This window comes from Micromonospora chalcea (genome assembly GCF_002926165.1).
In the GTDB taxonomy this organism is placed as follows: Bacteria; Actinomycetota; Actinomycetes; order Mycobacteriales; family Micromonosporaceae; genus Micromonospora; species Micromonospora chalcea.
Genome location: NZ_MAGP01000046.1, coordinates 1 through 57022 on the forward strand (window position 1 = coordinate 1; position 57022 = coordinate 57022).

At 72.3% G+C, this 57022-nt stretch carries 55 protein-coding genes (1 of these 55 cut by a window edge); 25 read left to right on the plus strand and 30 right to left on the minus strand.

Annotated features, from left to right (window positions below):
* Positions 1-223 precede the first annotated feature (223 nt).
* From BAW75_RS05495 to BAW75_RS05520, 6 genes are all read left to right on the plus strand, one after another.
* The gene (locus BAW75_RS05495; protein WP_064445575.1) at positions 224-1276 is read left to right on the plus strand and encodes an extracellular solute-binding protein; all 1053 of its coding nucleotides are present in this window, start codon (positions 224-226) and stop codon (positions 1274-1276) included.
* A 61-nt stretch (positions 1277-1337) separates the two neighbouring features.
* Positions 1338-2411: an ABC transporter ATP-binding protein gene (locus tag BAW75_RS05500; RefSeq protein ID WP_043323172.1), complete on the plus strand. Its 1074-nt coding sequence runs from the start codon at positions 1338-1340 to the stop codon at positions 2409-2411.
* The gene (locus tag BAW75_RS05505; RefSeq protein WP_064445576.1) at positions 2408-4156 is read left to right on the plus strand and encodes an ABC transporter permease; all 1749 of its coding nucleotides are present in this window, start codon (positions 2408-2410) and stop codon (positions 4154-4156) included. The genes BAW75_RS05500 and BAW75_RS05505 overlap by 4 nt, the downstream gene beginning before the upstream one ends.
* Positions 4144-4965, plus strand: a complete 822-nt coding sequence (locus tag BAW75_RS05510; protein ID WP_104112857.1) for a creatininase family protein — start codon at positions 4144-4146, stop codon at positions 4963-4965. The genes BAW75_RS05505 and BAW75_RS05510 overlap by 13 nt, the downstream gene beginning before the upstream one ends.
* A gap of 47 nt (positions 4966-5012) precedes the next feature.
* Positions 5013-6467: an argininosuccinate lyase gene (locus BAW75_RS05515; RefSeq protein WP_104112858.1), complete on the plus strand. Its 1455-nt coding sequence runs from the start codon at positions 5013-5015 to the stop codon at positions 6465-6467.
* Between the two features lie 95 nt (positions 6468-6562).
* Positions 6563-7462 (plus strand): ROK family protein, encoded by a 900-nt coding sequence (locus BAW75_RS05520; protein WP_104112859.1) that lies wholly within the window; start codon positions 6563-6565, stop codon positions 7460-7462.
* Between the two features lie 70 nt (positions 7463-7532).
* Here BAW75_RS05520 and BAW75_RS05525 read toward each other — a convergent pair whose 3' ends face one another.
* The 23 genes from BAW75_RS05525 to BAW75_RS05635 form a co-directional block, all read right to left on the minus strand.
* Positions 7533-8393 (minus strand): HpcH/HpaI aldolase/citrate lyase family protein, encoded by an 861-nt coding sequence (locus BAW75_RS05525; RefSeq protein WP_104112860.1) that lies wholly within the window; start codon positions 8391-8393, stop codon positions 7533-7535.
* 11 nt (positions 8394-8404) lie between these two features.
* Positions 8405-9868, minus strand: coding sequence for a dihydroorotase (locus BAW75_RS05530; RefSeq protein ID WP_043323186.1), 1464 nt, complete (start codon positions 9866-9868; stop codon positions 8405-8407).
* 22 nt (positions 9869-9890) lie between these two features.
* Complete coding sequence (locus BAW75_RS05535; protein ID WP_104112861.1) at positions 9891-11297, minus strand: MmgE/PrpD family protein; 1407 nt, start codon at positions 11295-11297, stop codon at positions 9891-9893.
* Positions 11290-12129 (minus strand): cyclase family protein, encoded by an 840-nt coding sequence (locus tag BAW75_RS05540; protein WP_104112862.1) that lies wholly within the window; start codon positions 12127-12129, stop codon positions 11290-11292. The genes BAW75_RS05535 and BAW75_RS05540 overlap by 8 nt, the downstream gene beginning before the upstream one ends.
* Positions 12130-12160: 31 nt before the next feature.
* Positions 12161-13360: a CaiB/BaiF CoA transferase family protein gene (locus BAW75_RS05545; protein WP_104112906.1), complete on the minus strand. Its 1200-nt coding sequence runs from the start codon at positions 13358-13360 to the stop codon at positions 12161-12163.
* On the minus strand, positions 13353-14213 hold the full coding sequence (locus BAW75_RS05550; protein ID WP_043323194.1) for an IclR family transcriptional regulator: 861 nt from the start codon (positions 14211-14213) through the stop codon (positions 13353-13355). Before BAW75_RS05550 ends, BAW75_RS05545 begins: the two co-directional genes overlap by 8 nt.
* A 42-nt stretch (positions 14214-14255) precedes the next feature.
* Positions 14256-15245 (minus strand): EamA family transporter, encoded by a 990-nt coding sequence (locus BAW75_RS05555; protein WP_104112863.1) that lies wholly within the window; start codon positions 15243-15245, stop codon positions 14256-14258.
* A complete protein-coding gene (locus tag BAW75_RS05560; RefSeq protein ID WP_043323200.1) occupies positions 15232-15696 on the minus strand; it encodes an Ohr family peroxiredoxin in 465 nt (154 codons plus the stop codon). Before BAW75_RS05560 ends, BAW75_RS05555 begins: the two co-directional genes overlap by 14 nt.
* Positions 15693-16520, minus strand: a complete 828-nt coding sequence (locus tag BAW75_RS05565; protein WP_043323203.1) for an alpha/beta fold hydrolase — start codon at positions 16518-16520, stop codon at positions 15693-15695. Before BAW75_RS05565 ends, BAW75_RS05560 begins: the two co-directional genes overlap by 4 nt.
* Complete coding sequence (locus BAW75_RS05570) at positions 16517-17881, minus strand: M20/M25/M40 family metallo-hydrolase (protein ID WP_043323205.1); 1365 nt, start codon at positions 17879-17881, stop codon at positions 16517-16519. Before BAW75_RS05570 ends, BAW75_RS05565 begins: the two co-directional genes overlap by 4 nt.
* 35 nt (positions 17882-17916) lie before the next feature.
* Positions 17917-18663 carry an SDR family NAD(P)-dependent oxidoreductase gene (locus tag BAW75_RS05575; protein WP_043323206.1) on the minus strand — a complete coding sequence of 249 codons (747 nt, stop codon included), beginning with the start codon at positions 18661-18663 and terminating at the stop codon, positions 17917-17919.
* Between the two features lie 100 nt (positions 18664-18763).
* Positions 18764-19615 carry an ABC transporter permease gene (locus BAW75_RS05580; RefSeq protein WP_043323208.1) on the minus strand — a complete coding sequence of 284 codons (852 nt, stop codon included), beginning with the start codon at positions 19613-19615 and terminating at the stop codon, positions 18764-18766.
* 12 nt (positions 19616-19627) lie between these two features.
* On the minus strand, positions 19628-20458 hold the full coding sequence (locus BAW75_RS05585) for an ABC transporter ATP-binding protein (RefSeq protein ID WP_082930903.1): 831 nt from the start codon (positions 20456-20458) through the stop codon (positions 19628-19630).
* Positions 20459-20482: 24 nt separating this feature from the next.
* The gene (locus tag BAW75_RS05590; RefSeq protein WP_043323209.1) at positions 20483-21592 is read right to left on the minus strand and encodes an ABC transporter substrate-binding protein; all 1110 of its coding nucleotides are present in this window, start codon (positions 21590-21592) and stop codon (positions 20483-20485) included.
* A 128-nt stretch (positions 21593-21720) separates the two neighbouring features.
* Positions 21721-22107 (minus strand): nuclear transport factor 2-like protein, encoded by a 387-nt coding sequence (locus tag BAW75_RS05595; protein WP_043323211.1) that lies wholly within the window; start codon positions 22105-22107, stop codon positions 21721-21723.
* Positions 22107-22418, minus strand: a complete 312-nt coding sequence (locus tag BAW75_RS05600) for a hypothetical protein (protein ID WP_064445583.1) — start codon at positions 22416-22418, stop codon at positions 22107-22109. Before BAW75_RS05600 ends, BAW75_RS05595 begins: the two co-directional genes overlap by 1 nt.
* Entirely contained in the window at positions 22418-23494 is a 1077-nt protein-coding gene (locus BAW75_RS05605) for a class I SAM-dependent methyltransferase (RefSeq protein WP_104112864.1), read from the minus strand. Before BAW75_RS05605 ends, BAW75_RS05600 begins: the two co-directional genes overlap by 1 nt.
* Before the next feature lie 63 nt (positions 23495-23557).
* Positions 23558-25585 carry an oxidoreductase gene (locus BAW75_RS05610; RefSeq protein WP_104112865.1) on the minus strand — a complete coding sequence of 676 codons (2028 nt, stop codon included), beginning with the start codon at positions 25583-25585 and terminating at the stop codon, positions 23558-23560.
* 361 nt (positions 25586-25946) lie between these two features.
* Complete coding sequence (locus tag BAW75_RS05615) at positions 25947-26531, minus strand: TetR/AcrR family transcriptional regulator (protein WP_104112866.1); 585 nt, start codon at positions 26529-26531, stop codon at positions 25947-25949.
* 57 nt (positions 26532-26588) lie between these two features.
* Positions 26589-27314 carry an ABC transporter ATP-binding protein gene (locus BAW75_RS05620; protein ID WP_104112867.1) on the minus strand — a complete coding sequence of 242 codons (726 nt, stop codon included), beginning with the start codon at positions 27312-27314 and terminating at the stop codon, positions 26589-26591.
* Positions 27311-28441, minus strand: a complete 1131-nt coding sequence (locus BAW75_RS05625; RefSeq protein ID WP_104112868.1) for an ABC transporter permease — start codon at positions 28439-28441, stop codon at positions 27311-27313. The genes BAW75_RS05620 and BAW75_RS05625 overlap by 4 nt, the downstream gene beginning before the upstream one ends.
* Positions 28442-28557: 116 nt before the next feature.
* The gene (locus BAW75_RS05630) at positions 28558-29025 is read right to left on the minus strand and encodes an SRPBCC family protein (protein WP_043323230.1); all 468 of its coding nucleotides are present in this window, start codon (positions 29023-29025) and stop codon (positions 28558-28560) included.
* Positions 28979-29359 (minus strand): ArsR/SmtB family transcription factor, encoded by a 381-nt coding sequence (locus tag BAW75_RS05635; protein ID WP_104112869.1) that lies wholly within the window; start codon positions 29357-29359, stop codon positions 28979-28981. Before BAW75_RS05635 ends, BAW75_RS05630 begins: the two co-directional genes overlap by 47 nt.
* A gap of 333 nt (positions 29360-29692) precedes the next feature.
* Here BAW75_RS05635 and BAW75_RS05640 point away from each other — a divergent pair, with 333 nt between their 5' ends.
* From BAW75_RS05640 to BAW75_RS05685, 10 genes are all read left to right on the plus strand, one after another.
* Positions 29693-30895: a dipeptidase gene (locus BAW75_RS05640; protein WP_104112870.1), complete on the plus strand. Its 1203-nt coding sequence runs from the start codon at positions 29693-29695 to the stop codon at positions 30893-30895.
* Positions 30892-32517, plus strand: a complete 1626-nt coding sequence (locus tag BAW75_RS05645; protein WP_069088411.1) for an ABC transporter substrate-binding protein — start codon at positions 30892-30894, stop codon at positions 32515-32517. Before BAW75_RS05640 ends, BAW75_RS05645 begins: the two co-directional genes overlap by 4 nt.
* 32 nt (positions 32518-32549) lie before the next feature.
* Positions 32550-33503 carry an ABC transporter permease gene (locus BAW75_RS05650; protein ID WP_043323238.1) on the plus strand — a complete coding sequence of 318 codons (954 nt, stop codon included), beginning with the start codon at positions 32550-32552 and terminating at the stop codon, positions 33501-33503.
* Positions 33504-33567: 64 nt separating this feature from the next.
* Complete coding sequence (locus BAW75_RS05655) at positions 33568-34449, plus strand: ABC transporter permease (RefSeq protein ID WP_223200978.1); 882 nt, start codon at positions 33568-33570, stop codon at positions 34447-34449.
* A gap of 2 nt (positions 34450-34451) precedes the next feature.
* Positions 34452-35633 carry a M24 family metallopeptidase gene (locus tag BAW75_RS05660; protein ID WP_104112871.1) on the plus strand — a complete coding sequence of 394 codons (1182 nt, stop codon included), beginning with the start codon at positions 34452-34454 and terminating at the stop codon, positions 35631-35633.
* Positions 35630-36466: an alpha/beta fold hydrolase gene (locus tag BAW75_RS05665; protein ID WP_043323247.1), complete on the plus strand. Its 837-nt coding sequence runs from the start codon at positions 35630-35632 to the stop codon at positions 36464-36466. Before BAW75_RS05660 ends, BAW75_RS05665 begins: the two co-directional genes overlap by 4 nt.
* On the plus strand, positions 36463-37446 hold the full coding sequence (locus BAW75_RS05670) for an ABC transporter ATP-binding protein (protein WP_043323248.1): 984 nt from the start codon (positions 36463-36465) through the stop codon (positions 37444-37446). Before BAW75_RS05665 ends, BAW75_RS05670 begins: the two co-directional genes overlap by 4 nt.
* The gene (locus BAW75_RS05675; protein ID WP_043323250.1) at positions 37430-38419 is read left to right on the plus strand and encodes an ABC transporter ATP-binding protein; all 990 of its coding nucleotides are present in this window, start codon (positions 37430-37432) and stop codon (positions 38417-38419) included. The genes BAW75_RS05670 and BAW75_RS05675 overlap by 17 nt, the downstream gene beginning before the upstream one ends.
* Positions 38420-38449: 30 nt before the next feature.
* A complete protein-coding gene (locus BAW75_RS05680) occupies positions 38450-39652 on the plus strand; it encodes a dipeptidase (protein ID WP_198033260.1) in 1203 nt (400 codons plus the stop codon).
* An 87-nt stretch (positions 39653-39739) separates the two neighbouring features.
* A complete protein-coding gene (locus BAW75_RS05685) occupies positions 39740-40495 on the plus strand; it encodes a GntR family transcriptional regulator (RefSeq protein ID WP_064445588.1) in 756 nt (251 codons plus the stop codon).
* 67 nt (positions 40496-40562) lie between these two features.
* Here BAW75_RS05685 and BAW75_RS05690 read toward each other — a convergent pair whose 3' ends face one another.
* Positions 40563-41909, minus strand: coding sequence for an extracellular catalytic domain type 1 short-chain-length polyhydroxyalkanoate depolymerase (locus tag BAW75_RS05690; protein ID WP_104112872.1), 1347 nt, complete (start codon positions 41907-41909; stop codon positions 40563-40565).
* A 242-nt stretch (positions 41910-42151) separates the two neighbouring features.
* Here BAW75_RS05690 and BAW75_RS05695 point away from each other — a divergent pair, with 242 nt between their 5' ends.
* The 4 genes from BAW75_RS05695 (at position 42152) to BAW75_RS05710 (ending at position 46101) form a co-directional block, all read left to right on the plus strand.
* Complete coding sequence (locus BAW75_RS05695) at positions 42152-43123, plus strand: PaaX family transcriptional regulator (RefSeq protein WP_104112873.1); 972 nt, start codon at positions 42152-42154, stop codon at positions 43121-43123.
* 76 nt (positions 43124-43199) lie between these two features.
* On the plus strand, positions 43200-44453 hold the full coding sequence (locus BAW75_RS05700) for a cytochrome P450 (RefSeq protein ID WP_104112874.1): 1254 nt from the start codon (positions 43200-43202) through the stop codon (positions 44451-44453).
* Between the two features lie 95 nt (positions 44454-44548).
* A complete protein-coding gene (locus BAW75_RS05705; protein WP_030499102.1) occupies positions 44549-44809 on the plus strand; it encodes an acyl carrier protein in 261 nt (86 codons plus the stop codon).
* A gap of 53 nt (positions 44810-44862) precedes the next feature.
* Positions 44863-46101 (plus strand): beta-ketoacyl-[acyl-carrier-protein] synthase family protein, encoded by a 1239-nt coding sequence (locus tag BAW75_RS05710; RefSeq protein ID WP_104112875.1) that lies wholly within the window; start codon positions 44863-44865, stop codon positions 46099-46101.
* An 8-nt stretch (positions 46102-46109) separates the two neighbouring features.
* On the opposite strand, the gene BAW75_RS05715 is transcribed toward BAW75_RS05710, so the two are convergent.
* From BAW75_RS05715 to BAW75_RS05725, 3 genes are all read right to left on the minus strand, one after another.
* Positions 46110-47423, minus strand: coding sequence for a glycosyltransferase (locus BAW75_RS05715; RefSeq protein WP_104112876.1), 1314 nt, complete (start codon positions 47421-47423; stop codon positions 46110-46112).
* An 11-nt stretch (positions 47424-47434) separates the two neighbouring features.
* Positions 47435-47704 carry a phosphopantetheine-binding protein gene (locus tag BAW75_RS05720; protein ID WP_104112877.1) on the minus strand — a complete coding sequence of 90 codons (270 nt, stop codon included), beginning with the start codon at positions 47702-47704 and terminating at the stop codon, positions 47435-47437.
* An 86-nt stretch (positions 47705-47790) separates the two neighbouring features.
* On the minus strand, positions 47791-48471 hold the full coding sequence (locus tag BAW75_RS05725; RefSeq protein ID WP_104112878.1) for a 4'-phosphopantetheinyl transferase family protein: 681 nt from the start codon (positions 48469-48471) through the stop codon (positions 47791-47793).
* Between the two features lie 65 nt (positions 48472-48536).
* On the opposite strand from BAW75_RS05725, the gene BAW75_RS05730 reads away from it, so the two are divergent.
* Entirely contained in the window at positions 48537-49946 is a 1410-nt protein-coding gene (locus BAW75_RS05730) for a condensation domain-containing protein (RefSeq protein WP_104112879.1), read from the plus strand.
* 4 nt (positions 49947-49950) lie between these two features.
* On the opposite strand, the gene BAW75_RS05735 is transcribed toward BAW75_RS05730, so the two are convergent.
* Both BAW75_RS05735 and BAW75_RS05740 read right to left on the minus strand, forming a co-directional pair.
* Positions 49951-51153 (minus strand): cytochrome P450, encoded by a 1203-nt coding sequence (locus BAW75_RS05735; protein ID WP_104112880.1) that lies wholly within the window; start codon positions 51151-51153, stop codon positions 49951-49953.
* Between the two features lie 10 nt (positions 51154-51163).
* Complete coding sequence (locus BAW75_RS05740) at positions 51164-52327, minus strand: nucleotide disphospho-sugar-binding domain-containing protein (RefSeq protein ID WP_104112881.1); 1164 nt, start codon at positions 52325-52327, stop codon at positions 51164-51166.
* 193 nt (positions 52328-52520) lie between these two features.
* Here BAW75_RS05740 and BAW75_RS05745 point away from each other — a divergent pair, with 193 nt between their 5' ends.
* Complete coding sequence (locus BAW75_RS05745) at positions 52521-53687, plus strand: cytochrome P450 (protein ID WP_064445596.1); 1167 nt, start codon at positions 52521-52523, stop codon at positions 53685-53687.
* A 7-nt stretch (positions 53688-53694) separates the two neighbouring features.
* On the opposite strand, the gene BAW75_RS05750 is transcribed toward BAW75_RS05745, so the two are convergent.
* A complete protein-coding gene (locus BAW75_RS05750) occupies positions 53695-54558 on the minus strand; it encodes a TauD/TfdA dioxygenase family protein (protein WP_104112882.1) in 864 nt (287 codons plus the stop codon).
* Between the two features lie 161 nt (positions 54559-54719).
* Between BAW75_RS05750 and BAW75_RS05755 the strand changes: the two genes are divergently transcribed.
* The 3 genes from BAW75_RS05755 to BAW75_RS05765 all read left to right on the plus strand — a co-directional run.
* Positions 54720-55745 (plus strand): methyltransferase, encoded by a 1026-nt coding sequence (locus tag BAW75_RS05755; protein ID WP_104112907.1) that lies wholly within the window; start codon positions 54720-54722, stop codon positions 55743-55745.
* 244 nt (positions 55746-55989) lie between these two features.
* Complete coding sequence (locus BAW75_RS05760; protein WP_069088422.1) at positions 55990-57009, plus strand: polyprenyl synthetase family protein; 1020 nt, start codon at positions 55990-55992, stop codon at positions 57007-57009.
* A protein-coding gene (locus BAW75_RS05765; RefSeq protein ID WP_104112883.1) for a UbiA family prenyltransferase crosses the window boundary here: on the plus strand, positions 57006-57022 show its 5' portion. 1021 nt of this gene lie beyond the right edge of the window; only the first 17 of its 1038 coding nucleotides appear in the window; the start codon lies at positions 57006-57008; its stop codon lies beyond the right edge, outside the window. Before BAW75_RS05760 ends, BAW75_RS05765 begins: the two co-directional genes overlap by 4 nt.

Below are 57022 nucleotides of genomic sequence, written 5' to 3' on the forward strand. Positions count from 1 at the left end.
GGACCTCGTCGAGGCACTCCCGGGCGGGCGCAGACGTCGCGGCGACCGCGTCCGGATCCCGGACGTCAGGTCGCGGCGCGATGCGGCGCGCCCCGGTCCGGGCGCGACCCGCGCAACTTCGACCCCGTGCCCGGGGAGCCGGTGAACCCGCCGGCGTCCCGGGCCGGTACCGCACACCGTCTTTCTCCGCTCCCGATAGTTCCCCCGCAAAATGGAGGTACCAATGAAACGTCGTTTGGCCCTGGCCGTCGCGTTCAGCGCGCTGCTGGCCGTCAGCGCGTGCGGCAGCAGTGACGACGACAAGGACACCGGCTCCTCCGGCGCCGCGCCGGCCGAGAAGGTCGTCATCTACAGCGCCCGCGACAAGTCGGTCACCGACTACGTCGTGGAGCAGTTCACGACCAAGAACCCCGAGTACAAGGGCAAGGTCGAGGTGCTCAACATGGGCGCCCAGGAGGTTCTCGAGCGGGTCCGCGCCGAGAAGGCCAACCCGCAGGCGTCGGTCTGGTGGGGCGGCACCCAGCAGGGGCTGGCCGCCGGCGCGTCCGAGGGGCTGCTGGAGTCCTGGCAGCCGTCGTTCGCCTCGAAGATCGACGCGCGGTACAAGGACGCCGAGGGCCGCTGGTTCGGCGAGATCCTGCTGCCCGAGGTCATCATGTACAACAACAAGGCGCTGACCCCGGAGACCGCGCCGAAGGACTGGGACGACCTGGTCGACCCGAAGTGGAAAGACAAGATCATCATCCGGGACGTGGCCGCCTCCGGCACCATGCGCTCGATCTACGCCTCGATGATCCAGCGCTACACCCCCGACGGGTCGAACCCGCAGCCCGGCTACGACTGGCTGCGCAAGCTCGACGCCAACACCGTCGAGTACGCCGCCAACCCGAGCGACCTCTACCTGAAGATGTCGCGTGAGCAGGGCGTGGTCAGCGCCTGGAACCTCCAGGACATCCTGCTGCAGGCCAACGAGAAGATGCCGTTCGGCTACGTCATGCCGGCCTCCGGCGCGCCGGTGCTCGTCGACGGCGTGGCCGCGGTCAAGGGCGGCAACACCGAGGGCGCGAAGAAGTTCCTCGAGTTCCTCTTCGACGACTCGCTGCGGGCCAGCCTGGCCAAGGACTACTTCCAGATCCCCGCGGTCGAGATCGCCGAGAAGCCCGAGTGGCTGACCAAGCTCGACCTCAAGCCGATGGACGTCAACTGGGACGTGATCGGCAAGAACGAGACCGCCTGGATCACCCACTGGAACGCCCAGATCAAGGGCAAGGGCTAAGACGCTCGGAACCGGGCCGTGCTGCGGCACGGCCCGGCTTCGTCCTGGAAGGACCCACGAAATGATCGATGTCCGACTGACGGCGGTCAGTAAGCGCTTCGCCAAGTCGAGCGACTCCGCGGCGGTCGATGACGTCACCGTCACCATCGGAGCCGGCGAGTTCTTCACGCTGCTCGGGCCGAGCGGCTGCGGCAAGACGACGACGCTGCGCATGGTGGCCGGCTTCTACTTCCCGACCTCCGGTCACATCCACTTCGGCGACGACGACGTCACCCACTGGACGCCGAACAAGCGGGACACCGGCATGGTGTTCCAGAACTACGCGCTGTTCCCGCACATGACTGTGGCGCAGAACGTCGCGTACGGGCTCAAGGTCCGCCGGGTCTCCCGCGCCGACCAGGCCCGCCGGGTCACCGAGGCGCTCGAACAGGTGCACCTCGCCGGGTACGGCGACCGGCGCATCGACGCGCTCTCCGGCGGCCAGCAGCAGCGGGTCGCGCTGGCGCGGGCCCTGGTCATCCGCCCGCGCACCATGCTGCTCGACGAGCCGCTGTCGAACCTCGACGCGAAGCTGCGCGAGGAGACCCGCGCCGAGATCCGGCGCATCCAGCGGGAGAGCGGCACCACCTCGATCTACGTGACGCACGACCAGGCCGAGGCGATGGCGATGTCGGACCGGATCGCCGTCATGGAGTCCGGCCGGGTCCAGCAGGTCGGCACCCCGCACGAGATCTACTACAAGCCCGCGAACGCGTTCGTGGCCCGGTTCATCGGGCGCAGCAACGTGCTGAGCCTGCCGGTGACCGGCGCGACCGACGACAGCGTCGCGGTGCGCCTGCCCGGCGGCGCCACCATCGACGTCGGCGCGCCCGCCGGGCACGGGCTCGGCGCGGGCGACACCGCGCTCGTCTCCGCGCGCCCCGAGCACATCGCGCTCGGCGGCGACGACGACACGGCGGCCATGCGCGGCCGGATCAGCCACGTCGAGTTCACCGGCATGGCCACCAACATCAGCGTCGACGTGGACGGCAACGAGGTGATGGCGGCGCTGATCGACGCGCCGGCCGGCCTGCAGCTCGGCGACGTGGTGGGACTGCGGCTCGTACCGGAGCGCCTCTGGGTGGTCAAGCCGTGACCGCTGCGACCCGGACCGCCCCCGCCTGGGCGGCGGCCCTCGGCCGGCGCCTGTCCGGCGGGGCCAATTCCCGCTGGTTCCCGTACCTGCTGGTGCTGCCGCTGGTCCTGGTGCTCTGGGGCTTCGTCGTCCAGCCGATGTTCGCCACCTTCCGCGAGAGCGTCAGCGCCAACGGCTCTGACAACTACCTGCAGTTCCTCTCCTCCTCCGGGGTGGCCCGCGAGTCGCTGTTCACCTCGCTGTTCATCTCGGCCGCCAGCGTGCTGCTCTGCGGCATCGTCGGCGTGGCGATGGCGTTCCTGCTCAAGCGGTTCCACTTCCGCGGCCGGCGGCTCATCGAGGCGTTCATCCTGGTGCCGGCGGCCCTGCCGCCGCTGATCGGCGCCGTGTCCTTCCAGCTGCTCTACAGCAACATCGGCATCGTGCCGCGCGGCCTGCAGGCGCTGCTCGGCACCGAGAAGCCGGTCCTGGCCTTCGACGGCATCGCCGGTGTGCTCGTGGTGCACACGTTCACCATGTACCCGTTCTTCTTCCTGGCCGCCTCCGCGGCGCTGGCCGGGATGGACCCGTCGGTCGAGGAGGCGGCGTACAACCTCGGCGCGGGCCGGTTCCGGGTGTGGCGCACGGTCCTGCTGCCGATGCTCACCCCCGCGCTGATCTCGGCGTCGCTGCTGGTCTTCATGACGTCGCTGGCGTCGTACACCGCGCCGCTGCTGTTCAACGTCAGCCAGACCATGACGATGCAGATCTACATCAACCGCACCAACGGCGACCTGCCGATGGCCTCGGCGTACGCCTCGGTGCTCGGCATCGTCTCGATCATCTTCCTGCTGGCGATGCGCTGGTACGAGGGACGGCGCAACTACCAGTCGCAGTCCAAGGGCATCTCGGCGGTCCGGCGGGAGATCACCAACCCGATCGGCCGCTGGCTCGCGCCGCTCGCCTCGGTGCTGGCCACGCTGGTCCTGCTCGCCCCGGTCGCCGCGATCGCGCTCGTCGCCTTCTCCGAGGACCGGTCCTGGACCACCGAGGTGCTGCCGCCGACGTACACGTTCGAGAACTTCGTGACCATCTTCACCGACCCCAAGGCGTTCGAGCCGATCCTCAACTCGGTGCAGATGAGCCTGATCGCGGTCGTGGGCTGTGTGGTGATCGGCGTGCTCATCGCGTACGCGGTGCGGCGGCTGAAGTTCGTCGGGCGCGGCCTGCTCGACGTGGCCGTGATGATCGCCTGGGCGCTGCCCGGCACGGTCGTCGCGATCAACCTGATCTCGGCGTTCAGCACCGGCAACGCGTTCAGCTTCGGGCAGGTGCTGGTCGGCACGTTCTGGATCCTGCCGCTGGCCTACTTCGTGCGGTTCCTGCCGATCGTGTTCCGGTCCAGCTCCGCGACGCTGGCGCTGATCGACCCGTCGCTGGAGGACGCCGCCCGTAACCTCGGCGCCTCCTGGCTGCGCGCGTTCTACACGATCACCGTGCGGCTGATGCTGCCCGGCGTGCTCGCCGGCGCGCTGCTGGCGTTCGTGCACGGCGTCGGCGAGTTCGTCGCCTCGGTGCTCATCTACACCTCGTCGACGGTGCCGATCTCGGTCGCCATCAACAACCGGATGTACAGCTTCGAGCTGGGCACCGCGGCCGCCTACGGCATGCTCCAGGTGCTGCTCATCTTCGTGGTGATGTGGTTCTCCGGTCGGCTGGAGAGCAGCCGGACCGCGACCCGGAGGGCCGAGCAGTGGACGAACTGATCGAGCGGTGGCGGACCGGGGGAGGGCTGCTCCCGGTCACCCGGGTGCCCGGGCACGCGTTCGCCGCCGTGACCGAGGCGGCCGACCTGGCGGTGCTGCCGGTCGGCGCGGTCGAGTGGCACGGCCCGCACCTGCCGATCGGGACCGACCTGATCCTGGCCGAGGGCTTCGCCGGGGAACTGGCCACCGGGCCGGCCCGGGCGGTGCTGTTCCCGGCCACGCCGTACGCCGCCTGCCCGGGCCAGACCCGGCCGTGGCCGGGCACGGTGGCGCTGCGACCGGAGATCGCCGTCGGCTACCTCGCCGACGTGCTCGCCGGCATCGTCGAGGCGGGCTTTCCCCGGGTGCTCGTGGTCAACGGGCACGACGCCAACATGTCCACCGTCCGCGCCGCGATGGAGTGGGTCTCCGGCCGGCACCGGGCCAGCATGATGCTGGTGAACTGGTTCCAGCTCGTCGGCCCGGACGAGACCACCGAGATGTTCGGTGAGCTGCCCGCCCGGGGGCACGGCGGCGCGTACGAGAGCTCCGCGGTGCTGGGCTTCGACCCGGACGCGGTGCGCCTGGACGCCGCGCCGGACCTGCCGCCGAAGCCGAAACTGCCCACCCCGTACCCGTACGTGCTCGTGGAGTCGCGGCCCGACCCGTGGCAGGGCTGGTCGGGCCATGTCTCGCTGGCCGGGGAGGCGGCCGGCGGCCGGATCCGCGCCACCGCCGGCGCACGCCTGCGCGAGCTGGTCGGGGCGTGGCTCGCCGCGCCGCTGCCCGGGCCCCCCGGCGCCGACGGGCCGGACCAGACGACCGGATGACCACGCGCGGCACGCCGCACGACAACGCACCACCTCGGGAGGCCACCATGAGCCCGTCACTGACCGTCTATCAACAGCACCACCTCCGGGTGGTGTTCGACCACCACGTCGCCCACCTCTACCCGGCGATGGTCACGGCCAGCAAGGCCCACGTCGTCATGCTCGCCGAGCAGGGACTGATCACCGACGAGGCCGCCGCCACGATGCTGCGCGGCCTGGTCACCCTCACCGGGGACCGGCCCGAGGAACTGGAGTACGACGGCAGCGTCGAGGACGTCTACTACACGCTGGAGAAGCGGCTCGCCGCCGCGGCCGGCATCGAGCCGTCGCAGCTCAGCGTGCAGCTCGCGCGCAGCCGCAACGACCTCGACGCCGGCGTGTTCCGGATGGTGCTGCGCGACCAGCTGCTCCAGGTGCTCGACGCGCTGCTGGCCACCGGCCGTACCGTGCTGGACCGCGCGGACCGGCACGCCGACGTGGTGGTCACCGGCTACACGCACCGCCGCCCGGCCCAGCCGACCAGCATCGGGCACGTCTTCGCCGGCTACGCCGAGGCGCTTGCCGGTGAGGCCGCCGCGTACGCCGACCTGCTGGACGAGATGAACCGCTCGCCGCTGGGCTCCTGCGCGTTCGCCGGCACCGACCTGGACATCTCGCCCCGGCGGCTGGCCGACCTGCTCGGCTTCGACCAGCTGATCGTCAACTCGTACGAGGCGGTGGCCGGCGCGGACCACCTGGTCCGGGTCGCCACGCTCAACGCGCAGGCGCTCGCCACCGGGGCCCGGCTGGCCCGCACGCTGATGGACTGGCTGAGCTGGGGCTGGGTGGTCACGCCCGGCGAGTTCACCCAGGGCAGCAGCATCATGCCGCAGAAGCGCAACCCGGTGGTGCTGGAGCACCTCGTCTCGATGGCCGGCGCCGCGGCGGCCGACGCGGCCAGCGTGCTGAACAACGTCGGCGCCGCCTGGTGGGAGGACTCCAACAACGCCACCACCGACGTGCAGGCCCGCCTCTGGGACGGCGACGACCGGGCGTACCGGTTCTTCTCACTGCTCGGCGGCCTGATCGAGAAGCTGGACCCGCTGCGCCCGCCGTCCGCTGAGGAGATCGTCGCCTCCGGCGCCACCACCACCGCCGCGGCCGACGCGCTGGCCCGCCACGGTGTGCCGTTCCGGGGCGCCCACTCGCTGCTCGGCCAGCTGGTACGCGGCGGCGCGCCCGCCACCTGGACCGGGGACCTGGTCCGGTCCACCGCCGCCGAGCTGGGTCTGACGCTCGACGACGCCGCGGTGCGGGACCTGCTGGCCGCCGCGGTCCGCCCCGAACTCGTGCTGCGCCGCGCCCAGGCCGACGGCCCCGGCGAGGCGGCCGTCCGGGACCAGGTCGGACGACTGTCTACAATGCTCGACGCGGTGCAGGAGCGGGCGCAGGCGTTGCGCGAGCGGCTGACCCGTGCCGACACGGCTCTCGCCGAGGCGGTCGCGGCGAGGGTAGGCCCGTGACGGGGCGACAGACGCAGCTGGCCGTGGTCGCGGACGTCGTGTCGCGGCGACCACGTGATCTGGACCGACGGCCCGAAGGGCGATCTGACATCACCATGGAACGACCGGCAAATCCGCGCCTGCTCGGCATCGACTTCGGCGGCACCAAGATGGCCATCGGCGTGGGCGACGCCGACGGCCGGCTGCTCGTCTCCGAGCGCCTGCCCACCAATGCCGAGCAGGGCGCGCAGCAGGCCCTCACCCGGGCGCTGGACCGGGCCCGCGAACTCGCCGAGCAGAACGGCGGCACGCTCGTCGCGGCGGGCATCGCCTCGCCCGGCGTGGTCCACGACGAGGGCATCGAACTGGCGCCGAACGTGCCCGGCTGGGAGCAGCTGCGGCTCGCCGACGCGGTCCGCGCCCACCTGAACCTGGCGCACGTGCGGGTCACGAACGACCTGAAGGCAGCCGCCCACGCCGAGCTGCGGCTCGGGGCGCTGCGCGACGCGGACCCGGGACTCGTCGTCGGGCTCGGGACCGGCGTCGCGGCGGCGGTCACCGTCAACGGCGAGGTGCTGCCGGGCCGCCACGGCGCCGCCGGGGAGATCGCGTACGGGCTGACCGACCACAGCTGGCCGCCCCGGCTGGAACCGATGCTGGAGGCGACGTTCTCCGGCCGGGCCCTGGACGAGCTGGCGCAGCGGCTGGGCGGGGGCGGCCGGGCCGCCGGTCTGTGCGCGGCCGCGCAACAGCCGGGCGAGGTACGCGAACAGCTCCGCCGACGCGTCGACGAACTCGCCCGCCACCTCGTCACCTGCTGCCTCGTGCTCGACCCGCAGCGGATCGTGCTGGTGGGCAGCGTCGCCGGCAACGACCTGGTGCGGGCGCTGCTGACCGAACGGCTCACCCACACGCTGCCGTACCCGCCGGAGATCGTGCTGTCGGACTTCGCGCAGGACGCCGCGCTGCTCGGTTCGCTCGCCATGGCCGTCGAGGCCCAGCCCGCGGTGGTCTGAGCGGGCCGGGCACCGGGAACGGATCGGGCGGGGCGCGGTGGGGCGCCCCGCCCGGTCGTTTCTCGCGGGTTCAGTCGGTGGACGCCTCGGCGCGGCGTACCACCTCGGCGGCGGCCCGCACCACCGCCCGGTCCAGCAGCCGCCCGTCGGCGTCGGTGGCCACCCCGGAGCCGCCGCGTTCGGCCCGCTCCAGCGCCTCCAGCACGGCCCGCGCCGAGGCCACCTCGGCCTCGGTGGGGGTGAACACCTCGTTGATCGTCGCGATCTGCCCGGGGTGGATGGCGCTGCGGGCCCGGAAGCCCTGCCGCAGCAGCGCCCGGGTGGTCAGCTCCAGCCGTTCCGGGTCGCGCAGCGTCGTCTCCACCGGTCCCACCGGCGGGGTGATGCCGGCCGCCGCCGACGCGACCACGACCTGGGAGCGGATCGGCGCGAACTCCGCCCGCTCCGGTCCCGGCTGCAACCCCAGCTCACCGGCGAGGTCCGCCTCGCCGAGGCCGAGCCGCAGCACCCGTGGCGGCGCCGCGGCGCGCGGCGCGGTGAGCACGCCCCGGGCGGTCTCGATCAGCGCCACCACCCGGAACGCCGGGGCGTCCGGGCCGATCCGCCGCTGCACCCGGGCCAGCGCGGCGTCGACCTCGGCGAGCAGCTCCGGCTCGGCCTTCGGCACCCAGACCCCGGCCGCCGCCGGCGAGAGCACCTCGACGTCCGACGCGACCTGGTCGCTGTTGATCCGCACCCACAGCTCGGGGCCGGCCGGCGCGGCGGCGCCCAGGTACCCGGCGACCGTCTCCCGGGCGTGCGCCTTGCGGGCCGGCGTGACCGCGTCCTCCAGGTCGAGCACGAGCGCGTCCGCGCCGCGCCCGGCCGCCTTGTCCAGCAGGTCCGCCCGGTCGCCCGGCACGTACAGGTAACTGCGCGCCACCGCCGCCATCAGTCGTTCCCCTACCGCTGCGGGCGGGCGAGGTAGCGGCCGGCCGGCTCGCCGGTGACCTTGCCGTCGACGAGCACGTGCTGCCCGCGCACGAAGGTGTCGGTGACCCGGGCGGTCAGCTCGAAGCCCTCGAACGGCGTGTACTCCTGCGTCGACTCGGAGTCCTCCGCGCGCACCGTCCAGGTCGAGTTCGGGTCGACCAGGCAGATGTCGGCGTCGTAGCCCTGCGCGATCGCGCCCTTGTTGCGCAGGCCGAAGCGCTGGGCCGGGTTCCACGAGGTCAGCTCCGCCACCCGCTGGTAGGACAGGCCGCGCCGGTTGCCCTCGGTGACCAGGCCGGGCAGCAGGTACTCGGCGCCGCCGAAGCCGGACTTGGCGACGAAGATGTCGTCGCGCGGCTCACCGAACTTGACCTCGTCCTTGCAGCAGGCGTGGTCGCTGACCACCCAGTCGATCTTGCCGTCCAGGACGTACCCCCAGAGCGCCTCGACGTCGGCGCGCGGGCGCAGCGGCGGGTTGACCTTGCCGCCCAGGCCGTGCGCGGTGTCGATGTCGGCCACCAGGTGCCCGATGGTCACCTCGCGGCGGAAGTCGATGTGCGGGAACGCCCGCGCCATCCGCAGCGCCGCGTCGACCGCCTTCTCCGAGGTCAGGTGCAGCAGGTTGATCTTCGGCAGACCGGTCTCGTGCGCCAGGTACGACGCGATCGACACGGCCAGTCCCTCGGAGTGCGGCGGCCGCGACGCGTGGTACGCCTCCAGCCCGCGCAGCGTGCCGTCCTGCTCGACCTGCTTGGTGTACGCGCTCATGATCTCGGCGGTCTCGCAGTGCAGCGACAGCGAGATCTCGTCGGCCAGCTCGGGGAAACGCTCCCGGGCCGCCTGGACGCCCCGCATCACGAACTCGAAGTGGGCGTAGTCGTACCGCTCGCCCTCCGGGATCATCAGGAACGAGTTCTGGTCGGCGGAGCGGCCGTGCAGGCCGTGGCTGCCGTAGAACATGAAGATCTTGAACGAGGTGACCCCGTGCTCCTCCACCAGCGACGGCACCTCGCCGATGTGCTCCCGCGACATCGGCGCCAGGTGGAAGCCGTAGTCGATGTAGGAGCGGCCCTCGGTCGCGGCCAGGACCTCGGGGAAGAAGTCCGCGTACCGGCCGCCCCGGTTGAGGTAGTACTGCCCGGTGCGCATGTAGTTCAGCGCCGTGGTGACGCCGCCCTGCACCGACGCGCGGCTCTCCGAGACGGCGTCCTCGCTCAGCGGGTTGTAGATGCCCCAGTGCTGGTGCGCGTCGACCACGCCGGGGAAGGCGAGCCGGCCGCCGCCGTCGACGACCTGGGCGGCCTCCGCCCGGTCGATCTGCGGCGCGACGCGGCTGATCCGCCCGTCGGTGACGCCGATGTCCATCAGCTCGGGCTCGGGCCGGTCGTGCCGGACCACGCGGACGTTTGTCAACAGCAGGTCGTAGGTGCTCATGGTGTTGCTCCTCGTGCTCGGTTCAGCGGCGGTTGATCAGGCCCATCAGGCCGTGGACGTCGGGGGCCTGGTCGAGCCGGTGGACCTCGTCGGCGATGCGGGCGGCGGTGGCCTCGGGCAGGGACGCGGCGTTCGTGCGGAACTTCACCGCCAGCTCGGCGTCGCTGAGCGGACGCTGCGGGCCGCCCCGGTTGGCCAGGACCTCCTGCACCCACTCGCGTCCGTCCCGGGTGACGATCCGCAGCACCGCCGGGAACTGGTGCGGGAAGATCTCGTCGCACCGCTCGTCGGCCACCACGTCGACCCGCGCCATCAGCGCCCGCCGTTGCGGGTCGTGCGCCAGGGCGTCGGTGAAGTCGGCCAGCTCCACGCCCAGACCGCCGCCGCCGATCAGGCCGGCGGCGACCGCGTACGGGCCGCTGAACTGCGCCTCGTAGCCGGTCTGCGGCGCGCGCTTGCGCTCGATCGGCTGGCCGATGGTACGCACCGTCGGCGTGGGCACGCCGAGCGTGATCGACTCGATCTCGTCCAGCGGCAGCCCGCGCTCGCGCAGCGCGATCGCCGCGTCGATGGCGGCGTGGGTGAAGTGGTTCGCCGGGTACGGCTTGAAGAAGATGCCGGGCACCGCCCACTCGGAGCCGAGCCCGCGGACGATCTCGTCGCCGTCGAACTCGCCGCGCAGGAACGCCTGGAAGAAGCCGAAGCGCCCCTCCAGCACGGTCGGCGGGCCGGTCACGCCGTGCCGGGCCAGCTGCGCGGCGCTGACCGCCGCGTGCGCCGCCCAGCCGCAGTGGATCCGCTTGACGGTGCCGCCGTTGCGGTTGGACTCGATCAGCCCGGCCGCCATCGAGGCGGACACCCCGAGCGCGTCGAGCGTGCCGCCCGCGTCCAGCTTCAGCAGCCGGGCCGCGGCCACCGCCCCGCCCAGCGTGCCGCAGATCGAGGTGGCGTGCTGGCCGTGCTCGAAGAAGACCGAGTTGCCGGCCGCCGGGTCGTAGCCGGCCATGCCGAGGCGTACGCACGCCTCCAGGCCCACCGCGATCGCGGCCACCGTCTCCTGCCCGGAGGCGCCGGACATCTCGGCGGCGGCGAGCGCGGCCGGCACCACCGTGGCACTGGGGTGCAGCACCGACGGCAGGTGCGTGTCGTCGTAGTCGAGGGAGTGCGCCAGCACGCCGTTGGCGAACGCGGCCAGCGCGGCCGGGACCTTCTCGTCCACGCCGACGGCGGTGGCCTGGCCACGGCCGCCCTGCTCGGCGACGTACGCCAGCGCGGCCTGGCTGGTCGGCAGCGGCTGCGCCGCCACGCAGAGCCCGAGCACGTCCAGCACGCGGGCCCGGACGCTGGCGACCACCTCGTCGGGCAGCGTCGCGGCGGAGGTGTCGGCGGCGAAGGCGGCCAGGTGCCGGCCCAGGGTCGGCTCAGCCACGGCTGACCACCGCCAGCGGACGCACCGGGGAGCCGGTGGCGCCGTACAGCGGCAGCGGGGCCATGACGAAGGTGAACTCGTGCACCTCGTCGCGGGCCAGCTCCTCCAGCGCCATCGTCTCGATCAGGTAGATGCCGTGCTCCACCAGCAGGATCCGGTGCGCCGGCAGCGTGCTGTGGCCCTTGCCCGGCGGCAGGCACTCGAAGGCGATGGTGTCCGCGCCGGCCGCGTGCACGCCCCGCTGCGCCAGCCAGCCGGCGCCGTCCGCGCCGATCCCTGGTACGCCGGAGTCCTTGCCGATGTACTGGTTGCGGTCCTCGTGGTCGAACAGCCGGCCCCAGCCGCTGCGGATGAGCACCACGTCGCCCGCGCCCACCGGCGTGCCCTGCCGGGACACGGTGGCGTCCAGGTCGGCGGGGGTGATCTCGTAGCCGGCCTCGCAGCCCTCCAGGCCCAGCGTGGCGGGCACGTCCAGCAGCACGCCGCGGCGGACCATCGGCGCGACGGTGTGCACGCCCAGCTCGTCGAACCGGCCGCCGACCTGCGCCGCGGCGGCGTCGGCGCCGCCGTGCAGCCGGCCGTCCTGGGACACGTGCGCGAGGGCGTCGACGTGCGTGCCGACGTGCGTGCCCATGACCAGCAGGTCGTTGGCGGCGGAGCCGCCGTCGGCGCGCACGATGTCGCCGTGCCGGCGCGGCAGGGTGAGCCCGAACGCCGGGTGGTTCGGTGACTGCGGCATGCCGACGGTCAGCCGCCGGCCCAGGTCGTAGATCGTGACGCCGGCCTGCACGGCGTCGAGCAGGCGGTCGGCGGTTCTGGCAGTGGTGCCCACGGGGTTCCTCGCGTTTCGGCTGTCGGCGTCGTCAGGCGACGACGCCACGGGCTTTCAGGTCGGCGATCTCGGCCGGGTCGCAGCCGAGCTCCTCGACGAGCAGGGCGTCGGTGTCGGCGCCGGGGGAGCGGCCGGTGAAGCGGATCCGGCCCGGCGTCTCCGACATCCGCCACATGACGTTGTGCATCCGCATCGGGCCCAGGTCCGGGTCGTCGACCTTCGTGATCATCTCGGTGGCCTGCACGTGCGGGTCCTCGACGATGTCCTTGGCGCTGTAGACCGGTGCGACGGCGGCGCCGGCCTCGGCGAAGGCCGCGGCCACCTCGTCGCGGGTCCGCTCACCGATCCACGACCCGACGTACTCGTCGAGCAGGTCCGCGTGCGCCACCCGGCCGACGCCGGTACGGAACCATGGCTCGTCGATCACCTCCGGGTGGCCCACCAGCCGCAGCACCCGCTCGGCGATCGCCTGGGCGCTGGTGGAGATGGCGACCCACGACCCGTCCTTGGTCTGGTACGTGTTGCGCGGCGCGTTGTTCGTCGACCGGTTGCCCTGCCGCTGCTCCACCACGCCGAGCTGGTCGTAGACGGTGGGACCCGGGCCGACGGCGGTCATGATCGGCTCCAGCAGGCTCATGTCGATCACCTGGCCCCGGCCGCCGGAACGCTCCCGGTGCCACAGCGCCATCATCACCGCCGAGGAGGTGGCGATGCCGCAGATGCTGTCGGCCAGCCCGAACGCCGGCAGCGTCGGCGGGTCGTCCGCCGTGCCGGTCAGGTGGGCGAACCCGCTCATCGCCTCGGCCAGCGTGCCGAACCCGGCCCGGGAGGCGTACGGGCCGGTCTGCCCGAAGCCGGTGATCCGGGCGATCACCAGGCCGGGGTTGACCCGGTGCAGCTCCTCCGGGCCGATGCCCCAGCGCTCCAGCGTGCCCGGGCGGAAGTTCTCCACCAGCACGTCGGCCCGCTCGGCCAGCCGCAGCAGCAGCGCCGCGCCGTCCGGCGCGGACAGGTTCAGCCCGATCAGCCGCTTGTTGCGGGAGATCTCCTTCCACCACAGGGGATGGCCGTCCTTGGTCTTGCCGTGGCCGCGCATGCTGTCACCCATGGTCGGGTGCTCGATCTTCACCACGTCGGCGCCGTAGTCGCCGAGGATCTGACAGCACAGCGGTCCGGCGAGGATCGTCGAGACGTCCAGCACGCGCAGGCCCGTCAGGGGTCCGTCACTCACCTGTTCCACCTCCCCAGTTCTGTTCCTGACCCGTCCGTCCGGCGGCACGTTGCGCCGGCGGCCGGAAACCCAGTTCGGCGGATATCTCCGCCGCCGCCGCGGCGACCAGCGCGCCGTGCGCGGCGCAGACCTCCGGGGTGAACCGGTTCTGCGGCCCGCACAGCGAGATCGAGCCGAACACCTGCCCGGTCGCGTAGCGCACCGGCGCGGCCACGCTGCCCGCGCCGTTCTGCCGCTCGCCCATGCTCACCGCGTACCCCTGGCGGCGGACCCGGCCCAGCTCGGACCGCAGCTTCGCGGTGGAGGTGATGGTGGCCGAGGTGACCGCGTCCAGCGGGTGGTGGTCGAGGTAGTCCTCGATCTCCGCGTCCGGCAGCGCCGCGAGGATCGCCTTCGACGACGACCCGGAGTGCAGCGCGTGGCTGGTGCCCAGGGACACCGACATGCGTACCTCGTGCGGCGAGAGCACCTGGTCGATGTAGACGCGGGTCCAGCCCTGCCGCACCGACAGCGTCGCGGTCTCGCCGCTGTCGCGCACCAGCCGGACCAGGTACCGGCGGGCGATGTCCGGCACGTCCAGCGCGCGCAGCGCGGCCAGTCCCACCGCCAGCGCGCCGCTGCCCAGCCGGTACCGCTTGGTCTCCTCGTTGAAGGTGAGGAAGCTGTCGGCCACCAGTTCCTTGAGGATCCGGTGCGCGACCGCCTTGGGCAGTCCCAGCTCCCGCGCGATCGTCGACACGCCGAGGGTCTCCGGCGCCCGTTCGGCGATGATGTTGACGATGTCGAGGGCGCGTCCGAGGCCGGAGCGGGTCCGGCCGGCGGTGGCGCTCTCGACAACCGCTGTGGTGATCATCTTCTCTCCTCCACTGTCGACGTAGGGCGGGATCGCCGGGCCTCAGGCGGGCGCGACCGGAGTCTTCCCGGGCGGCAGGCCGTCCGGCTGCCGGGGTCGCTCCCGCGCGATCACCAGTGCCACCGAGGCGAGCACCACGGCGCCGGCGAGCACCTGACGTCCGGACAACGACTCATCCAGCACCATCATGCCGAGCAGGACCGCCACCACCGGGTTGACGTACGCGTAGGTGGACGCGAGCTGGATCGGCGCGTTGCGCAGCAGCCACGTGTAGACGCTGAAGCCGACCACCGTGGACACGAGCATCAGGTAGGTCCACGCCAGCCAGGACCGGCCCGTCACGTCGGACAGGCGGAACCCGCCCAGCTCACCGCTGGCCAGGCTGGCCACCGCCACCGCGAGGCCGCCCACGAGCATCTGCCAGCCGGTGCCGACCAGGTGGTCGGCCGGCATGCGCAGCCGCTGCGACAGCGTCGAGCCCAGCGCCCACACCATCGTGGAGAGCACCACCAGCAGCATCCCGCCGAGGTGCCACCCCTGCGTCGGCACCGCGAACAGCAGCGCCAGCCCGACCACACCGCCGAGTACGCCCACGGCCGCCAGCGGGGACGGCCGCGGACCGACCACCAGCCGCAGCACCAGCACCCACAGCGGCATCCCGGCCACCAGCAGCGAGGTCAGACCCGTCGGCACGTACAGCTGACCCAGCGCCAGCAGCGCGCTGCCGGCGCCGACCATCAGCAGCCCGCTGGCACCCACCCCGGTCCACTGCCGCCGGGGCAGCAGCAGCCCCGCCGGTCCCCGCCACAGCGCCGCCACCGCGAACAGCAGCAGCGCCGCGGCCAGGAACCGGGCCGAGGTGGCCACCAGCGGCGGAATGCTGTCCAGGGCCACCCGGTTGCCCAGGTAGGTCGAGCCCCAGATCAGGTAGACCGCGCCGAGCCCGACGGCCAGGGCCATCGGGCCGGCGGGCCGCGGCGGATCCGCCAGGTGGCGGGCCGCCGCGGGCCGGGTCAGGTCAGCGGTGTCCATTTACCCGGATCGCCACCGCGGTGTTGCCCCGGAGGGCGTTCGAGTACGGACACATCCGGTCGGCCAGCTCCACCGCGCGCTCCAGGTCGGCCTGCGGGCACTGCGGCGCGGACACGTCCAGCACCACGGCGATCGCGTACCGGCCGTCGTCGGTCTGCCCGAGGGAGACCGAGGCGGTGACAGTCGTCGGGCCGGGCTTGACGCCGGCCTGGCGGGCGGCGACGGCGAGCGCGCTGTCGAAGCACGCGGCGTAGCCGGCGGCGAACAGCTCCTCCGGGTCGGTGCCGGGCGCGTCCGGGCCCCGCTGGGCGGGACGGGTCAGGTCGACCCGCAGCGACCCGGTCAGCGACCGGGCGCTTCCGCCCCGGCCGCCGGACACCTCCACCTTCGCGGTGTAGACGGTGTTCGCCGGTACGACCTTCGCCTCGGACGCCGGGGTGCCGACGTTCATGCCGGCACCTCCGTTCCCAGGTCCGCGTGCACCTGCGCGGCGACCGCGTCGGCGAACGCCTCCGGCTGCTCGTCGGCCACGAAGTCGGTGCCGCCGGGGATGGTGACCAGCTCGGCGCTGGGCAGCGCGGCCCGCACCTGCGGCGTCATCCGGTCCAGCAGGTCGTCGGCGCCGTGCAGCAGCACGATGGGCAGCGCGTCCAGGGCGGCCGTGTCGACGTGGTGGTCGAACACCGCCCGGTACGCGGTGGCGTAGTCCGGACCGGTCAGCAGGTACTCGGTGACCTGGCGGTTCGCCTCCTCCGGGGTCAGCGCCGGGTACAGGCCGTACACCCGGTCCCAGATCACCTTCAGGTGCCCGCCGTCGCGGTCCGGGGAGTAGCCGGGCGCGTACGACCGCTTCTTCTCCGCCCGCTCCTGCTCGTCGTAGAGCGGGATGCCCTGCAGGATCAGCCGGTGCACCCGCTCCGGCGCCGACATCAGCGCCTGCGCGCCGACGATCGCGCCGGTGTGCTGCCCGAGCAGGTGCACCTTGGACAGCCCGAGGGCGTCGGCGAACTGCCACACGCCGGCCGCGTACTCGGGGATGGACCACGGGCGCGGCGGGGCGTCGGACATCCCGAAGCCCGGCGTGTCCGGGGCGATCACCCGCAGTCCGCGGCGGGCCAGCGGCTCGATGACCGCGTCGTAGGTGGCCGAGGAGAGCGGGGACTGGTGCAGGATCAGCAGCACCGGTGCGTCGGCGTCGCCGCCGTGCCGGTAGTGCACCTGACCCCACGGCACGTCGACGTAGGCGCGGCGGGCCACGCCGCGGGCCCGGGTCACTCGGCCACCGCCAGCGCCGCCATGACCTCGATGACGTGCTTGATGCCGGCCTTGTAGTCGTCCAGCCGGATGTTCTCGTTCGGGCCGTCGACACCGGAGTCCGCGCGGGAGACGCCGACGCCGACGATGGGCCGGTCGGCGATCACGCCCTGGTTGCCGATCCACTGCGTGTACGGCTCGATCACCGGCTCGGTCCCGTACACCCGGCGGGCCGCGTCCGCGACGAGCGCGACGAACGGGTCGCGGTGGTCGGTGAGGTTGGGCCGGCTGGTCGCCATCACCTCGATGCGCAGGTCACCGAAGCCGGTCGCGGCCAGGTGGTCGCGCACGCACCCGAGGACGCGCTCCGGGTCCTGGCCCGGCACCAGCCGGATCTCCAGCTTCGCCGACGCCGTCGACGGGATGCCCAGCGTCACGTCGTCACGCATGTCGCCACCGGCGATGCCGGCCACGGTCAGCGTCGGCACGGTCCGGATGGCCACCGCCGCGGCCTGGTCGTCCAGGTCGCCGGTGAACCGCTCGACCTGGGCCCGCTTGCGCAGGAAGTCCCCGTCGAACGCCACCTTCTCCAGCAGCGCCCGCTCCTCGTCCGTCGGCGGCCGTGCGTCGTCGGCGAAGCCGGGGATCGTCACGGTGCCGTCGGGCCGCTGCAGCTGCGCCAGGGCGGCGGCCAGGCGCGCCGTGGCGGCCGGCAGCAGCGCGGTGTTCTGGCTGGTCAGGTCACGCGGCAGGGTCTGCGCGGTGAGGCGCAGGTAGAGCACGCCCTTCTCGGCCAGCTTGAGCAGCAGCCGGTCCTCGCCGTCGAGCCAGGAGTTCTCCCACAGCGCCGCGTCGCTGGCGAGCCGGTCGGCGTGCGCCTGCACGAACGAGCCCAGACCCGGGCTGTGCAGCCACTTCTTGCCCTCGAAGATGATCCGGTTGGTCACCGGCGGGGTGAGCCCGGCGAGCTTCCAGGCCGCCGCCGCGTGGATGCGGGACATGATGACGCCCTTGTCGTCGGCCACGCCCCGGGCGTAGAGCCGGCCGTCGTGGATCTCCGCCGCGTAGGGCGGGCTGATCCAGTCGGCGTCGTCACCGGCCGGCTCGACCTCCACGTCGTAGTGCGTGAAGTGCAGCAGCGCCTTGTCGCCCTCGCCGGCCACCTCGGCCAGCACGTACGGGTACGACTGCTCCCACGGGATGATCTCGGCCTCGCCGCCCCAGCGGCGGACCGATCCGGCGATGAACTCGGCGGTGGCCTCCATCTGCTCCGGCTCCTGGCGGCGGCTGCGGATGCGGCACAGCTGCTGGAGCTCCTCGACGAACTCGTCGAAGTGGGCGTCGACGGCCGCCAGCGCGGCCGCGGTATCCGGTTTGGGCATGGTGGTCCTCACAGAAGGGGTCGGAGAGGGGGAAGTCAGTGGATGGTGACGCCGCCGTCGACGAAGATCGTCTGGCCGGTGGTCATGGCGGCGGCGTCGCTCAGCAGGTAGGCGACCGCGTTGGCGACATCCTGCGGCTGCGCCATCCGGCCCAGCGGGATGCTCGCCATCTTGTCCGCGAGGTACGCCTCGTCGCCACGTACGTCGGAGGTCATGTCGGTGGGCACGATGGTCGGTCCGACGGCGTTGACCCGGATCCGGTCGGGCGCCCACTCCAGGGCCAGCACACGCGCCATGTGCATCACGCCGGCCTTGCTCACGCAGTAGCCGAGCGTGTTCAGCACCGCGATGTGCCCGTTCGTGGAACCGATGTTCACCACCGCGCCGCTCGTCTGCCGCAGCGCCGGGTACGCGGCCTGACACATCCGGAACGTGCCGGTGAGGTTGACGTCCAGGACGTCGGTGAAGTCCTGCTCGGACATCGTGGCCGCCGGCCCGCGCCGGACGATCCCGGCGTTGTTCACCAGCAGGTCCAGGCGGCCGTGGGAGTCGAGGACCTCGTCCACCAGCGCGGCGCAGGAGCCGGCCGACCGGACGTCGACCCGGTGCCGGGTGTGCGCGCCGCCGGACAGCTCGGCCTCGCTCCAGTCGTCGAGCAGGTCGGCCTGGGCCACGGTGGCCCCGCGCTGCGCGAGCGTCGCCGCGATGCGGGCCCCGATGCCGCGGGCCGCCCCGGTCACCACTGCCACCCGGCCGTCGAACCGGTTCGGGTCGGTGTTCATGTCGCGTGTCCTGCCTTTCCGGTCCGGCCACCGGCCGGGCGGGCGTTGCGCACGCCCGACCGGTGCCCCCAACACGTGACGGCGGTCCCGTCCACTGCCGTCACGCGCCGATCACCTTCGTGTCCTCGGCCCAGAAGGCCAGCCGCTTCTGCAGCAGCCGGATCACGAAGTGCGCCACCAGACCCATCAGCGACAGCACCACCAGCACGGCGAACATGCCGGCGATGTCGAAGTTGTAGTTGGTCTGCAGCAGCAGGTAGCCCAGGCCCTCCTTGGCGCCGATGAACTCGCCGACGACCGCGCCGAGGATGGCGAAGACGATGCCGATGTCCAGGCCGGCGAAGATGAACGGCAGCGCGCTGGGCAGCCGCACCATCCGGAAGATCTGCGCCTTGCTCGCGCCGAACACCGTCAGCATCTGGATCTTGTCGGCGTCGGCCGCGCGCAGACCCTCGATGACGTTCACCAGCATCGGGAAGAACGAGATCACCGCGGCCATGACCACCTTGCTGGTCAGGCCGAAACCGAACCAGACCACGAACAGCGGGGCCAGGGCGACCTTGGGCACGGTCTGGAAGGCCACGATGTACGGCATCAGCGTGGCTTCGACGATCTTGATCTGGGAGATGAACGTGCCGAGCACCAGGGCGGCGCCGACGCCGATCACGAACCCGAGCAGCGCCTCCTGCGTGGTCACCCAGAAGTGACCCCAGAACTGGTCGTCGCCGAGCTGCTGCCACAGCGACTCGACCACGCTCGACGGCAGCGGCAGGACGTACTCGTCGACGCCGAGGAGCTGGACGCCGTACTCCCAGGCCAGCACGACCACGACGAAGACCGTCGGGACCAGCCAGAGCTGGGGCTTCTCCCGCAGGTCGAACTTGCGCCGGGCGGGCCGGGCGGACGGCGCCGGTGGCTGGGCCGGCTTGCGGACCAGGTTGCTTGTTGCCATGGCTGTCCCTCGTCAGTCGATTACGCCGGCGGCGTTGAAGTGTCGGCGGATCCGTTCCACATAGACCCCGGCCCGGTCGGACGACATGATGCCGAGGTCACGCGGCCGTTCCAGGTCGATGTCCATGACCTCGGCGATGCGGCCCGGCCGCGGGCTGAGCACCACCACCCGGTCGGAGAGGAAGACCGCCTCCGGGATGGAGTGCGTGACCAGCACGATCGTCTGGTTGCTCTCCTGCCAGATCCGCAGCAGCTCCACGTTCATGTACTCGCGGGTCATCGCGTCGAGCGCGCCGAACGGCTCGTCCATCAGCAGCACCGCCGGGTCGTGCACGAGCGCCCGGCAGATGCCGGCCCGCTGCTGCATACCGCCGCTGAGCTCGTGCGGGTACTTCTGCTCGAAGCCGTTGAGACCGACCATCTCGAGCAGTTGCTGCGCGCGTTCCCGGTGCCGGCGGGGATCCAGTCGCTGGATCTCCGCCGGCACCATCACGTTGTCGAAGATGGTGCGCCAGGGCAGCAGCGTCGGTGCCTGGAACACCATCCCGACCTCGGGAAGGGGCTTCGTCACGTCCCGCCCGGCGATCCGTACCGCGCCGCCGGTCTTCGGGCTGAGCCCGGCGAGGATCTTCAGCAAAGTGGTCTTGCCGCACCCGGACGGTCCCACGACCGAGATGAACTCGCCGCGACGTACCGTCAGGTTGATGTCGCTCAACGCCAGGGTCGGTGCCGACTTCCGGGGCCGGTACTCCTTGTCCAGCCCGTCGATCTCGATCCAGGAGTCTTCCGACACCGATGCCGGAGCCTGCGTCTGCGCCCGGCGGGCCGTCGCCTTGATGGCCATCGAAATCCCTTCCGCTGTCCGCTGCTAGGCGGTGTAGTTCGCGGCCTTGCTGAGCACCGCGGCCTTGTCGAAGTTGTTCGCGCCGGAGAGCAGGCTCGGGTCCCAGAGCTTCTTCAGGTCGACGTCACCGGAGATCTGGCCGGCCTCCTTGGTGTACGCCTGGGTCTTCGCCCACTCGTCGTCGCTGATCGCGCCCCAGTCACCGAACTGCTCCGGCTCGCCGCTGGCCGGCGTGGCCGTCTTCAGCCACGCGGCGAGGCTCTCGGTGTCCGCCTTGAGCCGCTCGTCGGCGGACTTGCCGGCGAGGATCTGCGGGAACACCTTGTAGCCGATCTTCATGGCGGCCTCGGGGTTCTTGGCCGAGAAGAGCATCGCCTTGTACGCCGCGCGCAGGAACCGCTCGTACGAGTCCTTCTTGGCGTCGAAGTCACGGGCGCCGACGCTGAAGGTGAGCGACCGGATGCCGGTGAACACGTCCGGGTTGGTCAGGTACTTCAGCTGGGTGCCGGCGTTCTCGATGACCGCGTACGCCTGGGTGTAGAGCGCCAGCATGTCGACCTTGCCGTCGTTGAGCGCGGCGGCGGCCTGCGCGCCGACGCCCACCGGCAGCAGCTCGACGTCCTTGGCCGGGTCCAGCCCGGCGGCCTTGACGTAGGCGCGGGCGTACGGGGCCGAGCCGGAGGCAAGGCTGATCACGCCGATCTTCTTGCCGCGCAGGTCCGCGCCGCCGGTGATCGGGGAGTCCGGCTTCACCGCCATCACCCACGGCCAGTTCTGCACCAGGCCGCCGATGGCCTTGATCGGCACGTTCTTCTCCACCGCGCCGAGCGCCGAGCCGGCGTCGGCGGGGGTGATGTCGCCGCTGCCGGAGGCGACCGCCTGGAGGGCGGCGACCGAGCCGTCGGCGTTGATCGTCTCGACGGTCAGCTTCTCCTCGGCGAAGTAGCCGAGTTCCTTGGCGACCGCGTAGACGGCCACCTCCTCCTTCGGGCCGATCACGGCCGAGGCGATGGCCATGGTCAGCTTCGCCTCCTTGCCCTCGCCGCCGGCCTCGTCGTCGGAGCCGCCGCCGCAGGCGGAGAGAACCAGCGTGGCGGCCAGCGCCGCCGGGAGCAGTGCCCACTTCCGTTTCATATGCACACACCTCGTCGTGAGTCGGGGGAGACCGCCTCCGCCGCCGTGGCGGCGGAGGCGGGGTATCAGGCGTCGCGGCGCGACGCGACAGTTGCCGTCAGGCGTCGCGCGGCGACGCCCCAGTGCCCTCAGGCGTCGCGCAGCGACGCGACCAGTGCCAGGTCGTTGTAGACGTGCTGCTCGACGATCAGCGCGCCGTCGAGCACGAACACGTCCGCGTAGCGGATGTCCTCGAACGGCGTGCCGTCGAGCCACTCCCCGTACAGCCGCCCGAGCGAGGTCACGGTGACCCGCCCGTTGTCGTCACCCACCAGGTAGCGGTCCCGGTGCTTGCGCACCCACCGGTAGGTCCCGGTCGAGGCGGCCGCCATCTCCCGCAGCGAGGAGTACTCCCGGCCGCCCGGGAAGACCAGCCGGGCCTGCGGCGCGAGGAACGCGCCGGCCTCGTCGAGCCGGCGGTCCTCACACAGCTGCAGGTAGCTGTCGATCAGCCCGGGCGCGTCCGGTGCGCTCATCAGCCGGTCTTCTCGCTCAGCGCCGCCTCCCACTGGTCCCGCAGCGGGTGCTCCGCGGGGCCGTGCTCGGTGAGGATGCGCATCAGGCGGGCCAGCAGCGCGTCCCGCTCGCGGTCGAGGACCTGCTGCTCCTCCTCGGTGGAGGCGAACCCGTCGACGGCGCCCTCGGTCAGCACGCCGGAACGGGTCAGCAGCGCCTCGACCACACGTACCCGCTGCCGGGTCACGTGCAGCTCGGTGGAGAGCTGCAGCACCAGGTCGAGCAGCTTGCCGACCTTGGGGTCTCCGAAGTAGTCGAACTCGGTGCTCATCACGCCTCCGGCTTGGTCGCGGCCAGTACGGCCCAGGGGAAGTGCCACTCGGGACGGTCGCCCCAGCCCTGCGGCTGGACGCCGTTGCGGCGCTCGTCGAACGGGGTCCACGACACGTCGGTCAGGCCCGCCTCGGCGCAGACCTCGATCAGGTCCGAGCCGAACAGGTCGTGGAAGAACGGCTCGTTGTTGCGCTCGGCGTGCTCGTAGACGGTGGCGTCGCGCAGCGGGTCGCCGGTGAGCATGAACTCCAGGAAGCGCAGCGAGCCGCCCGGCTTGAGCAGGCGCGCCGCCTCCACGATCGTTTCCCGGATCGCGGTGGCCGGCATCTCGTGCAGCACCATCGTGCCGGTGACCACGTCGCAGCTGCCCGACTCGATGCCGGTGGCCCGGAAGACGGCCTGCCGGTAGTCGATCGCCAGCCCGGTCGCCTCGGCCTCGGCGTGGGCCAGCCGCAGACCCGGCGCGGCCAGGTCCACGCCGATGACCTGCGCGGTCGGGTACTTCGCGGGCAGCGGCCGGGTGCTCTTGCCGAAGCCGCATCCGATGTCGACGATCCGGGTCGCCGCGGGCAGCTCGGGCAGGGCGGTCTTGGCGAACAGCGTGTGGAACTTGTAGCCGTCGTTGTCGCGCAGCATGACGATGCGCGCCCCGAACTCGTACACGTAGGCCGACATGTCGTCGGAGAAGAAGCTGCCGGGCTGGATGTGGATGTCGTAGTCGGTGTACCAGTCGGGCAGTTCCAGGTCGGGGTTCAGCTCCAGCGAGCCCTTCGGCTGCTCGGGCACCGACGTCAGCTGGTCGGTCAGCTCCTCGCGGCGGCTGAGCACCGCGTCGCCGGCGACCTTCCACAGCATCTTCTGCTGCACCCGCTCCAGGTGGCTGAACCACGGGTAGAGCGGAAGGCCGCGCAGCACCTGGCTCGCGTCGCCGACCGTGGTGGCCGCCGCGCCGGTGGCGCCGTACTCCTCGCGCAGCGCCGGGTAGACGGTGTCCGCCCAGCGCTTGCGCAGGCCGAGGACGAAGTCCACGGCGGAACGCTCATCCAGGGTGAGGCGCTCCTCGATGTCCAGCATGCGTGTCTCCTCTTCAGGTGGGGGAGGACCGGTCCGCGGCGGGCCGCGACCGGGATGGACGGGTCAGTGGGCGTACCGCACGCGATCTGCGGACGCGGTGTCGTAGCGGCCGAGGAACGCACCCGCCATGCGTCCCTCGTAGACGGCCTCGAAGGCCGTGCGGGGGGCGTTCGCGTCGCCGACGACGTGGATCCGGGGACCGTCGGGCAGCGCGTCGAGCTGCCGGTACAACTCGTCGGCGGCCTGCGGAGAGCCGGCGTCGACGACTGTGGTGACGCCCTCGACGAGGGTGTCGGCGCCGGCGAGCGGACCGAGCAGGGCGACCGCGTCGGCGCCCGCCGGGCGCGCCGTGCGCATCGGGTGCACCGCGATCCCCAGGTCCGCGAAGCGCTTGAGCAGCGCCAGCCGCGAGTACGTGGTGATCTTGGCGCTCACCGAGGCGGTGGGGGAGACGAGGTGGACGCGGGCGCCGCGCCGGGCCAGCCCTTCGGCCACCGAGGCGGCGGCCCAGGTGCCCTCGTCGTCGAGCACGACGACGGCGCCGGTCGGCCGGAAGTCGGGGTCGGTCAGCGCGTCGACGGCCTGCCAGATGTCGATCACCGGCGGGCCGCCGGGCAGCTCCCGCCGGGTGGGCCGGGAGCCGGTGGCCAGGACGACGTCCTGGTAGCCGCCGGCCAGCACGTCCTCGACGCCGATGCGGTGGTCGAGGCGTACCGGGATGCCGGCGGCCTCGACGTCGCGGGCCAGGTCGCGGGTGAGCAGGCCGAGCCGTTCCCGTCCGGGTACGCGCGCGGCCAGTTCCACCTGCCCGCCGAGGCGCCCGCGCGCCTCGACCACCGACACCTGGTGCCCGGCCCGGTGGGCGGAGAGGGCGGCCTCCAGGCCGGCCGGGCCGCCACCGACGACGAGGACCTTCCGCGCGCCGGACGGTCCGGGCAGCTCCGGCCAGGCCTGCGCCCATTCCCGCTCGGCGCCGACCTCCGGGTTGACCACGCAGGAGATCGGCAGGCTGGTCTCCAGCCGGCCGATGCAGCCCTGGTTGCAGGCGAGGCAGGCGCGTACCTCGTGCTGGCGGCCCTGCTCGGCCTTGCGGACCAGGTGCGGGTCGGCGATGTGCGGGCGGGCCAGGCCGACCAGGTCGGCCTCGCCGGCGGCGACGAGCTCGGCGGCCTCCGGCAGGCTGTCCAGCCGGCACACCGCGAGCACCGGCAGGTCCGGGAACTCCTGCTTGAACAACGCCGCGTGGTGCCGGAACGGGGCGTGGCCGAAGCTCATGTCCGCCATCTGCGTCGCGAGCGACCAGCTGCCGTGGTAGGCGGAGTGGCTGACGTGCACGTAGGCGAGCGGGAAGTCGGCGCGCAGCTTGCCGACGATCTCCAGCACCGCGGCCGGGTCGAGACCGCCGGGCAGGAACTCGTCGGCGCTGACCCGCAGTCCGACGGGCAGGTCCGGCGCGGCGGCCAGCACCGCGGTGAGCACCTCACGGGTCAGCCGCATCCGGTTGTCGAGGCTGCCGCCGTAGGAGTCGGCGCGGGTGTTGGTGTGCGGCGAGAGGAACTGCTGCAGCAGGTGACCGTGGCCGGCGTGCACCTCCAGGCCGTCGAAGCCCGCATCACGCATCCGCCGGGCGGCGGCGGCGAACGCCTCGACGACGACGGCGATGTCCCGGCGTCCCATCGCGTGCGGCACGTGTGAGCCGGCCGCCCACGGCACCGGTGACGAGGACCAGGCGGCGGTGCGGGTCGCGTCCCCGTTCGCCTGCCGGCCGGCGTGCATGATCTGGGCGAAGATGCGCGCGCCGTGCTCGTGCACGGCCTCGGTCACCGCCGCGTACGCCGGGATCGACGAGTCGTCGAAGCTGCCGAGGCTGATGCTGCGGCCCGCGCTCGTGGGGTGCACGCGGATCGCCTCGGTGATGATCAGGCCGACGCCGCCCCGGGCGCGCTCCGCGTGGTAGGCCACGTGGCGCCCGGTGGGCACGTTGTTCAGTCCGAAGTTGGTGGTGTGACCGGGGACGAAGACCCGGTTCCGCAGTGTGAGACGACCGAGCCGGGTGGGGGAGAGAAGAGCGAGAAGCTTGTCGTCAGGCATGCCTCGGACTTCCTGTTTCGGGCCGCACTCGGCATGGCCGAGAGCGTTCGGTTGAACCGTACGCCGTTCGATTGAGTGGAACGGTAGGGGTGACGCCGGTCTCCGTCAACAGGCTACTGATCGGTAACTTACCGAACCGTACTGCCTCTGACCTGCTGTTCCACTAGGCGGAACGCAAGCGGGCAAGGTTCGTCGATTCGTGGCTCGATCGTTCGGGCGGCCACGGGAGATGACAGTGCCGCCGCCCGGCGACCGGCCGGCGGTCCGCTTCGATCGTTCGGTCGGCCGGGTCGGCACTGTCCGGTTCGGAGGGACGCCCGCCGCGAGGCGGCCGGGTGGGACGTGCCGGCGGTGGCGGGGGTCAGGCAGCGGCGGGGCGCACGTACGGCGTGAGCAGCTCGCGGGCGAGGCCGGTGGCCGAGGGAAGGTCGAGGCCGTTCTCGATCATGCGGCTGAGGGCGTAGACGATCGACTGGATGACCTCGGCCATCCGGTTCGGGTCGCTCGCCCCGTGGTCGGCGAGAGCGGCGCGCAGCGGCGCCTCGAGGCTGTCGTGCAGGAGGCGGCTGGAGGTCGCGAGCACCTCGCTGTTGCCGACTGTCGCCATCGCCCGGGCCAGCGCGTGGTCGCCCCGGGCAACCAGTTGCAGGTTGGCCTCGACGTACGCCAGGATCCTCGACCCGGGCGTGCGGGCCTCGGCCATCCGGTTCTCGACGAAGGCCGACCACCGCGGAAAGGTGTCGGCGACGAGCACGTCGAACATGTCGGTGCGTGACTTGAAGTAGGAGTACGCGCTGGACCGGGCCAGGCCGGCGTGCCGCGCCACGTCGGCGAGGCTGGGGATCTGGTCCGGGTGTTGCGAGAGCAGGGCGCGGGCGGCGTCGAGCAGCGCCGCCCGCTGGGCGGCCCGGTGCTCGACGACGGTTGAGGCCTGGATCTTCGGCACGCCAACCTCCAAGTCTCCGTGCGCGCACCGGGTCCGCGTCGCGCCCTGCCGTCGCGGTCAGCTGCTCGTGGCGAGCTTGCCGTCGATCATCTCGTAGACGGTGTCACAGTACTGCAGCACGTCGTGATCGTGAGTGACCATGACCACCGCCACCGACCGCTCCCGTGCCTCCTGGGCGAGCAGCTGGACGATGTCGTGGCTGCGGGCCCGGTCCAGCGCCGCTGTCGGTTCGTCCACCAGCAGCACGGACGGCTGTGTCATCAGCGCCCGGGCGATGCCGACGCGCTGGCGCTCGCCGCCGGAGAGCTGGTGCGGCCGGCGGTCGGCCTTACCGGCCAGGCCGACGTGCCCGAGCATCTCCAGCGGGTCGCGTCCGGCGCGGTCCCGCCGCCCGCCCAGTCGCAGCGGCAGGCGCAGCTGGTCGGCGGCGGTCAGCGCGGGCAGCAGGTTGCCCGACTGGAACACGAACCCGACGTGCCGGCGGCGAAGCTCGGTGCGCGCCCGGCGGCTGGACACGGTCATGTCGTGGCCGGCCACTGTGACGGCGCCCTGATCGGGGCGGGCCAGCCCGCCGGCGACGGCGAGCAGGCTGGACTTGCCCGCGCCGGACGGCCCGACGATCGCGGCCAGCTCACCCGGCGCGACGGTCAGGTCCACGTTGTCGAGCGCGTGCACGGTCTCCGCGCCGTCGCCGTGCCGCAGGTGCACGCCGCGCATGACCAGGCCGAGGTCGGCCGGCGCGGTGCCCGTCGTCGAGGGGGATGCTGTGGTCCGGCTGCTCATCGGTTGCCTCCCAGGGCGGTCGCCGGGTCGATGGAGGTGAGGCGGACGACGGCGGCTGCCGCGCCGACCAGGCCGAGCACGAGCAGTCCGGCCGCGGCGGCGGCGATGCTCTGCGGGTGCAGCGCGAACGGCACGTTGCCGCCGGAGATCAGCGCGCCGAGGCCGAGTCCGATCCCCATGCCGACGGCGATGGCGAGGGCCAGCAGGATCAGCGCCTGGGTGAGGGCGTCGCGCAGCACCCAGCCGGTCGAGGCGCCCAGCGCCCGCAGCACGGCGACCTCCTGCTTGCGCTGGATCGCCCAGACCGCGAAGAACGCGCCGGCCACGAGCGCCGAGATCGCGTAGAGGAAGCCCTGGATCAGCTGGAGCGTCGTCGTCTCGGCGGTGTAGCCCGGCGAGGCGCCGTAGGACTCCTCCAGCGTCAGGCTCTCCGTGCCGGCGGCCTTGTCGCCCGCGGCCAGGTCCACCGAGTCGCCGTCGGCCGCGCGGACCGCGACGGCGGTGATCTCCTGGGTGGCCTGTGCCGACACCTGCGTGCCGGCCGGCGTGCCGGACTTGACCGCCTGCCAGGTGGCCAGCGGCACGTACGCCACGTCGACGTGGCCGAAGGTGTCCTGCTGCTCGGTGACGCCGACGACCCGCAGCTTCGTGCCGAGCCGGTCCACCGTCACGGTGTCGCCGACGCGCAGGCCCGCGTCGATCGCGGTGGGGCTCACCACGATCCCGTCCGCCGGACCGAGCCGGTCGCCCTCGCTGACCGCGGGCGACAGGAACGAGTCGGTCTCGACGCCGAACAGCGCCAGGTCGACCTCGGTGCCCCGGTCGGTACGCCCGTTGATGAGCGTGTTGCCGAACGGGGTCGCCTCCGCCACCCCGGGCTGCTCGCGCCAGGTGTCCACCGTCGAGGCGTCCACCACGCTGCGCGAGAACGCCGAGTCGTGCTGCACGCCGTGGGCGAACGCGAACGAGGTGATCGGAAGGTTCTGCAGCCCGGAGACGCCGTCGCGGACTAGCCCGACGGACAGGCCGGACAGCATCACCATCAGCACCGAGATCAGCACGATCACGGCTCCCATCAGAGCGAATCGCAGCCGCGCGAACCCCAGCTCGCGAATGGCCAGGAACATCAGCCGCCACCTCTCATGTTTGTCGACACCATGTCGCGATCTTATCAACGCGGTGTCGGCAAAAAGTGGGATCCGGCGCTGTCTACCCGACCGCACTGCGTGACGGCGCGGCCCGGTCAGCCGGGCGAGGGCAGCGTTCCGCGCTCCCGCGTCAGGTACGTCTCGATGCGGGCGAACGCCCCGGTCCACACCTCGGTGGCGAAGAAGTCGCGCAGCTCCGGGGCCGGGAAGCCGCTCTGCGTCACGGTCATCAGCGTGCCGCCGTCCTTCTCCTCGAAGGTGACCTCGACGCGGGTGGTCATCGTCTCGCCGTCCGGGCTGCTGCCGGAGGACTCGGTGACCAGGCGGTGCGGGCGGTCGATCTCCAGGAACGTCTGGGTCTCGCGGAACAGCATGTCGGGGGAGGGCCCCCAGACGGCTGTCTGTTTCCCGCCGACCCGCAGGTCGACGTCGATCTCCACGATGCCCGGCTCCTCGTCCAGGATGCCGAACCAGATCTTCTGTTTGCCGGCGTCGGTGTAGGCGTCGAACGCCTCCTCAGGCGTGCCCGGAAGCTGTCGGGTCAGGTGGATCTGGAGCGTCATGGTCGCGGTCCTCCGTGGTGAGAGTGAGATAGGCGTCGAGGCCGTCCAGGCGGCGTGCCCAGAGGCGCCGGTAGAAGCTGATCCAGGCCATCGCCGCGTCCAGCGGGGCCGGGTTGAGCCGGCAATGCCGGGACCGGCCGACCTTCTGCGTGACCACGAGACCGGCGTCCTCCAGCGCGCGTACGTGCTTGCGCATGCCGGTGAGGCTCATCCCGGTGGGCTCGGTGAGCTCGCTGATGGTGGCCGGACCCGTGCCGAGCCGGATCAGGATGTCGCGTCGGGTGGGGTCGGCCAGGCCGGCGAAGACCCGGTCGAGCGTCTCTTGCTGAACCACATGGTTCACTGTACAACACTGAACCGCTTGGTTGACCGTTGGCGCGCGCCTGACGCTCGGTCCGTCGTTTAGTGGTCTGACCACTGGTTGTGATCGAGGTGGCTGCGGGCCGGTCCGCCATTCGGCGTGATCGCCTCGGGCGTTTGGCCCACCTCCGGCTCCACTGCTCGGGCCGCCCGTCGAAACCCGTCTCGACCTGCGGGAATGTTGCTCGATTCGGATAACGGAAAGGTCACGAGGTATTCCTGCGCGCTGGTCGCCCTCGGTACGTTCCACGAGGCATGAGGTCAGACCTCACTCCTCATGCCTCTAGCTGACGAGGTGAATAGACCAGTGCAGGAACCCGCCCCCCGCTACGCCGGATACCGGTCCTTCGACTACCTGGTGCCGCATGTGGACTACAAGGTCTTCGAGCTCGCGCCGCAGATCGGCCGGGTGCCGGAACACGACCTCGGCCTGAGCGACGACCAGCGAGCCCGGGTCTCCCGGCTGCTGCGCGAGCACATGGCCATCTCGCTGCACGAGCACCCGAAGATCCTGCCGGCCGACGTGTCGCAGTTGCGCGACTACAACCGCACCGGCCGCAACGCCTTCGGATTCGAGGGCCTGGCCCGGTCCGGCATGACCGCGGTCTTCGACAACTTCATGAACGGCACCGGCTGCGTGACCAGCGAGCACGCCTGGAAGTGGGACGACGTCATCTACGACATCGGCCTGCGCTTCGCCGACGTCGCCAAGCAGGACCACGTGGTGGTGGCGACCACGCTCGAACAGATCTTCGAGGCCAAGCGCAACGGGCAGATCGCCCTGGTGGCCGGCCTGGAAGCAGCCACGATGATCGAGAACGAGCTGGACCGGATCGACATCCTCTACGGCTTCGGCGTACGCCAGATGGGCATCGCGTACAGCCAGGCGAACATGCTCGGTTCCGGCCTCTCCGAGGACCGCGACGGCGGGTTGACCCACTTCGGCCGGCGCGCGGTGGACCGGATGAACAAGCTCGGGATCGCCATCGACATCTCGCACTCCGGCGACCAGACGTCGCTGGACGTGATCGAGGCCAGCCGGGTGCCGGTGTTCATCACCCACGCCGGCGCCCGCTCGGTCTGGAACACCCCCCGGATGAAGCCGGACGAGGTGATCCGGGCCTGCGCCGAGCGGGGTGGCGTGATCGGCATCGAGGCCGCTCCGCACACCACCCTCTCGGGCGATCACCCGCACCACTCGATCGAGTCGGTGATGGACCACTTCACCTACTGCGTGGAACTGGTCGGCATCGACCACGTCGCGTTCGGCCCGGACACCAATTTCGGTGACCACGTCGGACTGCACGACAGCTTTACCCAGCACCTGGCGATCGGAAAGGCCCACGGAGTGGTGGACCACCCTCGGGTTCCGTACGTGAGTGGCATGGAGAACCCGGCGGAGTGCTTCAGCAACATCGTCGGGTGGTTGGTCACGCACGGTTACTCCGACGACGAGATCGCCAAGGTCATCGGCGGCAACATCATCCGGGTTCTTCAGGAGGTTTGGTGAACAAGACAGTCAAGGGTCGGTGGCGGCTCGCTGTCGCGCTCGGCGTGGCGGCCACGCTCGGTGTCTCCGGCTGCGGTCTGAACGAGGAGACCTCCTCCTCCAGCGGCTCGTCGTCGGACTCGGTGCTGCGGATCGGCACCACCACCGACGTGAGCAACTTCAATCCGCTCCAGTCGTTGAGCAAGACCGACTCGTGGATCCTCAACGCGATGTACCCGCACCTGCTGCGGATCGACGAGAACGCGAAGAAGTCGCCCGAGCTGGCCAAGGAGTACCGCTACGAGGACGACGGCAAGACCGCCGTCTTCGTGCTGCGCGACGACTTCAAGTGGACCGACGGCAAGCCGGTGGTCGCCGAGGACGTGAAGTTCTCCGCCGAGTCGATCATGAAGTACAAGCTCGGCAACGTCGCGGCGAAGCTGACCTGGGTCGAGTCGGTCGAGGCGCCGGACGCGACCACTGTGAAGTTCAAGCTCTCGCAGCCGTACGCGCCGTTCGCCGAGGGCGTCGGCTTCTGGATGTCGGTCGTGCCGAAGCACGTCTTCGAGCCGGCCGGTGACCTGTCCAAGTTCGCCAACGACTCCAACTGGGTCGGCGCCGGGCCGTTCGTCCTGGACAGCATCACCAAGGGCCAGCGCTACGTCATGAAGCGCAACGAGCACTACCCGCTCGCGCCGGGTGGCAAGGCCGCGGTGAGCCAGGTCGAGTACCGGGTCTACCCGGACGTGAACACCATGATGCTGGCGCTGCGCAACGGCGACATCGACATGATGGGCACCCCGGTGCCGGTCTCGGCGGCGAAGACCTTCGAGAACGACGACAAGATCAAGCTGAAGAAGGTCGGCGCACTCGGCTTCGCGCACCTGACCTACAACATGAAGAACAAGTACCTCGCCGACCAGGACGTCCGGCAGGCGCTGTCGATGGCGGTCGACACCAAGGCGATCATCTCGGCCGTGCTGCAGGGCGACGGCCAGCAGATGGCCGGCCCGATCTCGCCGATCTTCTCCGAGTACGACAACACCGAGCTGCAGCCGTACCCGTTCGACCCGGAGGGCGCGAAGGCCAAGCTGAGCGCGGCCGGCTACAAGGACGCCAACAACGACGGCTTCTTCGACGAGCTGAAGTTCGGCGTGGCGTGCGACCAGTCCAACGCCAACATCACCCGGGTCGTGCAGCTGTTCCGGGAGAGCGCGGCCAAGGCCGGCGTGAAGCTGGAGAACGAGTGCGTGGAGCGGAACACCTTCCTCACCCGCACCAAGAACGGCGAGTACGACATCGACGCCTCGCAGTGGGGTGTCTTCGACAACCCGATGGACCAGCTGCGCAGCACCTACCTGTCCAGCAACCCGGGTGGCATCAACTACAACCTGCTCGAGTCGGCGGAGATGGACGCGCTGATCAACGACGCGGCCGGCACCACCGACGTGGAGGCGTTCAAGACCAAGATCAAGAACATTGACAAGGTCGTGCACGAGCAGGCGTACCTGACCCCGCTGTACGTGGAGAACTTCCAGTTCGCCTACAACGCCAGCAAGTTCACCGGCTTCGTCCCGTCGCCGTCGGACCTGCTCGGCATGGTCACCGCGTACTCGCTGGCCCAGGTCACCCCGGTCAAGTAACCCACCCAACCAGAGGAGAGGAGGGGTCCCCCGTGGCGCGTTTCGTGCTCAGCCGGGCACTGAAGGCCGTCCTGACCGTGTGGATCGCGATCACTTCGACGTTCTTTCTGCTCCGGCTCCTGCCGGGGGACCCCACGACCCTCATGGTCGAGGGCGACATGACACCGGAGATGCAGGCGGCGCTGCTCAAGACGTACGGCCTGGACCGTCCGCTGTGGGAGCAGTACGTGTCGTACCTGCGCGAGCTGGTCCAGGGCAACCTGGGCATCTCGTTCCGTCAGATCCAGCCGGTCACCGACATCATCCTCGACCGGCTTCCCTGGACGTTGCTGCTGGCCGGCAGCGCGTTCGTCCTGACCGTCGCCGTCGGCATCCCGATCGGCGTGGCCGCCGCGGTCAACCGCGGCAAGTGGCTCGACCGCGCGTTGCAGGGCTTCGGGATCAGCGCCAACGCGCTGTTCGTGCCGAGCGTCGCGATCCTGCTGCTGGTCTTCTTCGGCGCCCAGCTCGGCTGGTTTCCGATCGGCGGGGCGATCGACCCGGACACCCGGGGCGCGGCGGCCTACCTGAGCCTGGCACACCACCTGGTGCTGCCGGTGCTCTCCCTGGTCCTGGTGCAGCTCGGCCCGTACGCGCTGACCCTCCGTACCAACATGATCGAGGTCCTCGGTGAGGACTACATCCGCGCCGCGCAGGCGCGTGGTCTCTCGGCCCGGCGTCGGGTGTGGAAGCACGGCCTGCGCAACGCGATCCTGCCGGCACTGACCCTGATGGGCCTGCAACTGGGCACCCTGGTCGGCGGCGCGGTGCTGACCGAGACGGTCTTCGCCTACCCCGGGGTCGGCCGGCTGATCTACGAGGCGGTCGGGCAGCAGGACTACCCGGTGATCCAGGGGGCGTTCATCATGCTCGCCGTCACCGTGGTGATCGCCAACGCCCTGACCGACATGCTCTACGCGGTCCTCAACCCCCGGATCCGGCTGTGAGCGCGCGCCGCGTCCCGGCGCGTCGCCCGGATCCGTTCGCCGCCACCACCGAAGGGAGGGTGCCGTGAGTGCCCCCGTGCTGACCGAGCAGGCGCTCCCGCCGGCCCCGGCCGCGCCCAGGCGGTCCTTCCTCTCCGGCTACCTGCGTCAGCCCGTCGTGGCGCTGTCGGTGCTGGTGCTGCTCGTGATGGCGGTGCTGGCGGTCTTCGCGCCGCTGATCGCCGACGAGCCCGCCGGCGCCGGCGCGGACGTGCTGCAACCGCCCTCCGGGGCGCACTGGTTCGGCACCGACGACCTCGGGCAGGACATCTTCGCCCAGGTGGTCTGGGGCACCCGGACCAGCATGGTGATCGGCCTGGCCGCCTCGCTGCTCGCCATCGTGCTGGGCACCGCGATCGGGCTGGCCGCGGCGTACTTCCGGCCGTTCGACGCGGTCGCCACGGTGATCACCGACGTGATGCTGGCGCTGCCCACCTTGCCGCTGATGATCATGCTGGCGGCGGTGGTGAGCCCGAGCGTCACGACGCTGACCCTGATCATCGGGTTCTTCGCCTGGCCCGAGGTGGCCCGGCTGATCCGGTCACAGGGCCTGGTGATCAGCGCGATGCCCTACATCGACGGCGCGCGGGTGCTCGGCGCCACCGGCTGGCGGATCGTCACCCGGGAGATCCTGCCCGCCGTCGTCTCGCTGATGGTGGTCAGCGTGCTGCTCACCGCCTCCCGGGCGGTGATCTCCGAGGCCGGCCTGAGCTTCCTCGGGCTCGGCGACCCGGACGCCTGGTCCTGGGGACGCATCCTGCTCAACGCCCAGCGCAGCGGCACGATCGCGATCGCCTGGTGGCAGACGCTCTTCCCGTCCCTGGCGATCCTGTTCCTGGTGCTGGCGGCGACCCTGGCCGGAACCCGGTTCAACGACACCCGCGACCCCCGTCGCAACGGAGGCTGACCATGCGACTGCCCGAGAGCTTCTACCACAGCGTCCGTGGCCGGCTCGCCGAGGCGCTCGAACAACGAGGGCTGGACGGGTTCCTGGCCACCTCGCCGGCGGAGGTCGCCTTCCTCAGTGGCTTCTTCTACATCGCCACCGAACGTCCGGTGTACCTCTGGCTGCCGCGGACGGGGGATCCGCTGCTGGTGATCCCGCGCCTCGACGAGGAGTACGCGGCCCAGCAGGCCGTGACGGTCCAGACCGTCACGTACTTCGAGTACCCGGGCGTGGTCACCGCCGAGGAGACGCTCGCCTCGGCGCTGTCCCGTCCGGGCGGTCCGGTCCGCCGTATCGGCGTGGGCGCGGGCCTGTCGGTCGGCGCGTTCCGGGCGCTGTCCCGGGCCATCGGCGGGGCCACGCTGGAGACCACCGACGCGGTCGCCGAGCTGCGGCTGCGCAAGTTCCCCGAGGAGATCCCGTTCCACGAGGCGGCCGCGCGGATCTGCGACGAGATGCTGGCCGCCGGACGGGCCCTGATCGAGGAGGCGCTCGCCGCCGGGCGGCCGCTGCCGCGTGAGGACGAGATCGCCCGGCACGTGATCGGCTTCGGCACCGACCGGATGTACGCCGAGTACGACCTGGTCGTCTACACCACCAAGCTGGCCGGCGGGCTGGTCTACGCCGGCCCGAACTCCGCCCTGCCGCACGGCCTGCCGACCCGTCGGCGGCTCCAGCCGGGCGACACCCTGATCCTCTCCCTCGGCGCGGCGGTGGCCAGCCGGTTCGTGGAGAGCGAGCGGACATTCGTCATCGGCGAGCCCACCGCCGAGCAGGTGCGCTACTACGAGGCCGACCGGGAGGCGCAGGAGGTGGGCACCCAGGCGATGATCGCCGGGCGTACCTGCGCCGAGGTCAACCGGATCTGCCTGGACGTCCTGCGGGACCGGGGCCTGGGCGACTACATCCGGCACCGGCAGGGCCACGGCATCGGGCTGCAGAACCACGAGGCGCCCTGGGTCGAGGACGGGGACCACACCGTGCTGGCCCCCGGAATGCTGCTGTCCAGCGAGCCCGGCGTCTACGTGCCCGGCCACGCCGGCTACCGCATCTCCGACACGGTCCTGGTACAGGACGACGGCCCGCGCCGGCTCACCCGGTACCCGCGTGACCTGGCGTCCAACATCATCGAGGGGGTCCGATGAGAATCAACGGAGCGGAACTGGTCGTCGAGGCGTTCGGCCCGGTCGACGGCCCGGCGATGATCGTGCACCACGGTGCGCCGGGCCTCGGCTCCCGCCAGGAGCCGAAGCGCTCGTTCGGCCCGTTCGCCGACCGCATGCGGGTCATCGTCTTCGACGCCCGCGGCTCCGGCGAGTCCAGCGACGACGAACCGTTCACCCACGAGCAGTGGGTGGCCGACGTGGACGCCATCCGCGCGCACTTCGGCTACGAGACGATCGTCATGGCCGGTGGCTCGTACGGCGGGTTCATCGCCATGGAGTACGCCATCGCCCACCCGGAGCGGGTCTCCGCGCTGGTGCTGCGGGACACCGCCGCGGACACCGCGCACGACCACCTCGCGGTGGAGCGGGCCCGTAACACCGACCGTTCGGTGATCCCGGAGTGGGTCATCGACCGGATCGGCACCGGCCGGTTCGAGAGCAACGAGCAGTTGCGCGAGTACTGGAAAGCGATCCTGCCGCTCTACGACCACCAGCACGACCCGGCAAAGGACGAGGCGCGGCTGGCCGCCACCCGGTTCCACTACCGCACCCACAACGCCGCCTTCGGGCAGAACATGCCCCGCTACGACCTGAAGCCGAAGCTGCCGTCGATCACGTGCCCGACCCTGGTGACGGTGGGCCGGCACGACTGGCGTACCCCGGTGGCCGCCTCGCAGGTCATCGCGGACCTGGTGCCCCGCGGCGAGCTGGTGGTCTTCGAGTCCTCCGGCCACTCGCCGCAACTGGAGGAGCCGGAGCTGTTCCAGCAGGTGGTGCGGGACTTCCTCAGCCGCGCCGGAGTGCTCCGATGAGCCTGCTGGAGATCGCCGACCTGAAGGTCGCGTTCCCCGGTCCGACCGGGCCGGTCAACGCGGTGAACGGGGTGTCGCTGCGGATCGAGTCGGGGCAGACCCTGGCCATCCTCGGTGAGTCCGGCTCCGGCAAGAGCGTCACCGCGCAGGCGGTGACGGGCATCCTCGACGTGCCGCCGGCGACGGTCAGCGGCTCGGTCCAGCTGCGCGGCCGGGAACTGCTGACCCTGTCACGCAAGCAGCGGGAGCGGGTCAGCGGCGAGGAGATCGGGATGGTCTTCCAGGACGCGATGGCCGCGCTCAACCCGGTCTTCACCGTCGGACACCAGATCGTGGAGGTGCTGCGGGTCCGGCGGGGCATGTCCCGGGCCGACGCCCGCCGCCGCGCCGTCGAACTGGTCGACCGGGTGCGGATCCCGGCGGCCAAGGACCGGATGCGGGACTATCCGCACCAGTTCTCCGGGGGCATGCGCCAGCGCATCATGATCGCGCTGGCCATCGCCCTGGAACCGGACCTGCTGATCGCGGACGAGCCCACCACCGCGCTGGACGTGACGGTGCAGGCCCAGGTGATGGAGTTGCTCGCGGAGATCCAGCGGGACAGCGGAATGGGGCTGCTGCTGATCACCCACGACCTGGGGGTGGTCGCCGAGGTCGCCGACGACGTGGCGGTGATGTACGCCGGCCGGATCGTCGAACGGGGCACCGTCGAGCAGATCTTCGCCGGTCCGGCGCACCCCTACACCGAGGGGCTGCTCAACTCGATGCCCCGGGTGGACCGGCGCGACGAGCAGCTCTACGCGATTCCCGGCGCTCCGCCCAACCCGGCTCGGCTCCCTGCCGGCTGCCCGTTCCACCTGCGTTGTCCCCGGGCCACCGACGAGTGCCGGGTCGTCCTGCCGCCGCTGCTGGCGCTGCCGGCCGATCGCGCCAGCGCCTGTCACCACCACGAGGAGGTGCTCGATGCCACCCGGCGATGAGGTCGTGCTGCGGGTCGAGAACCTGGTCAAGCACTTCCCGGTCAAGGGACGGGTCCCGTTCACCTCCGGCGGCGTGGTCAAGGCCGTCGACGGTGTCTCCTTCGACCTGCGCCGGGGCGAGACGCTCGGCGTGGTGGGCGAGTCCGGCTGCGGCAAGAGCACGCTGGCCCGCATGCTCGTCGGGCTGGAGCAGCCCACCTCCGGCGCGGTGCGCTTCGGCACGTCAGTGGTGCACCAGGCCAGGGGACGGGAGCTGCGGGCCCTGCGCCGGCGGATCCAGATCGTGCTCCAGGACCCGTACACGTCGCTGAACCCGCGCCGCACGATCCGGGAGATCCTGCTCCAGCCGTTCGAGATCCATCCGGACGTGCTGGACCGCCGGCGGCGGATCGAGCGGATCAAGGAGCTGCTCGACCTGGTCGGTCTCGACCCCGGCCTGCACCTGGACCGCTACCCGCACCAGTTCTCCGGCGGGCAGCGCCAGCGCATCGGCATCGCCCGGGCGCTCGCGCTCAGCCCCGACGTCATCGTCTGCGACGAGCCCGTCTCCGCGCTGGACGTGTCGGTCCAGGCGCAGGTGGTCAACCTCCTGGAGCGGCTCCAGGAGGAACTCGGCGTGGCGTACGTCTTCATCGCCCACGACCTGTCCGTGGTGCGCCACATCTCCGACCGGGTGGCAGTGATGTACCTGGGCAAGCTCGTGGAGACCGGCCCCGAGGTCAGCCTCTACGAGTCGCCCCGGCACCCGTACACCCGGGCGCTGCTGTCGGCGGTGCCGGTGCCGGACCCGGCCGGCCGGCAGGGGCGGCAGCGGATCCTGCTGGCCGGCGACCCGCCCAGTCCGGTGGATCCGCCCTCGGGCTGCCGGTTCCGGACCCGTTGCTGGCAGGCGGCCGACACCTGTGCCACCACCGAACCACCGCTGGCCGCCGGCGCGCATCCGGTCGCCTGCCACTTCCCGCTGGCCGCGTGACGGCCGGCGATCGTCCAAAGGAGAAGCGTCTTGCTGCAAGAACCCGCCCCCCGGTACAAGGGTCACAGGTCGTACTCGTACCTGGAGCCGCACTCGGACTACCGGGTGTTCACGCTGGCCGAGGAGATCGGCCGGGTGCCGGAGCACGACCTCGGCCTGACCGACGCTCAGCGTGCGCGGGTGACGCGGCTGCTCACCGAGCACGCCGCCATCTCGCTGCACGAGCATCCGGTGGTCCTGCCGGCCGACGTCAGCGAGCTGCGGGCCTACAACCGCACCGCCCGCCAGCGCACCGGATACGAGGGGCTGGCGCGCTCCGGCCTGACCGCCGTCTTCGACAACTTCATGGCCGGCGCCTCCTGTGTGACGAGCGAGAACGGCTGGAAGTGGAACGACCTCGTCTACGCCCTCGGCATGCGGATGAGTGACCTCTACAAGCAGGACCACGTCTTCCTGGCCACGTCCCTGGACGACATCCACGCCGCGAAGCGGGACGGCCGGCTGGCCCTGGTCGCGGGCCTGGAGTGCAGCAGCCCGATCGAGAACGAGCTGGACCGGATCGACATCCTCTACGGCTTCGGCGTACGCCAGCTCGGCATCGCGTACAGCCAGGCGAACATGCTCGGCGGGGGCCTGTCGGAGAAGCACGACGGCGGGCTGACGCACTTCGGCCGCCGGGCGGTGGACCGGATGAACAAGCTCGGGATCGCCATCGACATCTCGCACTCCGGCGACCAGACCTGCCTGGATGTCATCGAGGCCAGCCGGGTGCCGGTGTTCATCACCCACGCCGGCGCCCGCTCGGTCTGGGACACCTCCCGGATGAAGCCGGACGAGGTGATCCGGGCCTGCGCCGAGCGGGGTGGCGTGATCGGCATCGAGGCCGCCCCGCACACCACGCTCTCGCAGGCGCACCAGCACCACTCGATCGAGTCGGTGATGGACCACTTCACCTACTGCGTGGACCTGGTCGGCATCGACCACGTCACGTTCGGTCCGGACACCATGTTCGGCGACCACGTGGGGGTGCACGACACCTACGCCGGCAACTACGCCCACGACGCCGGGAACCGTCCGCAGCACCCGCGGGTGGAGTACGTGTCCGGGCTGGAGAATCCGGGCGAGGCGTTCGGGAACATCGTGGGCTGGCTGGTGGCGCACGACTACTCCGACGACGAGATCGCCAAGGTGATCGGCGGCAACACCATCCGGGTGCTGGAGCAGGTGTGGTGAGGCCGTGCCGGTGATCGTCCGAGCGGACGTGGACGAACTACACTCCGTACGCCGACGCGGCGGCGGGCAGTGATGAGGTGAGGGCGGATGGCTCGGCGGGAAACCGCGCTACAGGCGGCGCACGGCCGGCTGCGGCAGCTGATCGGCAGCGAGTTCCGGTCGGGTGAGAAGCTGCCCAACGAGCGGGACCTGGCCGATCGTCTGGAGGTCAGCCGCGCGACGGTGCGCGAGGTGCTGGGGCAGCTCGCCGCCGAGGGGGTGGTGACCCGGACCTGGGGGATCGGCACCTTCGTGCACGACGACGCCGAGCGGGTGCCGGTGTCCATCGGTGACGTCACCGCGCTGCGGGACCGGATCACCGCCACGGGTCACCGTCCGACGCTTCAGGACGCGTCGGTCAGCCGGGCGAAGTGCCCGGCCGACTGCGCGCGCGTCCTCGGACTGGAGCCGGGCTCGCCGGTGTGGCGGGTCGACCGGCTCTTCGCCGTGGACGGGGTCCCGGCGGCCTGGATCCGTGATCACCTGCCGCTGCGGTTCGACGGCCGCGACCTCGACCCGTCCGGGCTGCTCAGCATCGACCTGGACATGTTCGAGTTCCTGGCCAGCGCGACCGGTATGCCGGTGCGGCGGGCGGAGATCGAACTCACCGCGGTGCTCGCCGACGACGAGGCCACCGAGCGGCTCGGCGTGGCGGTCGGACATCCGCTGGTCACCGCGACCCAGGTCGGTTACGGGACGGGCGGAGCGGCGCTGTTCCACGGCCACATCACGGTTCGCACCGACGTGTTGACGCTGCGGATCAGCCGCGGCGGGGCTCCGGAACCGGCCCCACCGGCCGGGTAGCCGGCGGCCCCGCGACGCGGGGTCGCGGGGCCGCCGTCCGGACGTCACCGGGGTCGGGGTACGCCGGTCAGGTGAGCGTGCAGGACTGGCCGTTGAGGGTGAACGAGCTGGGCCGCCCGGCGTTGCCGGTGTGCGTGGCCTGGAAGCCGATGGTGGTCGAGCCGCCGGCCGGGATGGCCGCGTTGTAGGAGACGTTGCGCGCCGTCACCTGGCCCGAGGAGGGGGAGTACGAGGCGTTCCAGCCGGAGGTGATGGTCTGGCCGCCGGGCAGCGTGAACGCCAGCGACCAGCCGTTCACCGCGGTCGAGCCGGTGTTGCTGATGGTGATGTTCTCGGTCAGGCCGTTGTTCCAGGCGTTCAGCTCGATGCGCACCGAGCAGGCGCCGGTGCCGGGCGGCGGCGTGGTCGGCCCCGGCGGCGGAGTGGTCGGTCCCGGCGGGGGCGTGGTCGGTCCCGGCGGGGGCGTGGTCGGCCCGGGCGTGCTGGTCAGGCCGAAGAAGGCGATCGCCGCCGCGGCCATGCCGGACGACGGCAGGCTGTGCCCGGCGCCCTGGATGCTGTACGCCTCGACCTGCACGGTGCCGGTGGAGTCGGCGTAGCGCCGCCGGTTCCAGCCGGACTGCGGCGTGTCGGTGGAGGTCGGGTTCTGGCTGAGCCCGAACACGTTCGTCCACTGCTCGATCGTCTCCTGCAGCAGCGAGTACGGCACGAGCGTGTCGTTGGTGCCGTGCCACAGCTGCACGCGGGGACGCGGCCCGGTGTAGCCGGGGTACGCCTGGCGGACCGCGTCACCCCACTGCTGCGGGGTGCGGTTCATGTTCCCGCCGGTGCACTGGCTGGACCCGGGCGGGTAGTCGGAGGCGCCGGCGAAGCAGTTGAACGGCACCCCCATGAACGCCGCACCGGCCTTGAAGACGTCCGGGTAGAGCGCCAGCATGTGGTTGGTCATCATGCCGCCGGACGAGCTGCCGGTGGCGTAGACCCGGTCCGGGTCGGCGCCGTACTGCTGCTGCACGTAGCGGACCATCGAGATGAGCGACACCGGGTCACTGCCGCCGCCGCGGCGCTTGGCCGCGTCGGACCAGGTGTCGAAGCAGTTGCCGAACCCGGCCTGCTGGGTGGCGCTGGGATAGATCACGATGAAGCCGTACCGGTCGGCCAGCCCGGCGAACTCGCTGCCGGAGTAGAAGCCGGGGCCGGAACCGCCGCAGCCGTGCATGGCCACCACCGTGGCCGGCCGGGACGGGCGGTTGTCCGGCACGTAGACGTGCATGCGCATGCGCCCGGGGTTGTCGCCGAAGCTGGTCACCTCGGCCAGCGACGCCGCGTACGCGGGTTGCACGGTGGGGATCACCAGGCCGGCCGCCACCAGCGACGCGGCCAGGGCCACCACCATCTTGGCTCTGATTCTCACGGAGACTCCTTCGATCGCCTGTGTGCAGGCGGGAATGAGCGGTCACGCGCCGCGCCGGCCGCCCGGACGGCAGCGGTGTCGCGCCTCGCTCACGGAATGTGGCTTGCCCGGCCCGGCTCCGCGCTCATATGGCACATAGTGTTCCCGTCGGGCGGTGAACTGTCAATCGAAGCACGCCGATATGCTGCGGCGGCGTTCGTCTAGAGTCGATGCTCCGTCCCTGAGCCGAGCCCGGAGCGCGTGTGCCAAGCCCGTTCGACATCGAGGAGATCTACCCGGACGAGGCGCCCACGCCACGGCTGCCCCGGCGGCAGGCCGGCACCTCGCCGCAGAGCGTGGCGGTGACCCTCCTGGCCGACTACACGCTGCGTACCCGGGCCCCGCTGCCGTCCGCCGCGATCGTCGAGCTGCTCGCCGAGACCGGGGTGACGAGCGCCGGCGCGCGTACCGCGATCAGCCGGCTGGCCCGGCGCGGCGTGCTGGAGGGCAGCCGGCAGGGCCGCAACAGCTTCTACCGGCTCAGTCGTGGCGCCGCCGCCGACCTCTCCGCCGGCGGGAGCTGGATCGTCGCCTCCACCGCCGACACGCAGGCGTGGGACGGGTGCTGGACGGTGGTCGCGTTCTCGCTGCCGCAGGACCGCGGCACGCAGCGCCGCGCCCTGCGCGGGCAACTGCGCTGGCTCGGCTTCGCGCCGCTGTACGACGGGCTGTGGATCTCCCCGTACGAGCTGGCGGAGCCGGCCCGGTCGCGACTGGCGCAGCTCGCGCCCGGCGCGGTCACCGTGTTCCGGGGCCGGCAGGACGCGCTCGACGTGACCGGCCAGCGCGCCCCCGTCGACGCCTGGGACATCGCCGCGATCAGCGCCCGGTACGAGGATTTCCTGCGCCGGTGGACCCCGCTGGCGTCCCGGCTGGAGTCGGTCGACGGCCCGGCGGCGGTGCGGGCCCGCACCGAGGTGATGGACACCTACCGGCGGTTCCCCACGCTCGACCCGCGGCTGCCGCTGGAGCTGCTTCCGGCCGGATGGCTGCGCAGGCCGGCCCGGGACCTGTTCACCGCCGTCTACGACGGACTGGCCGAACCCGCGCAACGGCACGTGCGGGCGGTCGTCGCGCGGTTCGCCGATCCGGTGCCGCCCGGCATCCAGGCGCACACGACCGCCGACATGCTCGCCGGCGTACGCGAGGACGCCTGCGGAGCGGGCCCGGACTGACCGCCGGACGTCCCGTGGACACATCGGCGCCGGTGAGTCTATGGTCACGGGACTGCGGTGACCGCGAGGAGTGGCCATGAGCGTCCGCGTCTCCCTCGACGAGCTGCTCGGCGACGAGGTGCGGCGCGACCCGTACCCCTTCTACGCCCGGCTGCACGAGGCGGGGGAGGCGGCCCGGCTGCGGCCGGGCGACCCGCACGCGCTCGTCGTGCACGGCTACGAAGCGGTCAACCGGGTGCTGCGCGACCCGGTGTTCCGGGTGCTCGGCGCCGACTACCTGGACCGGGCCGGCGTCCGCTGGCGCCAGCACCAGGTGACCCGGATCCTCCAGTCGTCCATGCTCAACGCCGCCGAACGCGACCACCTCCGGGTCCGGCACCTGTTCTCCCAGGCGCTCACCCCGCGCCGGGTCGCCGCGCTGGAACCGGCCATCGGGCGCATCGCCGACGACCTGCTCGACCGGCTCGCCGAGGCGGGCGCGGACGGCCGGCCCGTCGACTTCATGGCGCGCTTCGCGCTGCGGCTGCCCAGCGACGTCATCGGCGAGCTGCTGGGCGTGCCGGAGGAGGACCGCGAGTGGTTCCCGCCCCGGGTCCGCGCGTTCGACGCGGTGCTGGAGATCGGCCGCCGGTCCATGCGCGAGGTCCGGGCCGCCAACGTCGCGGCGGCGGAGCTGACCGCGTACTTCACCGACCTGGTCGCCGCGCGCCGGGCGACCCCGCGTGACGACTTCGTCTCCGCGCTGCTGCGCGGCCTGGACGACGAACCCGGCCGGCTGACTGCCGACGAGCTGCTCGCCAACCTGATCATCATGTACAACGCCGGGTTCCGGACCACCGCGAACCTGCTCGGCAACGGGCTGGTGCTGCTCACCGAACGGCCGGACGCGCGGGCCGCGCTGCGCGCCGACCCGTCGCTGGCGGCGTCCTACGTGGAGGAGATCCTGCGGTACGAGCCGCCGGTGCACTTCGCGGTCCGGTACGCCGCGGTGGACACCGAGGTCGCCGGCCGGCTGGTGCCGGCCGGGCGGACGGTGGTCGTGCTGACCGGCGCGGCGAACCGGGATCCGCGCCGCTTCCCCGACCCGGACCGGTTCGACCCGTCCCGCGCCGACAACCGGCACCTGGCGTTCAGCGCCGGGCCGCACTACTGCTTCGGGGCGACGCTGGCCCGGGCCGAGGGGCGGCTGGTGCTGCCCCGCCTGCTGGACCGCTTCCCGGCGCTGACCGCCGAACCGGGGCCGCGCCGCGCGCTGATGCTGCGCGGGTACGACCGGCTGCCGGTACGGCTGACCGATCGGGTGCCTTGTCAAACCAACCTGATCGAGTAAGGTCGATGCTACGCGGAGTGTCCGCTCCGCGCCTCACAGGTTCCGTCGAGCAGGTCGAGCGCGCCGCCAGGCACCGTGGAAGGGAAACACCGGACATGACCGATGAGATCCGCGCGTTCCTCCTCGCCGCACTGACCGAGATGAAGTACGACGTCGGCGACGTCGACGACGACACCGTCTTCGGCCCGGCCGGGCTCGACGTGGACTCCCTCGGCCTGGCCGAGCTCGCGGTGCGGGTGGAGGACCGGTTCGGGGTCGCGTTCGACGACGACGAGGCGGAGGAGCTGGCGATGATGACAGTCGGCGAGTTCAGCCGCGCGGTCGCGGCGCGGATCGCCCCGGCCTCGGCGCACTGACCGATGCCAGGGCACGGCACCCGGCCGCGTCACGCCCCGGCGCGCCGGTTCCGGTGAGCGTGCGCGAACGGGTCACGGTCACCGGCATCGGGCTCGTCAGCCCGGTCGGCGCGACCGCCGCCGAGGTGTTCGACGCGGTCTGCGACGGCCGCTCCGGGCTCACCCGGCCACCGCACGACCATCCGCTGCACGGCGTCGTCGACGTCGCCGCGTTCGCCCCGGCGATCGATCCGGCCACCGTGCTGCCCGGCCCGGAGTCCCGCGTCGTGGACCGGTCGATAGTCATGGTGCTGCGCGCGGCCGAGGACGCGGTCGCCGACGCCGGACTGCGGATCGGCCACGACGTCGACAGCTACCGGGTGGCGGTCGTCGTCTCCGGCGTCGGCGGACTGTCCACGCTGGAGGAACAGGTGCTCGCCCGCGCCGGGCGCGGACGGTTCGGGGTCAGCCCGTACATGCTGCCCGGCACGCTGCCCAACATGGGCGCGGCCCGGATCGCGATCAAGTTCGGCATCCACGGCTACACCTCGTCGATCGGCACGGCGTGCGCGGCCGGCGCGCAGTCGATCGGCGAGGCGCTGCGCATCCTGCGCGCCGGCGACGCGGACGTGGTGCTCGCCGGATGCGCCGAGGCGCCGCTGTTCCCGACGTTCGCCGACGCGTTCGGCAACGCCCGGGCGCTCGCCCGCGGCTGGGCCGACCCGGCCGCCGCGAGCCGCCCCTTCGACCGCCGCCGCAACGGGCTCGTCCTCGGCGAGGGCGCCGGGGTGTTCGTGCTGGAACGCGCCGCGCACGCCGCCGCGCGCGGCGCCCGCCGGCACGCCGACGTGCTCGGCTGGGGCGCCACCAACGACGCCCACCATCCGACCACGCCGCGTCCGGATGGCGCCGGCGCGGCCCGGTGCATGCGCCTGGCCGTCCGCGACGCCGGTCTGGAGCCCGCCGACATCGGGTACGTCAACGCGCACGGCACCAGCACCCGGGCCGGGGACGCCGCCGAGCTGGCCGCGCTCGCCGACGTCTACGGCGCGGAAGCGCCGCCGCTGAGTTCGACGAAGGGCGTCACCGGGCACATGCTCGGCGTCTCCGGCGTGATCGAGGCGGCGATCGCGGTCGAGGCGCTACGCCGCGGCCTGCTGCCGCCCACCCGCAACCTGGACGAGCCGGAGCGCGACGGCGAGGTCGACCACATCCGTGGGCGGGCACGCGCGACGACGGTGGACGCGGTGCTGTCGAACTCGTTCGGCTTCGGCGGCCACAACGTCAGCCTCGTCCTGGCGCGGCCCGCCTGAGCGGCGGGTCAGCGGAGCGTGATCACCGTGGCCGCGTCGTACGCGGCGACGGCGACGCTGAAGTGCGGGCGCAGCATGTCGGCCACGTAGTCCAGGTCGGCGACGAGCGGCACCGGCAGCAGAGCGCGCTGGTCCAGGCCGGTACGGGTGGCGACCAGCTCGATCCGGTCGGCCTTGAGCAGCCCCCGGGTGAGGAACGCCGGCAGGTCCTCGGGGAGCAGGCAGCGCCACATGTCCACGTTGACGATCACGTCCAGCGCGCCGGCCTTGAACTGCTGGAGCACGGTGCCGAGCAGGTGGGAGTTCGTCTCGCCGACCGGCGCGTCGTGGTCGAACGTGTGCGACCCGGGGCCGAGGTCGAGCGCGGACACGCCGTTGCCGACGACAAGCGCGGCGCTCGTGGCCAGCTCGTCGCGCAGCGACTCGGGCAGCGCGGCCGGCCGGCCCAGGCCACCGGCGCGGTACGCCTCGATCGCGGCGCCGTAGAGCCGGATCCGGCCCAGGTGCCGGCCGAACGTGTTGATCCCGTACAGCACCTCGACGTCGTAGCGCAGGTGCTTGCGCAGCAGGTACTTCATGTTGTCCATCGAGGCGATCCCGTTGGACGTCTTGCGGAAGTGCGGGAGGTGGTAGGAGAGCGCGTCGACGTCCAGCCGGAACAGCTCCGGCGGGGCGCCGTGCAGGTGGAACACCCGGTAGAAGAACTCCAGGTCCTCGAAGCCCCACTTGACCATCGCCTCGTCGAAGCCACCGACCCGCCGGAACGACTCGTGGTCCACCGACGCGTTGTGGGTCAGGCCGAGCACCCAGGGCGCGCTCGGGAAGTCGCCCATCCGCTGCGGAAGGGCGATGTCCTCCAGCCGCGGGTCGCCACGCTCGGCGTCGAGCATCGCCGGGACGACCGGCTCGCCCCGGCGCAGCGCGTCCGCGCCGGCCCAGTCCAGGTCGTACCGCTGCCCGAGCAGCACACCGGGCCGCCCGGCCCGCCCGGCGTGGAAGTCGCGGTGCCGCTTGAGCAGCGTGGGATGCGCCACCGTGTCGGCGTCCAGGAACATCAGCGTGGCCGCGCGGGCCCGGGCCGCCGCCGCGTTGCGGTTGGCGCTGCGGCCCCGGTTGCGGTCGCTGCGCACGTACTCGATCCGCAGCCGGCCCCGGTACGCGTCCACCACCGGGCCCAGCGCGACAGCCGACCCGTCGTCGCCGACGACGACCTCGAAGTCGCCGGGCGGCAGCGTCTGCCGGGTCAGCGAGCGCAGGGTGGTGTCGAGCGCGGACGGGTTCTCGTGCGCCGGCACCACCACGCTCAGGCTCGGCCGGTCCACTGTGGGCATGCTCAGCGCGCGGTGGAGTTGGCGGTGATGTAGTCGGCCAGGTCCGCGAGCGTCGCCATCCGGTCCTCGTCCAGCTCCTCGACGTCGATCTGGATCTCCAGCTCGTCCTCCAGCGCCAGCAGCAGCTCCAGGCCGAGCGAGGAGCTGAGGCCGAGCTCGTCCATCAGCTGGGTCTGCTCGGTGACCGGCGCGTCCGGCCGCAGCATGCGGGTCAGCAGCACGGTCAGGCGTTCCACGACCTGGTCCCGCGTCGGCACGTCGTGTTCTAGCACCGGGGCTCCTGCGGGTCGATCACGCGCTCCAGCATGGAGTCATCAGAGCAGGGGGCATCGGTGAGTGTCAACGGGTGCGGTGGCGGTCACCGAAAGTCACCGAGGTCGGTGCGGCACTCGACGGCGTACGGCTCCTGCCCGGCCAGCGCCACCGCCACCGCGCAACCCTGCGGCGCGACCACGTCGGCGAGCCGGTGCCGCCCGGCCGGGTCGGCGCACTCGACCACGTCGGCCCGGTCCACCGGCATGCCGAGGTTGGGCCACAGCCGGCCCCCGGCCGCCTTGACGGCCGCCTCCTTGCGGGCCCACAGCCGGACGAACCGCCGTGCCCGGACGGCCTGGTCGCACCCGGCGGCGACGTGCCGCGCCTCCCGCGGGTGGAAGAAGCGCGCGGACGCCGACACCGGGTCCCCGCCCGGCACGACGTGCTGGATGTCCACCCCGACCGGGCGGCCCTCGCTGAGCGCCACCGCGACGAGATCGCCGGAGTAGGACAGGCTGGTGTGCAGGCCGCGCCACGGCCCGGTCAGCGCCGGTTTGCCGTACCGGCCGCGACGCCAGGTCAGCGCCGCCGGTGACGCGCCCGTGGCCCGCCCGCCCGGCACGCGCAGCGCGCCGTGCGCCACTGTGAACCGGTCCCGCAGCCCGTCGGCGGCGAGCCGCGCGGCCCGGGCCCGCTCGGCCGGGTCGAGCACCGCCCGGTACCGGGCCAGCTCGTCCGGGCCCGCCCCGGCCGGAAGCACCCAGACCCGTACGGCGTCGCGCATGGACGGCAGCGTAACGGTGCGCCGTCGCGTTGACACACACCGATACCCGTTGCTCTCATTGACCGGTGTTCGCGCAGACGGTCCAGGCCCACGTTCCCGTCGCGTTCGCCGGGCCGGGCGCCGGCGTCGCGCCCCTGACCTGGGGACAGAAGGCGATCATGCAGGACATGCGGGAGACCGGCTGGACGCACAACGTCAGCGGCGCCCACCCGGTGCCGCCGGGCGTCACTGTCGAGCAGGTGGCGGCCGAGTTCGCCGCGCTGATGGCCCGCCACCCGGCGTTGCGGATGCGGCTGGGCGACGGCGACGGGGGCGGCCCGTGCCAGGTCGTGTCCGCCGGCGGCGAGACGGTCCTGGACGTGGTGGACGTACCCGACGACGCCGACCCGGCCGACGTCGCCACGTTCGCCTACGACCTGGGCCACGCCCGCCTGCTGAGCCACTACGACCTCTACCGCGACTGGTCGGTGAAGATGGCGGTGATCCGGCACCGGGGCGTCCTGGTGCACCGGGTGCTCACGATCGACCACCTCGTGGTCGACGGCACCGCCACGTCGCTGCTCCTGGCCGACCTGGGCCTGGCCGGGCGCCCCGTCCGCCGGGTCGCCGACCCGCGTACCGTGCAGATCCTCGACCTGGGCCGGCGGGAGGAGACGCCGCCGCTGCGCCGGGTCAGCGACCGGGCCGTCCGGCACTGGGCGGAGCACCTGCGGGACATCCCGCCGCTGACGTTCGGCGAGCCGGCCGCCGGTGGGCGCCAGGGGCACCGGTACTGGCACGGCCGGTTCAGCTCACCGGCGGCGTACCTGGCGGTGCGGGCCATCGCGGCGCGGACCCGCACCGACACCTCGCGCGTGCTGCTGGCGGTCATCGCGGTCGCGATCGGCCGGGCCACCGGCGTCAGCCCGCTCACCGCCAAGCTCATCGTCGGCAACCGGTTCCGGCCGGGCTTCGCCGAGGCCATCGCCCCGCTGAGCCAAAACGGCGTGCTGCGCGTCGACACCGCCGACACCACAGTGGACGAGGTGGTGGCGCGTGCCCGCCGGGCCGCGGTCTCGGCCGGGAAGTACGCCTACTACGACCCGGCCCAGCTCGCGGAGGTCTCGGACCGGCTGGACGCCGAACGCGGATATCCGGCGCGGATCAGCTGCCGGATCAACGACCGGCGGGTGGCCACGCGGCAGACGGCCGACGGCGGCCTGGGCGACGCCCCGGTGACCGCCGAGCGGATCCGCCGCCGCGCCGACGAGACGTTCCTGGTCTGGGACGGCCCGCTGGACCACCTGCCCGAGCAGATGTTCATCACCGTCGAGGACCAACCGGAGACGGTCTACCTCCAGGTCATCTTCGACTTCGGCTGCTTCACCGAGGAGCAGGCGGAACGGCTGCTGCGCGGCGTGGAGGAGGTGGCGGTGGAGGCGGCCCTGGACCCCGCCGCGCCGACCCGGGTGACAGCGGGATCGGCGGGCGACTGACCGGTCACCGGTCCCAGGTCACCGGCAGCGTCTCCAGGCTGCGCACCACCAGCCCCGGCCGGAACCGCAGCTGCGACTCGTCGACCGCGAGCCGCAGCCCTGGCAGCCGCCGCAGCAGGACCACGAGCGCCTCCTGCAGCTCCATCCGAGCCAGCGCCGCGCCGAGGCAGTGGTGCGGGCCGGCGCCGAAGGCCAGGTGCGGGTTGTGCGCGCGGGTCAGGTCGAGGGTGTCCGCGCCCGGGAACACGGTGGCGTCGCGGTTCGCCGACGCGATCGCCGGCAGCACCGCGGCGCCGGCCGGCAGGCGTACGCCGCCCAGCTCCACCTCCTCGGTCGTCACGCGGGGGAGCAGCACCCCGTTGTCGCCGAGCTGGATGAAGCGGGACAGCTCCTCGACCGCCCGGGCCACCGCGGCCGGGTCGTCGCCGCGCAGCGCGGCCAGTTGCTCGGGGTGGCGGGCCAGCACGAGCAGGAACAGGTTGAGCTGGTTGGTGGTGGTCTCGTGCCCGCCGACGAAGATGCCGGCGGTGACCGAGACCAGTTCCCGTTCGGTCAGGTCGTCGTGCTCGTCCCAGACCGCGATGAGCGCGCTCATCAGGTCGTCGCCGGGCTCGCGCCGGCGCTGCTCGATCAGCTCGCGGAACGCCTCCAGCGCGGCCCTGGGCGCCTCCGGGTCGGCGTCCCAGTCGCCGACGAGCGCGTCCGACCACTGGCGTACCCGCTCCCGGTCCCGCTCGGGAATGCCGAACAGCGTGCTGATCACGGAGATCGGCAGCGGACCGGAGACGTGGGTGATCAGGTCGGCGGGCGGACCCGCGGCCACCAGGTCGTCGATCATGACGTCGACGAGCGCCGCCACCCTCGGACGCAGCTCCTCCACCCGGCGGACGGTGAACGCGTGCGACACGGCCCGGCGCATCGTGGTGTGCCGGGGCGGGTCCATGCCGATCAGCGAGTCCTCGGCGAGCGAGCCCAGCTCCCGGGTCGGGCGGTTCGGGCCGGCCGCGGCGGCCCGGCTGAACCGCTGGTCGGTGAAGACGCGGCGCACGTCGGCGTGCCGGGTGGCCAGGTACGCGCACGCCCCGTCGGGCAGCTCGACCCGGGCCACCGGGCACGTCTCGCGCATCCGGGTGTAGTCCGGCGACGGGTGGTAGATCGTCGGAGCCGGCGCGAGCGGGTACGGGATGGCCGGCGGGTCCTGCGTCATCTGCGACTCCTCAGATCGGGCCGCCCCGGGCCAGGGCGGCGAGCGTCGGCACCAGGTCGGCGGGGGCGGGCATGGCGTGGACCCGGTCGCGCATCAGCGCCGCCGCGCGCCGCCACGGGCCGTCGGCGATCAGCTCGCGGACGAGGTCCCGCACCGCGGCGGCGGTGGCCTGCTCGCGGGTCAGCCAGGCGCCCGCGCCGGTGGCCGCCAGCCGTTCGCCGTTGAAGTGCTGGTCGCTGACCTGCGGCAGCACGAGCTGCGGCACGCCGTACGCGAGCGCGGTCATGGTGGTGCCGGCCCCGCCCTGCTGCACCAGCGCGGCGCAGGTCTGCAGCACCAGCCGCATCGCCAGCGGCCCGTCGGCCAGGCGGACCCCGGCCGGCACCGGCCCCAGCGCCTCGCGCTGGCGCGGCTCGACCACGACGACGACCTCCACGTCCGGCCCGGCCACCGCGTGGATCACCCCGGCCAGGTCGAGCCGGTCGTCCAGGCCCGCGCCGGCCATCATGGTGCCCGCCGTGACGCACACCCGGGGCCGGTCCGCCGGGCGGCGCAGCCAGGGCGGCAGCACGGCCGGGCCGTTGTACGGCACGAACCGCACCGGGCGGCCGGGACGCCGCGTCGGCACCTGCATCGGCGGCGGCACCGGGTCGAGCGTCAGCACTCCGTCCAACGCCACCTCGGCGGCGGCGAGCCCGAACCGGGCGGCGAGCGGCCCGACCACCGACTCCGGGTCCAGGCGCAGCGTGGTCGAGGAGTCCGGCCCCCACAGGTTCAGCACGCCGGGTACGCCGAGCGCGGCGGCGGCCACCGGCGCGGCCAGGTTGAACGGCTCCCAGAGGATCAGGTCCGGCCGCCAGGACCGGCCGAAGGAGACCAGCTCGTCGAGCACGGCGTCGGCGAAGCGGACCACCCCGCCGTCGGCGGTGATCGCCGGCTCCAGGGCGTCCGCCGTGGCGGGCCCGTCGAGCGGCGCCACCGCGCCGATCCGGCCGGCGAACGCGGCGGCGAAGTCGACGTCGGCGCCAAGCGGCACGGCGGCGAGCCCGGCCGAGCTGATCGCGCTGACCATCGAGGGGTGGCTGGCCACCCGCACCTCGTGGCCGGCGGCCTGGAGCGCCCAGCCGAGCGGGACCAGGCTGTAGAAATGCGACCGCCAGCCCCACGTCGACATCAGAATTCGCAGAGCCGCAGTCAAATCCCACCAATCCGCGCGTGAAACGGCAGTCCTGGCCAACCGATGCTAGGTGATGGAAGCGGTACGCGGAAGGTCGCGGACGACCGCAATGAATATTGACGCCGGGCTAACCGATGCTGGAGTCTTAGCCGGTGCCCGAGGTGGACCGCGATCGGCAGGCGGTGGTGCGTTGAGCGTCAATTCCGGGTTGCGTTCCTATCCGTTCGAGCCATTCACCGGCGATCTTCCGGCCGAGCTGCTGGAGATGGTCGTGACCGAGCCGGTCAGCCGGGTGCGGCTGCCCGACGGGCGGGCCGCCTGGCTGGTGCTCGGCTACGAGCAGTGCTGCACCGTGCTGGCCGACCCCCGTTTCTCCCGGCTTCCGCTCGGCGCCACCGCGACGCCGGACGGCGGCGGTCCCCGCGAGTTGAACATGGACGGTCCGCCGCACGCGGCGGTGCGCCGGGTGGCCGCGCGCGCGTTCACCGCCCGCCGCATCGAGACGTTCCGTCCCCGGGTGCAGCGGCTGGTGGACGAGCTGGTCGAGGCGATGCTCGCCGGCCCGCGCCCGGCCGACGTGGTGGCCGGGCTGGTCGCGCCGCTGCCGGTGTTCGTGGTGTGCGACGTGCTCGGCGTGCCGGCCGCCGACCGTCCCCGCTTCTACGCCTGGATCGAGGGGCTGAACTCGGTCACCGCGTACGGCTCGGCCGACGCCGCGACCGCGCAGGCCCAGCTACGGGACTACCTGGCCGGTCAGCTCGCGCGCAAGCGGGCCGAGCCCGGCGACGACCTGCTCTCGGCCTGGGTCCGCGGCACGCACGAGCTGGCCGACGCCGAGCTGGTCGAGCTGGCCATGGGGGTGCTGCTCGGCGGGCTGGAGATCAACTCGACGAGCGCCGGCCTGCTCGCGCTGTTCCGGCACCCGGAGCAGCTGGCCAAGCTGCGCGCGGCGCCGGAGAAGCTCTCCGCGGCCACCGACGAGATCCTGCGCTACACGTCGGTGAGCGCCATGTTCCGGGTGCAGGTGGTCCGGGAGGACCTGGTCCTCGGCGGCGTCGGCATGCGCGCCGGGGACTGCGTGATGGCGGTCCCGTGGGCCGGCAACCGCGACCCCCGGTTCTTCCCCGAGCCGAACGTCTTCGACATCGACCGCAGGCCCGACGCCCCGCATTTGACCTTCGGCTTCGGGCCGCACTTCTGCCTCGGTACGGCGCTGGGCCGGATGCAGGTGGAGCTGTCGCTGGGCGCGCTGCTGACCCGGATGCCGGCGCTCGCGCCGGCGGTGCCGCCGGCCGAGATCCCGTGGCGGCACGACCGGATGAACGGCGGCATCGCCTCGTTCCCGGTGACCTGGTGAGCGGCGGTCAGTAGCTCTCCACCGCGTTGACCCGGTCCGGCCAGTAGCGCTCGCCGGGCGCGGGCGCGTAGTGCTCCCAGCGCGGCGGGTTCCCGGTCGGGTGGTCGCCGAGCACGGTGATCCGCTGCCCGCGGCGCAGCCCCTCGTAGTCGTTCACCGCGTAGTGCTGGGTGACCCGGTTGTCCCAGACCGCGACGTCCCCGGTCCGCCAGCGGTAGCGGCAGGTGAACTGGGGACTCTCGGAGAAGGCGAACAGGTGCTCCAGCAGCGCGTCGCTCTCGTTGCGGGTCAGCTGCGGGATGTGCGAGGTGAACAGCCGGTTGACGTACAGCGATCGACGCCCGGTCTCCGGGTGCACCCGGACCACCGGGTGTTCGGCCCGGCTGGTGAACTCGGTGCCGATCCGGATGACGTGGATGGCGGTCAGCCCGTCGAGCAGGTCACGCATCGGCGCGGAGAGCGCCTCGTAGACCCGGCACTGGTTGGTCCACATGGTGTCGCCGCCGACCTCGGGCAGCTGGACCAGGTGCAGGATCGAGGCGATCGGCGGGCTCTGGTGGAACGTCATGTCGGTGTGCCAGACGTCGACCTTGCCGCCGTCGGCGGAGTCGATGACGACGATCTCCGGGTGCCCGTCCAGCCGTGGCAGATAGGGGTGCAGCTCGACCTCGCCGAAGCGGCGGCCGAACGCCACGTGCGCGGCCGGCGTCAGCCCGGTCTGGCCGGCGAGGAAGACCACCTGGTGCTTGAGCAGCAGGTCGTGGATCAGCGCGAAGCCCTCGTCGGTGAGCGTGTTGAGGTCGATGCCGTGAACCTCGGCGCCCAGCGCGCCGGAGACGAGCCGGACCTCGGCCGCGATGGATGTGGTCATCGATGATCCCTCCGGTCTGCGCGCCACGGCTGGTCCGCGAATTGTTCCACGCCCGTGAATGTCCTCACCAGCCGTCGTCGTTGACTCACCCGGCGTACGCCTGGAACCATTCGGTGCCGGCGGGGGCGGCGAGGCCGGCCCGCGACGTGGAGGAGGCGCGGGTGGCGATCGATGCCCCGATCGAGGGTGACGCGGCGGAGCGGCTCGACCGGCTCACCGACCTGGCCACCCCGTTCGCGGTCCGTACGGCGGTGACCCTGCGCGTGCCGGACCTGATCGCCGACGGTGTCACCGGCCTGGCCGAGCTGGCCGGCGCCGCCGGGGCCGACGCCGCCGCGCTGGGCCGCCTGCTGCGCTACCTCGCGCACCGGGGCGTGTTCGTCGAGGTGTCGCCGGACGTCTTCGGCCTGACCGACGTCGGCGAGCTGCTCTGCGACCGCGAGGGCGGTGGCCTCGGCGCCTATCTGGACCTCGGCGGCCTCGGCGCGCGGATGGACCTGGCCTGGGCCGGTCTGCCGCACGCGATCCGCACCGGCGGGCCCGGCTACCGCGAGGTGCACGGGCGGGACTTCTGGGCCGACCTGGACGCGCACCCGGACCACCGGGCCTACTTCGACGCGCTGATGCTCAGCCAGCAGCGGTTCACCGCGCCGGAGGTCGCGGCGCTCTATCCCTGGCGCGAGGCGGGCCACGTGGTCGACGTGGCCGGGGGCGCGGGCGGGCTGCTGCGGGAGGTGCTGGGCGCCCATCCGCACCTGCGGGGCACGCTCGTCGACCGCCCCGAGCCGGTGTCGGCCGCCGCCGCGACGTTCGCCGAGTGCGGCCTCGCCGACCGGGTCGAGACCGTGGTCGGGGACTTCTTCGCCCCGCTGCCGCCCGGCGCCGACGTGTACGTGGTCTCGCGCGCGCTCACCGACTGGAGCGACGCCCACGCCACGGCGATCCTGCGGCGCTGCGCCGAGGCGGCCGGAGCGGCCGGCCGGGTGCTCGTCATCGAGGTGCTGCCGACGGTGCCGCACGTGCCGCACCTGTCCGCGTACGACCTGCGGATGCTGGTCGGCGTCGGCGGCCGGGAACGCGGGTTGCCCGAGTTCGCCGCGCTGGCCGCCGCCGCGGGCCTGTCGCCCCGGCGCACGTACCACGGCACCGACGGGCTCACGCTCATGGAGTTCGCCGCCGGCGCCTGAGGGCGCGTCGCACCTGTCCGGTGCCGTCCCGTGCGCCCGATCATTGACGTATATGCATCGACATGGCAGCCCTGGGTGGAAGGGCGGTTTTCTCTGGGCATCGGTCAATGTGCTGAGAAATGCGGTCACGACATTTGCCGCCACCCATATCCGCTCGCATTTATCAATGGTTGTTCGCGGGGAGGGCGGCCGGTAACGTCTCGCGTGGCGACTAGCCGATCCCTCGCGAAAGGGTCGACGCGTCATGACGGTTGCTGGCTCCACGCGATATCCGCCCTTCATCGACGACCTCGCCCGCAGCGAATCGGGACGGCTGCTGCGCGCCGAACTCGGACGGCGGTGGCCCGAGACACCCGACCAGCTCGACGCGATAGTGCGCTACGCGCTGCTGCCGGCGGGCAAGATGCTGCGCCCGATGATGACGCTGCACGCGGCCGAGGCGGTCGGCGGATCTCCCCGCGACGCGCTCGCCGCCGCGCTCGCCACCGAGTACCTGCACGTCGCGACGCTCGTGCACGACGACATCATCGACGCCGACACGCTGCGCCGCGGCCGCCCCGCGGTCCCGGTGGCGTACGGCATCCCCGGCGCCATCGTGGCCGGCGACCACCTGATCTTCCACGCCTTCCGGGCCGTCGTGGAGGGCGGTCCGGACACCCCCGCCGGCCCGGTCGTCGCCGCGGTGGCCGCGCTGGCCGAGGCGGGACAGGACCTGTGCCGGGGGCAGGCGCTGGAGGCGCGGCTCGTCGGCGACCTGGACGCGGGCGCCCGCTGGTATCCGGAGATGATCCGGCTCAAGACCGGCGCGCTGTTCCGCGCCGTGTGCGAGATCGGCGCGCTGCTCGGCGGCGCGGACCAGCCGGTTGCCGCCGCGCTGGCCCGGTACGGCGAGCACCTCGGGATGGCCTTCCAGATCCGCGACGACCTGCTGTCCTATCTGGCCACCCCGGAACAGACCGGCAAACCGGCGTCCAGCGACCTCAACAACGGCCGCCCCACCCTGCCGCTGCTGCTGGCGTACGACGCGGTCACCGACGCGACCCGGGTGGAGCTGCTGGCGGTGCTGCACCGGCGCGGCGCCGGTCCCGGCGACGTCGAGTGGGTCGCCGCGCTGCTGCGCGACGTCGGCGCGGTCGACGGCGCCCGCCAGCGGATGGTGGGGCACGCCGAGCGGGCCCGCGCCGAGCTGGCCGTGCTCACCCCGTCCGCGGGCGCGGACGTGCTCACCGGCATCGCGGCCTGGATGACGAGCGGGACGGCGTGAGCACGGCCGCCGC

Coding starts and splice junctions, on each gene's coding strand:
- BAW75_RS05495 (WP_064445575.1), top strand. CDS start 224: ATGAAACGTCGTTTGGCCCTGGCCGTCGCGTTCAGCGCGCTGCTGGCC.
- BAW75_RS05500 (WP_043323172.1), top strand. CDS start 1,338: ATGATCGATGTCCGACTGACGGCGGTCAGTAAGCGCTTCGCCAAGTCG.
- BAW75_RS05515 (WP_104112858.1), top strand. CDS start 5,013: ATGAGCCCGTCACTGACCGTCTATCAACAGCACCACCTCCGGGTGGTG.
- BAW75_RS05520 (WP_104112859.1), top strand. CDS start 6,563: ATGGAACGACCGGCAAATCCGCGCCTGCTCGGCATCGACTTCGGCGGC.
- BAW75_RS05525 (WP_104112860.1), bottom strand. CDS start 8,393: ATGGCGGCGGTGGCGCGCAGTTACCTGTACGTGCCGGGCGACCGGGCG.
- BAW75_RS05530 (WP_043323186.1), bottom strand. CDS start 9,868: ATGAGCACCTACGACCTGCTGTTGACAAACGTCCGCGTGGTCCGGCAC.
- BAW75_RS05550 (WP_043323194.1), bottom strand. CDS start 14,213: ATGATCACCACAGCGGTTGTCGAGAGCGCCACCGCCGGCCGGACCCGC.
- BAW75_RS05555 (WP_104112863.1), bottom strand. CDS start 15,245: ATGGACACCGCTGACCTGACCCGGCCCGCGGCGGCCCGCCACCTGGCG.
- BAW75_RS05560 (WP_043323200.1), bottom strand. CDS start 15,696: ATGAACGTCGGCACCCCGGCGTCCGAGGCGAAGGTCGTACCGGCGAAC.
- BAW75_RS05570 (WP_043323205.1), bottom strand. CDS start 17,881: ATGCCCAAACCGGATACCGCGGCCGCGCTGGCGGCCGTCGACGCCCAC.
- BAW75_RS05575 (WP_043323206.1), bottom strand. CDS start 18,663: ATGAACACCGACCCGAACCGGTTCGACGGCCGGGTGGCAGTGGTGACC.
- BAW75_RS05580 (WP_043323208.1), bottom strand. CDS start 19,615: ATGGCAACAAGCAACCTGGTCCGCAAGCCGGCCCAGCCACCGGCGCCG.
- BAW75_RS05585 (WP_082930903.1), bottom strand. CDS start 20,458: ATGGCCATCAAGGCGACGGCCCGCCGGGCGCAGACGCAGGCTCCGGCA.
- BAW75_RS05590 (WP_043323209.1), bottom strand. CDS start 21,592: ATGAAACGGAAGTGGGCACTGCTCCCGGCGGCGCTGGCCGCCACGCTG.
- BAW75_RS05595 (WP_043323211.1), bottom strand. CDS start 22,107: ATGAGCGCACCGGACGCGCCCGGGCTGATCGACAGCTACCTGCAGCTG.
- BAW75_RS05600 (WP_064445583.1), bottom strand. CDS start 22,418: ATGAGCACCGAGTTCGACTACTTCGGAGACCCCAAGGTCGGCAAGCTG.
- BAW75_RS05605 (WP_104112864.1), bottom strand. CDS start 23,494: ATGCTGGACATCGAGGAGCGCCTCACCCTGGATGAGCGTTCCGCCGTG.
- BAW75_RS05610 (WP_104112865.1), bottom strand. CDS start 25,585: ATGCCTGACGACAAGCTTCTCGCTCTTCTCTCCCCCACCCGGCTCGGT.
- BAW75_RS05620 (WP_104112867.1), bottom strand. CDS start 27,314: ATGAGCAGCCGGACCACAGCATCCCCCTCGACGACGGGCACCGCGCCG.
- BAW75_RS05625 (WP_104112868.1), bottom strand. CDS start 28,441: ATGTTCCTGGCCATTCGCGAGCTGGGGTTCGCGCGGCTGCGATTCGCT.
- BAW75_RS05630 (WP_043323230.1), bottom strand. CDS start 29,025: ATGACGCTCCAGATCCACCTGACCCGACAGCTTCCGGGCACGCCTGAG.
- BAW75_RS05660 (WP_104112871.1), top strand. CDS start 34,452: ATGCGACTGCCCGAGAGCTTCTACCACAGCGTCCGTGGCCGGCTCGCC.
- BAW75_RS05665 (WP_043323247.1), top strand. CDS start 35,630: ATGAGAATCAACGGAGCGGAACTGGTCGTCGAGGCGTTCGGCCCGGTC.
- BAW75_RS05670 (WP_043323248.1), top strand. CDS start 36,463: ATGAGCCTGCTGGAGATCGCCGACCTGAAGGTCGCGTTCCCCGGTCCG.
- BAW75_RS05675 (WP_043323250.1), top strand. CDS start 37,430: ATGCCACCCGGCGATGAGGTCGTGCTGCGGGTCGAGAACCTGGTCAAG.
- BAW75_RS05685 (WP_064445588.1), top strand. CDS start 39,740: ATGGCTCGGCGGGAAACCGCGCTACAGGCGGCGCACGGCCGGCTGCGG.
- BAW75_RS05700 (WP_104112874.1), top strand. CDS start 43,200: ATGAGCGTCCGCGTCTCCCTCGACGAGCTGCTCGGCGACGAGGTGCGG.
- BAW75_RS05705 (WP_030499102.1), top strand. CDS start 44,549: ATGACCGATGAGATCCGCGCGTTCCTCCTCGCCGCACTGACCGAGATG.
- BAW75_RS05725 (WP_104112878.1), bottom strand. CDS start 48,471: ATGCGCGACGCCGTACGGGTCTGGGTGCTTCCGGCCGGGGCGGGCCCG.
- BAW75_RS05735 (WP_104112880.1), bottom strand. CDS start 51,153: ATGACGCAGGACCCGCCGGCCATCCCGTACCCGCTCGCGCCGGCTCCG.
- BAW75_RS05740 (WP_104112881.1), bottom strand. CDS start 52,327: ATGTCGACGTGGGGCTGGCGGTCGCATTTCTACAGCCTGGTCCCGCTC.
- BAW75_RS05750 (WP_104112882.1), bottom strand. CDS start 54,558: ATGACCACATCCATCGCGGCCGAGGTCCGGCTCGTCTCCGGCGCGCTG.
- BAW75_RS05760 (WP_069088422.1), top strand. CDS start 55,990: ATGACGGTTGCTGGCTCCACGCGATATCCGCCCTTCATCGACGACCTC.